Annotated in this window: 36 protein-coding genes, 1 tRNA gene and 1 pseudogene; 21 read left to right on the forward strand and 17 right to left on the reverse strand. The window is 36.3% G+C overall.

Features of this window, described 5'->3' with window-relative positions:
* From A9G24_RS01120 to A9G24_RS01130, 3 genes are all read right to left on the reverse strand, one after another.
* Window positions 1-1,449: type VI secretion system Vgr family protein (locus A9G24_RS01120; RefSeq protein WP_141673016.1), on the reverse strand; the 1,449-nt coding region annotated here is incomplete at its 3' end.
* Between the two features lie 394 nt (window positions 1,450-1,843).
* Entirely contained in the window at window positions 1,844-2,644 is an 801-nt protein-coding gene (locus tag A9G24_RS01125; protein WP_065637393.1) for a YdgH/BhsA/McbA-like domain containing protein, read from the reverse strand.
* 356 nt (window positions 2,645-3,000) lie between these two features.
* On the reverse strand, window positions 3,001-3,612 hold the full coding sequence (locus tag A9G24_RS01130; RefSeq protein ID WP_081303025.1) for an NUDIX hydrolase: 612 nt from the start codon (window positions 3,610-3,612) through the stop codon (window positions 3,001-3,003).
* 86 nt (window positions 3,613-3,698) lie between these two features.
* Between A9G24_RS01130 and A9G24_RS01135 the strand changes: the two genes are divergently transcribed.
* The 10 genes from A9G24_RS01135 (at window position 3,699) to A9G24_RS01190 (ending at window position 16,990) form a co-directional block, all read left to right on the forward strand.
* Window positions 3,699-6,209 (forward strand): class I adenylate cyclase, encoded by a 2,511-nt coding sequence (locus A9G24_RS01135; protein WP_065637394.1) that lies wholly within the window; start codon window positions 3,699-3,701, stop codon window positions 6,207-6,209.
* A 220-nt stretch (window positions 6,210-6,429) separates the two neighbouring features.
* Window positions 6,430-7,002: an RNA polymerase sigma factor RpoE gene (gene rpoE, locus A9G24_RS01140; protein WP_065637395.1), complete on the forward strand. Its 573-nt coding sequence runs from the start codon at window positions 6,430-6,432 to the stop codon at window positions 7,000-7,002.
* A gap of 50 nt (window positions 7,003-7,052) precedes the next feature.
* A complete protein-coding gene (locus A9G24_RS01145; RefSeq protein ID WP_065637396.1) occupies window positions 7,053-7,613 on the forward strand; it encodes an RseA family anti-sigma factor in 561 nt (186 codons plus the stop codon).
* Between the two features lie 6 nt (window positions 7,614-7,619).
* Window positions 7,620-8,603 carry a MucB/RseB C-terminal domain-containing protein gene (locus tag A9G24_RS01150; RefSeq protein ID WP_065637397.1) on the forward strand — a complete coding sequence of 328 codons (984 nt, stop codon included), beginning with the start codon at window positions 7,620-7,622 and terminating at the stop codon, window positions 8,601-8,603.
* A 155-nt stretch (window positions 8,604-8,758) separates the two neighbouring features.
* On the forward strand, window positions 8,759-10,555 hold the full coding sequence (gene lepA, locus A9G24_RS01155) for a translation elongation factor 4 (RefSeq protein ID WP_065637398.1): 1,797 nt from the start codon (window positions 8,759-8,761) through the stop codon (window positions 10,553-10,555).
* Between the two features lie 47 nt (window positions 10,556-10,602).
* The gene (gene lepB / locus A9G24_RS01160) at window positions 10,603-11,604 is read left to right on the forward strand and encodes a signal peptidase I (RefSeq protein WP_065637399.1); all 1,002 of its coding nucleotides are present in this window, start codon (window positions 10,603-10,605) and stop codon (window positions 11,602-11,604) included.
* Between the two features lie 9 nt (window positions 11,605-11,613).
* The gene (gene rnc, locus A9G24_RS01165; RefSeq protein WP_442902745.1) at window positions 11,614-12,291 is read left to right on the forward strand and encodes a ribonuclease III; all 678 of its coding nucleotides are present in this window, start codon (window positions 11,614-11,616) and stop codon (window positions 12,289-12,291) included.
* On the forward strand, window positions 12,288-13,193 hold the full coding sequence (gene era, locus A9G24_RS01170) for a GTPase Era (protein WP_065637401.1): 906 nt from the start codon (window positions 12,288-12,290) through the stop codon (window positions 13,191-13,193). Before rnc ends, era begins: the two co-directional genes overlap by 4 nt.
* Window positions 13,194-13,994: 801 nt before the next feature.
* Window positions 13,995-14,948, forward strand: coding sequence for a hypothetical protein (locus A9G24_RS01180; protein WP_141673017.1), 954 nt, complete (start codon window positions 13,995-13,997; stop codon window positions 14,946-14,948).
* Between the two features lie 1,088 nt (window positions 14,949-16,036).
* Window positions 16,037-16,990, forward strand: coding sequence for a hypothetical protein (locus A9G24_RS01190; RefSeq protein ID WP_141673018.1), 954 nt, complete (start codon window positions 16,037-16,039; stop codon window positions 16,988-16,990).
* Between the two features lie 414 nt (window positions 16,991-17,404).
* Here A9G24_RS01190 and A9G24_RS01195 read toward each other — a convergent pair.
* Window positions 17,405-17,492 (reverse strand) — tRNA-Ser (locus A9G24_RS01195).
* Between the two features lie 193 nt (window positions 17,493-17,685).
* Here A9G24_RS01195 and A9G24_RS01200 point away from each other — a divergent pair.
* From A9G24_RS01200 to A9G24_RS01225, 6 genes are read left to right on the forward strand one after another with little or no spacing between them, the layout of a single operon-like run.
* The gene (locus A9G24_RS01200; protein ID WP_065637406.1) at window positions 17,686-18,003 is read left to right on the forward strand and encodes a TusE/DsrC/DsvC family sulfur relay protein; all 318 of its coding nucleotides are present in this window, start codon (window positions 17,686-17,688) and stop codon (window positions 18,001-18,003) included.
* A 21-nt stretch (window positions 18,004-18,024) separates the two neighbouring features.
* A complete protein-coding gene (gene ftsB / locus A9G24_RS01205; RefSeq protein ID WP_065637407.1) occupies window positions 18,025-18,321 on the forward strand; it encodes a cell division protein FtsB in 297 nt (98 codons plus the stop codon).
* The gene (gene ispD / locus A9G24_RS01210) at window positions 18,321-19,034 is read left to right on the forward strand and encodes a 2-C-methyl-D-erythritol 4-phosphate cytidylyltransferase (RefSeq protein ID WP_065637408.1); all 714 of its coding nucleotides are present in this window, start codon (window positions 18,321-18,323) and stop codon (window positions 19,032-19,034) included. The genes ftsB and ispD overlap by 1 nt, the downstream gene beginning before the upstream one ends.
* A 4-nt stretch (window positions 19,035-19,038) precedes the next feature.
* On the forward strand, window positions 19,039-19,524 hold the full coding sequence (ispF, locus tag A9G24_RS01215; RefSeq protein ID WP_065637409.1) for a 2-C-methyl-D-erythritol 2,4-cyclodiphosphate synthase: 486 nt from the start codon (window positions 19,039-19,041) through the stop codon (window positions 19,522-19,524).
* Window positions 19,525-19,545: 21 nt separating this feature from the next.
* Window positions 19,546-20,568 (forward strand): tRNA pseudouridine(13) synthase TruD, encoded by a 1,023-nt coding sequence (gene truD, locus A9G24_RS01220; protein WP_065637410.1) that lies wholly within the window; start codon window positions 19,546-19,548, stop codon window positions 20,566-20,568.
* 5 nt (window positions 20,569-20,573) lie between these two features.
* Window positions 20,574-21,200, forward strand: coding sequence for a protein-L-isoaspartate(D-aspartate) O-methyltransferase (locus tag A9G24_RS01225; protein WP_065637411.1), 627 nt, complete (start codon window positions 20,574-20,576; stop codon window positions 21,198-21,200).
* 103 nt (window positions 21,201-21,303) lie between these two features.
* On the opposite strand, the gene pnuC is transcribed toward A9G24_RS01225, so the two are convergent.
* A complete protein-coding gene (gene pnuC, locus A9G24_RS01230) occupies window positions 21,304-21,996 on the reverse strand; it encodes a nicotinamide riboside transporter PnuC (protein ID WP_218056179.1) in 693 nt (230 codons plus the stop codon).
* 3 nt (window positions 21,997-21,999) lie between these two features.
* Window positions 22,000-23,232: a multifunctional transcriptional regulator/nicotinamide-nucleotide adenylyltransferase/ribosylnicotinamide kinase NadR gene (nadR, locus tag A9G24_RS01235; RefSeq protein WP_065637412.1), complete on the reverse strand. Its 1,233-nt coding sequence runs from the start codon at window positions 23,230-23,232 to the stop codon at window positions 22,000-22,002.
* Window positions 23,233-23,476: 244 nt separating this feature from the next.
* Here nadR and A9G24_RS01240 point away from each other — a divergent pair, with 244 nt between their 5' ends.
* Entirely contained in the window at window positions 23,477-25,060 is a 1,584-nt protein-coding gene (locus A9G24_RS01240; protein WP_065637413.1) for a mucoidy inhibitor MuiA family protein, read from the forward strand.
* Window positions 25,061-25,085: 25 nt separating this feature from the next.
* Window positions 25,086-26,936, forward strand: a complete 1,851-nt coding sequence (gene recD / locus A9G24_RS01245) for an exodeoxyribonuclease V subunit alpha (protein WP_065637414.1) — start codon at window positions 25,086-25,088, stop codon at window positions 26,934-26,936.
* A gap of 101 nt (window positions 26,937-27,037) precedes the next feature.
* Here recD and A9G24_RS01250 read toward each other — a convergent pair whose 3' ends face one another.
* The 10 genes from A9G24_RS01250 to A9G24_RS01295 all read right to left on the reverse strand — a co-directional run bounded on the left by A9G24_RS01250 (window position 27,038) and on the right by A9G24_RS01295 (window position 34,683).
* Window positions 27,038-27,763: an amino acid ABC transporter ATP-binding protein gene (locus A9G24_RS01250; protein ID WP_065581451.1), complete on the reverse strand. Its 726-nt coding sequence runs from the start codon at window positions 27,761-27,763 to the stop codon at window positions 27,038-27,040.
* A complete protein-coding gene (gene gltK / locus A9G24_RS01255; RefSeq protein ID WP_065637415.1) occupies window positions 27,760-28,440 on the reverse strand; it encodes a glutamate/aspartate ABC transporter permease GltK in 681 nt (226 codons plus the stop codon). The genes A9G24_RS01250 and gltK overlap by 4 nt, the downstream gene beginning before the upstream one ends.
* On the reverse strand, window positions 28,437-29,177 hold the full coding sequence (locus A9G24_RS01260) for an amino acid ABC transporter permease (protein WP_065637416.1): 741 nt from the start codon (window positions 29,175-29,177) through the stop codon (window positions 28,437-28,439). Before A9G24_RS01260 ends, gltK begins: the two co-directional genes overlap by 4 nt.
* Window positions 29,178-29,267: 90 nt before the next feature.
* Window positions 29,268-30,176 (reverse strand): glutamate/aspartate ABC transporter substrate-binding protein, encoded by a 909-nt coding sequence (locus A9G24_RS01265; RefSeq protein ID WP_065637417.1) that lies wholly within the window; start codon window positions 30,174-30,176, stop codon window positions 29,268-29,270.
* 227 nt (window positions 30,177-30,403) lie between these two features.
* Window positions 30,404-31,945 carry an apolipoprotein N-acyltransferase gene (gene lnt / locus A9G24_RS01270; RefSeq protein WP_065637418.1) on the reverse strand — a complete coding sequence of 514 codons (1,542 nt, stop codon included), beginning with the start codon at window positions 31,943-31,945 and terminating at the stop codon, window positions 30,404-30,406.
* On the reverse strand, window positions 31,938-32,810 hold the full coding sequence (gene corC / locus A9G24_RS01275; protein ID WP_065637419.1) for a CNNM family magnesium/cobalt transport protein CorC: 873 nt from the start codon (window positions 32,808-32,810) through the stop codon (window positions 31,938-31,940). Before corC ends, lnt begins: the two co-directional genes overlap by 8 nt.
* A 100-nt stretch (window positions 32,811-32,910) precedes the next feature.
* Window positions 32,911-33,378: an rRNA maturation RNase YbeY gene (gene ybeY, locus A9G24_RS01280; protein ID WP_065637420.1), complete on the reverse strand. Its 468-nt coding sequence runs from the start codon at window positions 33,376-33,378 to the stop codon at window positions 32,911-32,913.
* Between the two features lie 13 nt (window positions 33,379-33,391).
* Complete coding sequence (gene rlmH / locus A9G24_RS01285) at window positions 33,392-33,862, reverse strand: 23S rRNA (pseudouridine(1915)-N(3))-methyltransferase RlmH (RefSeq protein WP_065637421.1); 471 nt, start codon at window positions 33,860-33,862, stop codon at window positions 33,392-33,394.
* A gap of 4 nt (window positions 33,863-33,866) precedes the next feature.
* Window positions 33,867-34,184, reverse strand: a complete 318-nt coding sequence (gene rsfS, locus A9G24_RS01290; protein WP_065637422.1) for a ribosome silencing factor — start codon at window positions 34,182-34,184, stop codon at window positions 33,867-33,869.
* A 202-nt stretch (window positions 34,185-34,386) separates the two neighbouring features.
* Window positions 34,387-34,683: a hypothetical protein gene (locus A9G24_RS01295; protein WP_141673019.1), complete on the reverse strand. Its 297-nt coding sequence runs from the start codon at window positions 34,681-34,683 to the stop codon at window positions 34,387-34,389.
* A 640-nt stretch (window positions 34,684-35,323) separates the two neighbouring features.
* On the opposite strand from A9G24_RS01295, the gene A9G24_RS01300 reads away from it, so the two are divergent.
* Entirely contained in the window at window positions 35,324-36,277 is a 954-nt protein-coding gene (locus tag A9G24_RS01300) for a hypothetical protein (protein ID WP_141673020.1), read from the forward strand.
* 386 nt (window positions 36,278-36,663) lie between these two features.
* On the opposite strand, the gene A9G24_RS01305 is transcribed toward A9G24_RS01300, so the two are convergent.
* Entirely contained in the window at window positions 36,664-37,695 is a 1,032-nt protein-coding gene (locus A9G24_RS01305) for an AI-2E family transporter (RefSeq protein ID WP_065637425.1), read from the reverse strand.
* A gap of 531 nt (window positions 37,696-38,226) precedes the next feature.
* Between A9G24_RS01305 and A9G24_RS01310 the strand changes: the two genes are divergently transcribed.
* Together A9G24_RS01310 and A9G24_RS01315 are read left to right on the forward strand one after the other, a co-directional pair.
* On the forward strand, window positions 38,227-39,735 hold the full coding sequence (locus tag A9G24_RS01310; RefSeq protein ID WP_065637426.1) for a hypothetical protein: 1,509 nt from the start codon (window positions 38,227-38,229) through the stop codon (window positions 39,733-39,735).
* Window positions 39,736-40,678: 943 nt separating this feature from the next.
* A pseudogene (locus A9G24_RS01315) lies at window positions 40,679-41,329 on the forward strand (transposase); the annotation flags it as partial.

Raw genomic sequence — 41,329 nt, forward strand, 5'->3', positions numbered from 1 at the left:
GTCATGCATTGCATGGGCAATATAGGGGCGGTCAGGATTGCCATTCGTAAAAGCAACGGCAACTTCGGTACCCTCAATAAGGGGAAAATGAAAACCATAGGTATTCCCTGAATAAGGCTTGGCAAGCCTAACCCATAAACTTTCTTCGCCTTTTTTCCAGTTTTTTAAATCAAAGTTAAACTTAATACGATAGCGCCCCTGAGGGTCAATATAGCCATAGGTATCGTGATTAGGACTGGTCACTCTTGCTGGTAATGTACCGCTCACTTGTGGCCACGGTAATGGCGCAGGACGATAAGGTTTAAGTACATTAAACGGTATAGCGGTAAAGTGGGTTTGGTATGATTCGGTTCGGTCACCATGACTATGGGTTGCAACAATCATAATGCCGTCTTTGATATCGTTAATTGGGCAGCCATCAATAATAAGAAGTTGCCCTGGCGCTAACTGGTAATCATTACATTTGCCATAAATAGTTAATTGTTCGGTAATATGTTGTTGATGGCGGATGTGGGCATACCATTTGCCACTTTCAACAGTTTGAATATCTCCCTCTGTTTTATGATGCTCTTCATAACGATAGTCATCGCCACGGGTTGTGATATCTTTTTGTTGACTATTATCGGTGATGTGAAGGTTGTTATTTGCCGTGCGGTAGTTGTAATCATTAATACGCACCTGATTGGGTTTGGTTTTGCTGCTAAATTGCAAATCCCATACGCTATGACGGCGACTATCATTTAAACCACTGGGCTGCTTAATTGCAATATTACCCGCCTTTTTTAATCCTTGTTCATAATCACTCATGACCATGACATCACAGCGATGTTTTGGATGCGTTTCAAAATAAAACCAGATACCGACATCAGCTAATAATCGCTGAATAAAGGTTAAATCACTTTCTTGCCACTGGGTAATGAACTCACGAGCAGGGTAAGTTTCATTTAACTCCATTCGAAAATCAATCCCGATAAAACCGTGATTACGCAACACCTCTTCAACGACTTCAACGACGCTTCTATTTTGAAAAATAGCACTTTGATGATGGTTAGCTAGCAATGCCACTTTAGATTCAAACACCACCCGATAGTGAGCTTGGTCTTCACTCATTGAGACAAAACTAAATTCAGTAATCACCCCATAGAGTGTGCGGGGTTTATCTTCAATATCCAGTGAGCTTATTTGGGTGAGTGTAAGTGGTAAGGGGTTGGGATGAAAAGTCAGTGATGCGGTTTGGCTGAGTACTGAATCGATGGATATCTGACGATTTGTGCTGGTAAAATCAATGTAATATTGCCAAGGTTGATTTAACTGCTCTTTGCCTTCGAGTGATAAGACCGAAATTTCTGTTGTCATCTCAAGTCCATCTATCGAAAGCGAGTAACGATTCAGCGGGGTGGTTCTGGCAAGTGAATCAAGATGACTGGTTAACTGATCTATTATGCCCATAGCTTAATCCTTGTTTTATATTTATAATTTTGGTTATCTAAAATAAATCATAAGGTAATCTACACTCTTAAAATACGTATTTTTTTTGAATAGTCAAGGGTTTTTATGAACAATAAAACATTTACGAGTTACAACTTTATTTATGCTGCTTGTTGTTTTTGATGGTGTAGGTTAGTAATTCATTAATGTGTTTATTTAAGAACAGGTTGGCATAAAAATGACTTAGTATGATTTGGTGAGGATATATAATTTATTACAAACAAATTTTATTACAATAATAAAGACGTTGCGATTTTGTTTTTATTAAAGTTAATCATTTTATTACATTTAATTTAAAAGACTTTCCACGTGCATAAGTCTATATGTAACACGTGGAAAATCATGTTGTAAAGCGTTATTTATATAAGTTTACAAAAACAGTTTGTGCTGTGCTTGCTGAGTTGGATGATACTTCTTTTACATAATAAAAATGCGCGCCATTAGCAATGGCATGTTTTTGTGCAGCCGCACTAATGTCGGCAGTATTGTTAAATACACCATGGAAACTAATTGTGTTGTATGGAGTCATGCGTTTAAATGCTTCGCTACTTATTTCGTAAGCTTCTTGACCGTGTATATCGGTTGTGGCGATATAACCCCTAACCGGTGCATCTTGTTTGTATAAGGCAACTTCTATGTCTTGTGCTTGATTTTTGTTATCGGCCGATGAAATAGAATAAACATAAAATGCATAGGCATTTTTTTCAGCGGCTAATTTGCTTGCTGCTTCGGTAATTTCAGAAGTGTTATTGTAATTACCTTTAAATTTAACGACTTCAAATGGTAAATAGTAAAGGGCTTTTGAACGTTCATAAGAAACTACACCATTATAAGTAGTTTCATCTTTCTGTACGGTTATTGGTGCGTTAGATTGATAAATATTAGCATAAACAATAGCACGATCAGAAGAAGTCCCATTGGCTGGATTTTCCATTGCAGTAATATAGTAGTATTTAGCTCCAGCTTCGTCGGCAGCGCGCGAAATATCATTAGCAGCATTATCGGCTTGTAAGTAGCTTCCAGTTACCGATATTTCTTTCAATGGCACTAAAAGACTGCTTTCTTTAGCAGTTAACGGCTGAGCAGCATAAAGATTGGCAACTGGTAAAGATAATAATACGGCTAAAGCAATAGAGGTTTTGTTAAAACGTTTCATGATAGAACCCTTCATTTTTGAATTATTAAAATAGAAAATCACTGTTTAACGCTTATTTAATTTGCAGATATATTAATGGTATTGCTTCGAGAGTATTCGAACTGGCGGATCTCCTGATGTTTTGTCCTTGTCTGCTTGTTAAAAGCGTTAAGACATTATAGTTGTTTTTGCAGGAACGAATATTAAAACAACTAGCTATAGTTATATGATGTTCAGCGATAATCCACAAGATATTTTCATAAAATAGAAGATTACCTAGCACTAATTGCTTAAAATAAAATAAATTGTTAATAAAGTGTTAATGTTTGCTAATTTAGTATGTTCTCACCCATTTTAAAATGATATCCTAATATAGATTATTCTCGAATTGTTTCGATAAAATTCGTAAGGATTTGAGCGGTTAATCCCCAAATAATCCGATTGTGATACCGATAAAAATAGACGGGATGTTTGGATCTTTTTTGCCAATTTGGTGAACGGTTAACTATGACATCAAAAGGGAAATCATCGGCAGGCTTATGCCCCACAAACATTGTCGCACACTGTGGTGGATTATGTATAAACCACTCGATAGGAACGGTAAAAATCTGTTCAACTTCGTCATGGTTTAGTTGTAAATCATCCATTGAGTTGATTGTGCCTACAAATGGGTAAATAATCATGCCTAATGTGGCAATGAATTTGGGTAATTGTCCTAAAATCGTTATTTGATTAAGGGGTATACCTAATTCTTCAACGGTCTCACGTTTAGCGGTGTATTCGGGGTTGATGTCAGTTAATTCAACTCGCCCTCCAGGAAAACAGATATCTCCTGGTTGCCATTTTAATTTTTTCGATCTAACTTGAAATAAAAGATGCAATTGATGATCAATATCAACGATCGGTAATAACACCGCAGCTTTGTTATCAACCAATTTGGCTTTCTCTTGTTTTTTTATCTGGTTAGCTATATTTTCAATTGTCATCATAATTATTTATTTTATTTCTGTTTTAAAATTTTGTTCTATTTACCTTACATTAATAACATGCTAGATTTACCAAATGCGTTAGTTTAATGCGCGTATTTTACCTAATTGAAGCTATGCAACATTATATCAATAACATAAAAAAAGAACTTGAAAATCTTGCTAATTTAAAACGTGAGCGTGCGCTTATTGGAATGCCAGATGAATTTCAACAGGTGTTTTTGCTACTTCCTGCTCTTTTTCATTATCATACTCCTGAATTACCGGGATATATGAAAGGTGACATACCTTCGGGTATTGCTTGTTATAGATTGTCTGATGTTGCAAATAAACTGCTTAAAAGCAAATTCAATTTTGTTGCAAATAAAAACGAAACGACAACTACCGCTTTTCCAGCAATATCCGCTTTATATTCGATGGGAAGTACTTGTTCTATTGGACAATCGGTTCAATCTGATCTTGATATTTGGATATGCATTGAAAACAGTTTAACCGATAATCAAAAAGAAGCATTACAAAAAAAATGTCGTTTAATCGAAAACTGGGCCGCCAATTTGCAAGTCAAATTAACGTTATTTGTGGTCGATGCCGATCGTTTTATTAATAAGCATCATGAATGTCTAATGGGGGAAAATTGCGGATCTGCACAGCATATTTTGTTGCTTGAAGAGTTTTACCGTTCAGCAAATTTATTAGCAGGTAAGTTTTTACTGTGGTATGCGATACCTTACAATTTCACCGTGAATAACGTGTCTTATCCAACTTATGAAAAGTGCGTTAATGTAATGGTTGATCTTAAGTTAATCGAACGAGATCAATGGATTGATTTTGGCCCGCTAACTGGTTTATCAGCTGAAGAGTATTTTGGCGCAAGTTTATGGCAACTGTATAAAAGTATTGATTCCCCCTTTAAAGCAGTCCTTAAAACCCTGTTATTAGAAGCATATTCATGGATTTACCCACAAAATAAACCCATTGCTTATCAAATGAGAGAACTCATTCAAAACGGCGAAATACATAAAGGAATGTATCTAGATTCGTATTACATGCTGTTAGACAGAATTAGTAACTATCTCATTGAAATTAATGATTTTCAGCGACTTGAGTTAATTCGCAATTGCTTTTATTTAAAAGTGAATGAAAAACTGTCCATTCCAATACAATCGCCGTCATGGCGTCGTACTATTTTGAGTGATTTAGTTAGAGAGTGGGGATGGAATGAGCAGCAAATTACAAAATTAGATGCCTGTCAAACTTGGAAAATAGGGCAAGTACGAGAAATACACGAGATTTTATTGCATACCATGATGACAGGTTATCGAAATTTACTCAATTTTGGTCGTCGTAATAATTTAGATTCATTGATTAGTCCTCAAGATCTGGCGATATTGACGCGTAAGCTCTATGCTGCTTTTGAAGTATTACCAGGCAAGATCACCACATTAAAGCTCAATATATCTAATAATTTACAAGAGGACGCATTAACATTTATCCATGTGGCTGAAGATCGCATCAATCGGTCGGGGTGGTATGTTTACAATCAAAAACCTATGTTACAATCAATTATTGGTCATCAATATCTAGAATACAGCAAATACTTAGTAAAACTAGTAGGGTGGTGTTATTTTAATGGCTTAATAGCAAATGCTACTACGTTTTATTATCACGATGGCGAAAATCACAATAACACAAAAATTAATCAATTGATCGCAGATCTCAAAAATTACTTTCCTATTGATGTGCCAGTAGCAACCGAAGAACAGTTATATGGTCCATGCGAAATTCGTCACTTAGCCATTATTTTAAATATAGAAGACGATCCAACCGCTAATATTGAATTAGACGATGAAGTGACCAATAGTGTCTTGAATTATGGCAAATACGAACGAAGTTTGGTGGGATCGATTGATCTTTTGTATCGCAATTCATGGAATGAAATTCGCGTACTCCATTTTAGTGGCACACTATCGGTACTTGAAGCTATTAAGGCATTATTAAATCGTATGCACAAAGATGCAGATCTGCCCAATTCAATCGAAATTTTTTGTTATAGTGAATGTTTAAACGGTGAAATCAAACAGCAAATGAAAAAGCTTATGGATGAATGTATTGATTTACGTTTAACGACGACTCAAAACAACTCAACGCAAGTCAAGCCATTAAGAATAGGAGGCTGTTCGTGGTATCTATTTTTTGAGCGATTAGGCGTTTCATGTCATCAATTTGAAAATGCGATCGATTTTTATGGTGCGGTATCAAATAACAAAGTACAAGGCAGACCGCTAAACATTTTAGACGAAACCAATGAATTACCGACAGAAATTGATAGCGTTGCCTATGCTGGGATCATTCAATTCTTTTTTGAAGATACAGATTTAGGTTTTGATCTTTACATCCTAAATGAACATAACCAAGTCGAAATTTACCGTAACTGCAATGGATCAAAAGAGAACATGGTTAAAGATATCAATGAATTTTATGCTCTATCTGATGATCGCTTTACATTTACGACTAGTAGCTCAGTGAATTTTAATCTACCTCAATTTTATCAAATTACTTATAATGACTGTAATGAACGCGAGATCATTCCACTCAATTAAAAGAACAAAAACGATTTTATTTGAAAATAATTATGTTAAAAAGTTTCAGGAAAATGTGTGTTTTAGTATAAAAAGAGTAAAAATGTACAATGAATAAGTAAAATAATTAAATTTCTATTAAAATAATGGGAACTTTTTTTTAATTTAAGAATCTAACTGTATGTCAGCGCAAATTTTGGGGTCGATTGACAGTTATTAATATAATAAGGAAAGGCCTTTAATGGGGGAGCAAATAACAGACCAAGTATTAGTTGATCGCGTCCTTAACGGAGATAAAAACGCATTTAATTTGCTTGTGGTTCGTTATCAAAATAAATTGGCTCATTTGGTTTCTCGTTATGTATTAGCATCTGAAGTTCCCGATGTTGTGCAAGAGACTTTTATTAAGGCCTATCGGTCATTAAGTTTGTTTAAAGGTGAAAGTGTTTTTTACACATGGTTGTATCGAATTGCAGTAAATACCGCAAAAAATTACTTAACCTCTCAAGGACGAAGGCCGCCATTATCAGATATTGATGCTAGTGAAGCCGAAAGTTATGAAGGTGCGGATTCATTACGGGATCTTGATAATCCCGAAAATTTAGCACTTTCAGATGAAGTAAAAAAAACTGTATTTGCAGCGATCGAAGCGCTACCTGATGATTTAAAAACCGCAATTACCTTACGCGAAATCGACGGTTTAAGTTACGAAGAAATTGCTGAAATTATGGATGTACCCGTTGGAACAGTGCGATCACGTATTTTTAGAGCACGTGATGCGATAGATGAAAAAATTAAACCATTACTCAGTTGATGCCTACAAAATCATTGATAAAAAGTAGTCATAAATTTAAGGTATTTACTATGCAAATAGAACGCAAAGAGCAACTTTCATTACTTATGGATGGCGAGTTTACAAACGAACATATTATCGATGAAATATCGCATGATGAAAGTTTGCAATCATACTGGCATCGTTATCATATTGTAAGAGACACAATGCGCGGTCACTTGCATAGTAGCGCATTAACTTTAGATATCACAAATCAAATCGCACAAGCGATCGCAACCGAAGATTTATACAATCAACTTGCTGATCAACCTGATATTAACGCAACCACGCCACCAAAAGCGGAAAATCTAATTTGGATTCACGTTAAAGACTTTTTTGCTAAAGTAAGTCAAGTCGGACTTGCAGCGTGTGTAACGCTTGGCATTATTGCAGGTGTACAATATCATCAAGGTCAAACAGATAATACCAGTACAAGCCCTACACTAAATACGGTGCCAATTGGTGTGAATGTGGCTCCGGTGGGAGGGATCCATCAACAAAACGACCAGCAATTACTTGAAAAACGACAATATGACAAAATCAGATTGCTTGTGCAAGATTATGAATTGCAAAAAAGATTAAATGCTCACTAATTCGAAATGAAATTACCCAATTATTTCGTTGAACATTTTATAAAACAGAGTCAAAATATTATATTTACTCTGTTTTTTGCGTTTTTTTCAGTATCCATTTATGCTAACGATACTGAGGATGCCTTAGCGTTATTAAACAAAATGCATCATGCAGTACAAACACAAGATTATCGAATTTATTTCTTGTCGCAAGATAAAAATCAGTATGCAACTACATTCGAATATTACCATTTAGGTGCTACTACAAAGGAAGATATTAACGCCTATTTGCGCTATCTTGAAGGTTCTGATAAAGAGATTATCTTGCATAATGGCGTAACTAGTTACTTTCAACCTGATAGTCCTGCATTTTCCATCACTAGTTCGCGCATTGTCGAGGCTTTTCCTGATGTTATTTATAATAATTTTAACGAACTTAAAAAGATTTATGACTTTATTGCATTAGGCAAAGCAAGAACCGCTAATCGCAGCGCGCAATTGGTCAAAATCATCGCCAAAGAACAGGATCGCTATAGCTACGTGATTTGGATTGATGATGACACCTATTTACCGATCAGGATCGACTTATTAGATCAAAATAGCGATATTATTAACCAGATAAAAGTGCTTAATCTTGATAAAAATTTTGACAAAAAAGGTCTGGTGAACAACATCAATAGCCGAGCGTACCCGATTTTATTATCGATCGAAAAACAAAATAATGCGCTCGACCAATGGCGACTAGCTTGGTTGCCTAAAGGATTTAAAGAAATCGCCGCCTATAATTTAAATTTTTACAGTTCAGACATTGCGACTAAACTATTTTCAGATGGTGTATTTTCGTTTACGATTAACATCTCATCTGAACAAGCTAAGCAATCTTACCAAATTATTCAACAAGGTGGGCGGACTATTTATTCAACTAACGTGGGACATAAAAATATTATTGTTATTGGTAATTTACCGCTAACGACCATTGAGCGTATTGCGCAAAATATTATCCAGAAATAAGTGCAAACTTCTCGATAACGCTATGCTTAGCAGTGATAAATGTGTAAAATGTTCCTCTTTCTGACTATGTAATTATTAGCAATATTGGTAATAACCAAAAAACGCTTTAGATAGTTAACCGTTAATAACCAAGATACTAATTATAATTTATTAATATGAATAAAAATATCCGCAATTTTTCAATTATTGCCCATATTGACCATGGTAAATCAACGCTTTCAGACCGCATAATTCAGATTTGTGGTGGACTGTCAGATCGCGAAATGGAAGCCCAAGTGCTCGATTCTATGGATCTTGAGCGTGAGCGAGGGATCACCATTAAAGCACAAAGCGTAACGCTTGATTATCATGCTAAAAATGGCGAAACCTATCAGCTCAATTTTATTGACACGCCAGGCCATGTTGACTTTTCGTACGAAGTCTCGCGCTCGCTTGCTGCTTGTGAAGGGGCATTATTAGTTGTTGATGCCGGGCAAGGTGTTGAAGCGCAAACGCTAGCAAACTGCTATACTGCGTTAGATATGGATCTTGAGGTTGTCCCTGTTCTTAACAAAATTGATTTACCAGCGGCTGAACCAGAGCGCGTAGCGGCTGAAATCGAAGATATTGTTGGCATTGATGCAAGCAATGCCGTTCGCTGTTCGGCTAAAACTGGTGTTGGTGTTATTGATGTGCTTGAACAATTAGTTAGCGACATCCCTCCACCAGAAGGTGACTCAACAGCGCCATTACAAGCCCTCATTATTGATTCATGGTTTGATAACTACTTAGGTGTTGTCTCATTAATTCGCATAAAAAATGGCGAATTAAACAAAGGCGATAAAATCAAAGTTATGAGCACAGGCATGACTTATAACGTTGATCGACTTGGCATTTTCACGCCTAAACAGGTTGACAAACAATGCCTACATTGCGGTGAAGTGGGCTGGGTTGTTTGTGCTATCAAAGATATACTAGGTGCGCCAGTGGGGGATACCTTAACTTTAGCAAAAGCACCTGCGCAAAATCCATTACCTGGTTTCAAAAAGGTCAAACCACAAGTTTATGCTGGATTATTCCCAACTAGTTCTGACGATTACGAAGCTTTTCGCGATGCCCTTGGCAAATTAAGCCTAAATGATGCCTCATTGTTTTATGAGCCAGAAAATTCTGGCGCTTTAGGGTTTGGATTCCGTTGTGGTTTCCTCGGCTTATTACATATGGAAATCATTCAAGAACGCTTAGAGCGTGAATACAACCTTGATTTGATAACCACTGCGCCAACGGTTGTTTATGAAGTACTAACCACATCGAACGAAACAATTTATGTTGATAGTCCAGCTAAATTACCAGCAGTAAATAACATTCAAGAATTACGCGAACCAATAGCAGAATGTAACATATTAGTTCCGCAAACTTATTTAGGCAACGTCATCACACTTTGTGTTGAAAAACGTGGCGTGCAAACCAATATGGTTTATCATGGCAATCAAGTTGCTTTAACGTACGAAATTCCAATGACAGAAGTCGTATTAGACTTTTTTGACAAACTAAAATCGACTTCGCGTGGGTATGCCTCATTAGATTATAGTTTTAAACGATTCCAAGCTGCTGACATGGTAAGGTTGGATGTATTAATTAATGGTGAACGTGTTGACGCATTAGCCTTAATTACCCACAAAGACAACGCACCATATCGTGGACGAGAATTAGTCGAAAAAATGAAAGATCTTATTCCTCGTCAACTATTTGATATCGCCATTCAAGCGGCTATCGGTAATCATGTCATAGCACGTTCAACGGTCAAACAGCTACGTAAAAACGTATTGGCCAAATGTTATGGTGGTGATGTAAGTCGTAAAAAGAAACTTTTACAGAAGCAAAAAGAAGGTAAAAAACGCATGAAACAAGTGGGTAATGTTGAATTACCACAAGAAGCGTTTTTAGCGATTTTGCATGTAGGAAAAGATTAACTAATTAAAACAAATCCATAAAAAGATTTATATAAAGAGGAAAAAAAATGGCTGGAATATTTGCCATCATATTAACATTAGCAACATTCATTACGGGTGTTTTCTGGTTTTTAGAAAAATTCAAATGGAAACCAGCAAGACAGCGCAAAGTTGAAGAAGTTCGCACCCAAAGCAATGGCGAAGTAGATGGAAAAATACTTGCCGAAGTTGGTAAACCCAAAGGTTGGGTTGAAAACTTAGCGTCGTTTTTTCCCGTTTTGTTTGTGGTATTTGTTATTCGCTCATTTATATATGAACCGTTTCAAATTCCATCGGGGTCAATGATACAAACACTATTAATCGGTGACTTTATTGCGGTTGAAAAATTTTCGTATGGTATGCGTGATCCTATTACCAACACCGTTATCATTCCAACAGGACATCCCAAACGTGGTGATGTGGCGGTATTTAAACACCCAACTATTCCCCAAATGGATCTGATTAAGCGCGTTGTTGGTCTGCCTGGTGACAAAATCGTCTATCTGGTTAAAGAAAAGCAAATTTTAATCTATCCAGCGTGCCAAACAATGGATAGCAATTGTATAGGGCAACAATCACAGCCACTTGATTTACATTACAGCGAACCCAAAGCAAGTAACTGGAAAGAAGTTCACGAACAGTTCAAATCAAACCCGAGTTTTTATACTTTAGACCAATATGCCGACAAAGGGATTGTTGATTCTAACTCTATCGTGACATTGAATATGAACATTCAACAAGAAACCCTAGGCGACACGCAGCACGATATTTTAACAACGCAAGGTTCGCAAGAAGATCCAAAATATTATTATCATCAAGAAGGTCAACCTGTAGCGACTTGGGTTGTACCACAAGGTCATTACTTTATGATGGGCGATAACCGCGATAACAGTGGCGACAGTCGATACTTTGGTTTTGTGCCCGAAGGTAACTTTGTTGGTAAAGCAACAGCGATTTGGATGAGCTTTGAAAAACAGCCCAACGAATGGCCTACTGGAATTCGCTTTAGTCGTATTGGTGGCATACATTAATAACTATTAATCATGAAAAAATTTAGTCAAATTCAACAATCAATCGGCTATCAGTTTCAAGATATCTCCCTACTTGAATTAGCACTCACTCATCGAAGTGCTAATAAACTGCATAACGAACGTTTAGAGTTTTTAGGGGATTCTATTTTAAGCGTTGTCATTGCCGACGAACTCTATCACCGATTTGTCAAACAAGACGAAGGTGATCTAAGCCAAATGCGAGCAACATTAGTTTGCGGGCAAACACTTGCCGAAATCGGTAAAGATTTCAAATTGGGCGATCACCTTATTTTAGGGCAAGGCGAGCTAAAAAGTGGTGGGTTTCGTCGTGAATCAATTATTTCTGATGCCGTTGAGGCCATTATTGGTGCTATTTACTTAGATAGCAACATCGACACTATTCGTCCGCTGATTTTATCGTGGTATCAAAGTCGCTTAAACCAAATCCAACCAGGCATTAAACAAAAAGATGCCAAAACAAGATTGCAAGAATATTTACAAGGAATTCATCGTCCACGCCCGTGTTATTTAATTGTCGAAGTAACTGGTGATAACCACGCGCAAGAATTCTTAATTCAATGTAAAATCGACAACGATAGCCACGAATATTTAGGGCGTGGCTTAAGTCGCCGAAAAGCCGAACAAGCTGCCGCACAAGAAGCTCTCAACCAATTAGGTATAAAATGACAGAAACAACACAACATTGTGGATTTGTCGCCATTGTTGGGCGACCAAATGTAGGTAAATCAACGCTATTAAACCAATTACTTGGTCAAAAAGTCTCGATTACATCACGCAAGGCACAAACGACTCGTCACCGTATTGTCGGTATCGACACACAGAATAACGACCAAATTATCTATATCGACACACCTGGGCTCCATATTGAAGAAAAAAGAGCCATTAACCGCTTAATGAATCGTGCAGCAAGCAGTTCAATTGGCGATGTAGAGCTAGTGATTTTTGTGGTTGAAGGAACACATTGGAATGACGATGATGAAATGGTCGCCAACAAACTAAAAGACTGCAAAAGTCCAGTTTTGCTAGTCATTAATAAGATTGATAACGTCAGCGACAAAACACAATTATTACCGCATATTCAAGCGATAAGCCAAAAAGTTAACTTTCTAGATGTTGTGCCAATTAGCGCTGAAAAAGGAGAGGGTGTTGAGATTATCAAAGATATCGTCAAAAAACACTTACCTGAAGGCGAACACCATTTTCCTGAAGATTACATAACCGACCGCTCGCAACGCTTTATGGCATCGGAAATCATCCGTGAAAAACTGATGCGTTTTTTAGGCGATGAATTACCTTATTCCGTGACCGTTGAAATTGAACAATTTAAAGTTGATGAACGCAACGGAATGTATCGCATTAACGGATTAATCTTAGTTGAACGCGATGGACAAAAGAAAATGGTCATCGGCAATAAAGGCGAAAAAATCAAAAAAATTGGTATTGAAGCCCGCAAAGATATGCAGTCATTTTTTGACAACAAAGTGCATCTAGAACTTTGGGTAAAAGTCAAAGCTGGTTGGGCGGATGATGAGCGAGCATTGCGGAGTTTAGGTTATAGTGATGATTAAAGATCTTATTCGATCTTTTGTGATTAATCAGGCATATTTATGCCTGATTTTTTTAATTCTATTTTCAATTTTTTTGTAAAAATCAAATAAAATTAATTTTTTGATTGATTTTTCTTTTTTCAAAGCTTTTAAATCTAGCCTATGTTTTGTCAAGAAAAATAAAATGGTGCGTTAAAACCGCATCCAAATAGACTTTAAACAGACATCAAATCCCTGAAAATATCTTATAACCAATTGATTTTATTTAAAAACCATCAAATAAAAACTTTAATAAAATCAATGTTCTGCCTGAATGATTTTTGATGGTTCTTCAAGACTTTCTACAAGGTTATTTGGGATTTGGTTAAATTTGGAACTTTATTGTTGTTGCTATTTATTTCACCAAAAGGACAAAACATTCGAAACAATTCTTCTACAAAATTATCACTATCAAAACACAAATCTTTCAATACTTTAAGTGTTTGAGCAAAGTTTAATAAAATAATCCTTGAAAATTCTTTAAAAAATCCCCCAAAAAAACTAGCCAAGCTTTTTTAAAATGGTTATACTTTCGCCGATTTGAAAAAATTAGCCGATTTAATGATCGAACAAGTATAAAAAATTGAAATTAAACATGATTTTACTTGACTGGGGAACCATAATGCATTATCATATTAGACACCAGACACCAGACACCAGCACTGGCAAACCTATGTCTTAAATTTATCAAATAGCTCCATTAGACAAGTTTTTACGCTTTCCTCGTTTATATCCTCGAAATTATCTCCCAAATTATTGTTGAAATTCTTCTCAAGAATCCTGTTGACATTGTTATTCTTGTTGACTTCATGGAATTTGCAAGCATTGGTTGGTAAAAATAATCGAGGAGTTAATAATCGCAGCGATGCAATAATATTGCCATCGGCTGTTGTCAATTTCGCTCGGCCGAATCTGATTTGGGGTACAGATGAAAACGCTGGCCCATCTGGCGTGTGGGACCCAAGTAAGGGATTTTTTACGCAATCCACTCACCCCGCATCATACGCGCTTAATTTTCCGACCACAGGTGCCGATGGATTATATTTTGATTTAGATATAGCGGGCGTTGATGCAAGTGAATTAATATGGGAACCTGTTACGCATGAGGGTATAACTGCCACAGTAGAATGGCAACATATAACAGATGGGTGGAGTGTGTGGATGGATGGTCCAGAAGAGGTGACGCGCGTTACCCTAGCAGGTCCTAAGCTGAATAATTCTTGGCTAGCTGAGCTTCCATCATATCCTGGTCTAGTTTATAAGCCAAATTTACCGCAGACATTTGAATTAGTGGGTAAAGATAGAGAGGGTAATGAGGTTGTAACATATGGATTTGTATTACACCAATGGTTCCTTGCCCGTGATGCAGAGGGCGATGGTGATGTTTCCCATGCTGAGTGGTGTAATGGTTTAGGCTATCGACTTCCGAAAGTAAAAGACCTTACCAACGCGGTCTGTCTTGATTATGACCACGACCCAGATAACGATGAATGTTATGGTGCCGTTGGCGCTACGCCATCATCAAGTGGGAATTACTATCAGCGTCAAATAGGGGCCGGATTTTTCACGGAGTGGGGCAAAATGCGTTATTACTTCAAAGCAGGCTTCAGTGACGACGGCTATCCAGTAACTGACCCAACAGGTGACGATACGTTCTTTGCTGTGGTTACGTTTGACGGTTCTGTGTTTCGCAATCCTTCGTATGTTATTTATGAGGGGCTTTGCGTCACGCCTTAGCTTTTGTTTTTAGTTCTTGATTTTTAGTCATGGTACTCATCAAGAATAATCTATCAAAGATCATAGCCCCTGCGTTATGCGGGGCGCCGAAGCAAGCTATGCGCTTTTGCTACTAGATAGCAAAAGCGCTTATTCCAGAAAAATAAAAAATAAAACCCACGGTAATAATAAACAGAAACAGCCTATAATCCATTGATTTTATTAAAAGCTCACAAGAAAAAGCTAAATAAAATCAATTTTCTACCTGAAAGATTTCGAAAGAATTCTAAGGCTTCTTTTCACCGGCTTAGTTTTGCCGATTAAGTTAATTTGCTTAGCGCATTTGGTTGCACGTTAATGAATTACATTATTGAATTTCAATATAGAAATTTGTTTAAATAATCCGTAGTTCTTTTAATGATAATTTAATAAATGCATAAAAAATAGGCGCAAAAATTAAACCAATAACGCCAAAAAGAGTCTCTAAAAGCGGATAGATCCTAAATGTTCCTGCTTTTGCAATATGAGTTTTAAATAAAAAAAGAATAAGAAAAATTTTACTTGCATGATGAGCGCGAGCCTGCCGAATCATTATTCAATTGTTTTCTCTTGAGAAAATTGATTTAGATAAATATTAATGAATATTATAGAACAAAAAAAGTCCTCATTTTTGGAAAAATCTAAAAATTATTAAAAAACATTCGGTAGTGATTTTATTGTAATTTTATTTTGTTGTTTTTTTACAAAAATAGAAATTTCAATTCTTCAAATCTTTCCCAAAAAGCTTAATTAACCCCAATATTTACATTTCGTTATTCCCAAAAAAACCTAGCCAAGCTTTTTTAAAATGGTTATACTTTCACCGATTTAAAAATCAGCCTATTTAATGATCGAACAAACATAAAAAATTGAAATTAAACATAATTTTACTTGACGGAGGTGACCATAATGCATTATCATATTAGACACCAGACACCAGACACCAGCACTGGCAAACCTATGTCTTAAATTTATCAAATAGCTCCATTAGACAAGTTTTTACGCTTTCCTCGTTTATATCCTCGAAATCATCTCCCAAATTATTGTTGAAATTCTTCTCAAGAATCCTGTTGACATTGTTATTCTTGTTGACTTCATGGAATTTGCAGGCATTGGTTGGTAAAAATAATCGAGGAGTTAATAATCGCAGCGATGCAATAATATTGCCATCGGCTGTTGTCAATTTCGCTCGGCCGAATCTGATTTGGGGTACAGATGAAAACGCTGGTCCATCAGGCGTGTGGGACCCAAGTAAGGGATTTTTTACGCAATCCACTCACCCCGCATCATACGCGCTTAATTTTCCGACCACAGGTGCCGATGGATTATATTTTGATTTAGATATAGCGGGCGTTGATGCAAGTGAATTAATATGGGAACCTGTTACGCATGAGGGTATAACTGCCACAGTAGAATGGAAACATATAACAGATGGGTGGAGTGTGTGGATGGATGGTCCAGAAGAGGTGACGCGCGTAACCCTAGCAGGTCCTGAGCTGAGTAATTCTTGGCTAGCTGAGCTTCCATCATATCCTGGTCTAGTTTATAAGCCAAATTTACCGCAGACATTTGAATTAGTCGGTAAAGATAGAGAGGGTAATGAGGTTGTAACATATGGATTTGTATTACACCAATGGTTCCTTGCCCGTGATGCAGGGGGCGATGGTGATGTTTCCCATGCAGAGTGGTGTAATGGTTTAGGCTATCGACTTCCGAAAGTAAAAGACCTTACCAACGCGGTCTGTCTTGATTATGACCACAACCCAGATAACGATGAATGTTATGGTGCCGTTGGCGCTACGCCATCATCAAGTGGGAATTACTATCAGCGTCAAATAGGGGCCGGATTTTTCACGGAGTGGGGCAAAATGCGTTATTACTTCAAAGCAGGCTTCAGTGACGACGGCTATCCAGTAACTGACCCAACAGGTGACGATACGTTCTTTGCTGTGGCTACGTTTGACGGTTCTGTGTTTCGCAATCCTTCGTATGTTATTTATGAGGGGCTTTGCGTCACGCCTTAGCTTTTGTTTTTGGTTCTTGATTTTTAGTCATGGTACTCATCAAGAATAATCTATCAAAGATCATAGCCCCTGCGTTATGCGGGGCGCCGAGCAGGTTAGAGCCTGCTAGCCTGCGCTTTAATAGCAGAAAGTCACAAAATGCTCATGACTTTTAACAGATCTGATTCAGGGTTACTTTCTATTCTTGATTAAAAGCCGTTAAATCGGCACTAGTGCATCTTGATAATTTTTTCGTTCTTAGTGGATTTCATTAACAGCTTTAGCCTACTGTTAATGCATAAGTAAAATTAATTAGTAAATAATTTAGATTAGCTAGCAAAGTATTATTAAATATTTGAATGGTATATTATTATGGTATACGTAATAATCGTTTATTTTCTATCTTGAGGATTTTTAATTGATACTGAAAGAAGATGGCGGAAGCGCAGAGATTCGAACTCTGGGAGGGTCGCCCCTCGCCGGTTTTCAAGACCGGTGCTTTCAACCGCTCAGCCACACTTCCGCAATGGCTGTGAATATTAAAGTAGACTTGCTTATTTGTAAATAGCTATTTTAAAATTTTTTATCGTTTGCTTTAAATTTCATCAAATTTTATGGGAATTAAGCAATCGATGAGGTATTTGCCTGCAAAATTAGTGTTGGATTGTGATTAATTGGGTATAATACAACACACATTAAATAGCGTACTTTGAAAAATGTTAGAACAGATAGAAACCGATGATAAAGGTTATTTAAAAAATTGGCAGGATTGGACTGTTGATTTGGTTCCTGAATTGGCAGCCAAAGAGTGCATTGAATTAACCAATGCACATTGGGAAGTGATTTTATTTGTTCGTGATTTTTACTTAGAATATAAAACCTCACCAGCTATACGCGCTTTAGTTAAAGCGATGGAAAAAAAGTTTGGTACAGAAAAGGGCAATAGTCGTTATTTGTATAAGTTATTTCCTGATGGCCCAGCTAAACAAGCGACTAAACTTGCAGGCTTACCAAAACCAGTTAAATGTATATAGATAAAGGATAAGACTAAATTCATGAGAAGATGGAAGCTCCCTTTATTATTATTGGTTGTACTGGGTTATCTACAGTATTCTTTGTGGTATGGAAAAAATAACGTGTACGACTATCAAGACAATGTGGAAATGTTAGTTAATTTACGTGCTGATAACGAGAAGTTAAAGGCTCGTAACGAACAGATGTTTGCTGAAATTGATGATTTACAACGTGGCTATGAAGCAATAGAGGAGCGCGCGCGTAGCCATTTAGGGATGGTTAAATCTAATGAATATTTTTATCGAATTATAATTGATTCGGATACAAAAAAACGATAATGCATAACGTAAATAATCTTCATGATATCATCGCTATTGTGCCGGCAGCAGGAATTGGTTGCCGTATGAATAGCCAAACCCCCAAACAATATCTAGAAATTGGTTCAAAAACGATTTTAGAACATACACTGAATAAATTATTAACGCACCCTCAAATTGTGAGAGTTATTGTTGTGATCAGCCCAGAAGATAACTTATTTCATACCCTTTCGATCGCCTTACACGATAAGATTAAAGTCACTTTAGGTGGCAAAACTCGCGCTGATTCTGTGTTAGCTGGATTACAACTGCTAAATGATCAACAGTGGGCTTTAGTTCATGATGCAGCAAGGCCTTGTGTTGATCATGATGATATTACGCGCCTAATTGAAACGGTAACAAATAAAAAACAAGGTGGCATATTAGCCACCCGTATTAGTGATACGATAAAACGAGCGTATCAAAATAATGACAATGTTATTGATTATACTGAAGATCGAACTTATTTATGGGGCGCAGCAACGCCTCAACTATTTAATGCTGGTGAACTAAAATCATGTTTGCAACAAGCTTTAAATCATCATGTTGCCATTACAGATGAAGCTTCAGCGATTGAATATTGTGGCGGGCACCCTTTATTGATTGAATGCCGTCGAGATAATATAAAAATAACGCGTCCTGAAGATTTAGCATTGGCTACTTTTTATTTGACTAATCAGATTCCAAATAGGTGAAAATATGAGAATAGGTCATGGATTTGATGTGCATAAGTTTGGTGGTGAGGGGCCAATAACCCTTGCTGGCGTGAAAATTCCTTATCAATATGGTCTTGTTGCGCATTCTGATGGTGATGTTGTATTACATGCTATAACCGATGCCTTAATTGGTGCATTAGCATTAGGTGATATTGGTAAGCTGTTTCCTGACACTGATCCTAAATATAAAGGCATAGATAGTCGTATATTATTAAAAGAAGTGTACAGCTTAGTTCAAGCTAAAGGCTATGAGCTTATAAATCTGGATACCACTATCATCGCACAAGAACCCAAAATGCGGCCTCATGTGGATCAAATGCGGGTTAATATCGCTGAAGATCTAAAAGTGCATTTTGATCAAATTAGTGTAAAAGCGACAACGACTGAGCAATTAGGGTTTATAGGACGTAAAGAGGGCATTGCTTGCCAAGCAGTTGTTTTATTAACCAAAAAGTCCAAAGCAGATTAAATTTAAATATAGGCAATACAAGTGTTAGCAAAACTTAATTATTTATATGGAAAACCAACCACGACAGGGCAGTATAAACAGCAATACGAAGATTTTATGGTTACAGAAGATCTTGGATTTGAGTTGACTGGCGATGGTGAACATGTTTTAGTTTTTTTGCAAAAACGTGATTGTAATACTATTTTTGTGGCTGAGCAGTTAGCTAAATATGTTGGTATTTCAGCCAAGCTTGTGAGTTATGCTGGATTAAAAGATCGTCAAGCGATAACTCAGCAATGGTTTAGCTTACATATGCCTGGTCAGCAAACGCCAGACTTTTCGACATTTGATTTAGCTGGTTGCCAGATACTCAAAGTCACTCGGCATAATAAAAAATTAAAAATAGGTGCATTAAAGGGTAATTATTTTAAAATTAGATTAAGAAATTTAAATGCTCAATCTGAAATCGAATCTAAATTAGCCTTACTCAAACAACATGGCGTGCCTAATTATTTTGGTGAGCAGCGTTTTGGTCGAAATGAAAATAATATTACCCAAGCCATAAAATGGGCTAGTGGCGAGATTTCGGTTAAAGATCGTAAAAAGCGTAGCTTTTATCTTTCAGCTGCACGTAGTGCGATTTTTAACAATATTGTCAGCCAGCGAATAGCTCAAAATTTACATCAAATTGTGTTAGATGGCGATATATTACAACTCGCACAGCGTGGTAGCTGGTTTGTTGCACAAGAAGATGAAATGGATTTATTACAGCAGCGACTTGAAAATGGTGAAATTAATATTACCGCACCAATGGTGGGGGATTCACCACTTGGTACACGCTTTAAGGCACTTGATTTTGAGCAAAAATGTTTAGAAAGTTGGTCTGAATTTATTGACCTATTCAAAAAAGAGCGTGTCGAAACAGTAAGACGGTCAATATTGTTACGAGCAGAGCAACTTAATTGGCAATGGTTGGATGATCATACTCTTGATCTTGATTTTTATTTGCCGTCAGGTTGTTATGCAACAAGTGTGATACGTGAATTAATAATGGAAAATGAGTAGCCCAAATGCAAAATCTAAAAATGCAATCCCTAATTAAATTCTTGCGTCAGCAAGGAATAAAAGACGAGTATGTTTTAGATGCTATCGCTTCAATTCCACGGGAACATTTTGTTGATGAAGCTCTTTCGCATCAAGCTTATGATGATCGCCCACTCCCCATAGGCAATGGTCAGACCATTTCTCAACCCTATATTGTAGCGAAAATGACGGAACTATTGAAATTAGAACCTAATTCTAAAGTGCTTGAAATTGGTACTGGCTCTGGGTATCAAACCGCTGTTTTGGCAAAGTTAGTTGAGCATGTTTGTTCGGTTGAGCGAATTAAAAGCCTACAGTGGAATACAAAACGTCGTTTAAAGCAACTAGATATTCACAACATTTCAACGCGTCATGGTGATGGCTGGTTAGGTTGGCCTGAGCGAGGGCCGTTTGATGGCATCATCGTTACCGCAGCTGCATCCGAAGTACCACAAAGCTTGTTAGAACAGTTGGCAGATAAAGGACGATTAGTTATTCCAGTCGGTAACAGTAAACAGGCTTTACAATTAATTGAGCGTGATGGCAATAAATTTGTAGCCAAAAATATGGGCGAGGTGATATTTGTACCTTTAGTTAAAGGCGATATAGAATAATTTATGTTCATATCAAATAAAAAATAGAAAATAAAATACTTATTTTCTATTTTTATACTGAAACATAGTGTTTTCTGAAACTTTTTGACAAAATCTGGTATATCTATTCTTCCTGTTCAGAACGTTTCCATTCACAAATTCCATAAATAGCATTAAATAGATAAATTAAGTACTGTGTTGCGATAATGATATTGTCGGTATAGATATTTAAGCCAATCACCAGTACGTTTAATATGACCCATAAATACCAATTAAACGCATATCGCATCATTAGCAATAACTGAGCAACAATACCTAATCCAAAGATAAAACAGTTAGCCATGAGTTGATAGGTTGTATTGGTAGCACCAACTTCATTGGTTAAATAAATATTGAAAAAAGCCGCAGCAATAAGAAATATGAGTGTATATAAAAATGCGGTTTCATTGAGTGAACGAACTTTAACATTTTTATGATTATCAAGGTTTTTTTGCCAAGTAAATAGCCCATAGATATGTGAACAAAAATAGTAGAGGGGGGGCAGTCCCGCACCAATATTGCCACCAAGAACATTAGCACAACATTCTGCAACTACGGCAAACATACCCAATACATTGCCCATATTTTTTCGTTTTGCTAATAAAATGACACAAAGTAGGCCACAAAAAGCGCCTATGTAAGAAGCTGTATAGCGTAAATTAAATTGAGTAAATGGATCAGTGTATAAGAATGCTAGCGTGACACATAATATACAAAAAAATGGATAAAATTTATTGCGTCCGATTGAAATGGTAAGATCGTTTAATTTATTCATCATTTATTACTCTTCATCGTTGATAAGTTGATTAACTAGTTCAATACAGCGTAAATATCGCGCCTCGTAATCAGGAGAATCTATTTGTATATAGTTGATATTGTTTTTTTCTAATAATGTTATCAATAACTGTTGAAAATCTTTGCGCTGTTTTGGACTGCCTAAATGGCGTAAACCATCGGCAACCCATGGTGTGTTATTGCCTAATAAAATAACCAAATCAAAACGATAATTATTGATCATTGCTTGTAAAAAGGGGTGTTCTTTGCCCTCATATTTTTTACAAAAAGCTTGAGTTGTGACAAAATCAGTATCAATAAACGAAACTTTATTGGCATGTTTTATCGCAAAATCAATATATTGAGCATGTCCTAGTGCAATTTTGTCATAGTCGGCATATTGCAAGGCGCGCTCATCACCGCCTAAGTGTGAAAATACATAATCGCGTCCATACTCCCACGCACTAGTAGTATTAAATACGTTCGCTAGTTTATTCACTAACGTCGATTTACCACTAGACTCGCCACCTAAAATGGCGACGGTTCTGACAAAAAATGGTCTAACTTCAGTTGGGATGTACTGCCAGTTTTTCAGTGGTGCTTGGCGAATTTGAGTGCCACTGACTTGCATAAATTGTCGTTTTGGGTCAATGAGCATTGTATCTAAATCAAATAAATCTTTATACATCTTAACATCTTGTGGTTCACTTGAGTAAACGCAATCTGGCTTGATACCTTTTTCTTGAAACAGTTTTTTAACTCGTTCACTCCACTCATGCCAACCATTAGGATAAGTAGGAATGCCGTCTTCTTCTAATAATTCAATATGGATATTTTTTTGATATTTAAAGGTTTGCAGTAGCCAGCGAATTCTATCATTGATCGTCGGCTGGCGAGACATCGCACTTTGTTCAAATAATGCCATATCGCGAATAGTATCGGAACAAAGCACGACATACAGTTCATCAACTTGGCTAATTGCGCGTTGAATAAGATAGATATGCCCAGTATGTAAAGGATAAAATTTGCCAAAAATGATGCCTACTTTCTTATTTTTGGTGGATTCTTCGATTTGTAAATATTGGTGGAGCGATTGTAATTTTTGTGCGCTAGGATTTTTAATTTTATCGTTAATGAGTTGACTTAAGTAACCCTTAGTCATTTGGCAAGCATCGGCAACTGTCTGTAATGATATATTTTTCCGTTTTATTGCTTTTTTTAGATAACTGAAGCTATTCATAATAGTCTCCTTATTTGGTGTTTTTTATTTTAAACAAAATATAAATCATTTTTATTTATTGTTCAATATATTAAACATAAAATAATTTATTTTTATTTAGCTTCATTAAAATTTATAGCAATTAAGCTGAAAATAGTGAATACTCTTTTACTATTGATGATTTTAGGTATTGCATATTGCTATGCTTACTTATAACTTAAATAAATTCTAATAGTTAATATCTCAAAGAGATTGAAAAGAAAATATGAAAATTCAAAAATTAGCTTTTTTCATTGCATTTGCCTCTAGCAGTGCCTTAGCAAACAATAATGTCACACTCAATAAAGTAACGCTTTTTTTACAAGGAGCTGAATTACAGGGGCAATCAACGGTATTACTAAGTAAAGGGGAAAGTGAAATTTTATTGACTGGAATTGCCGATGGTGTCAAAGCTAATTCAATTAATGTGGGATTTGGTGATGATACCAACGTGAAAGTATTATCAACGTCATTAAATGATAACTATGTTGGCGATAATAAACTAAGCGCAGATATTAAGCCTTTGCTTGACGAGTTAAAGCAATTACAAGAAAAACATGATACCACCGAAATACAATTAAAAGCCGTATCTGAACAAGTTACCCTTTTACAGGGGAATCGCTTGGATCTGTTAGTTAAAAATGGAAATAACGATTTAAGCGGAATGAAAAATGTGTTGGAATTTGTTAAAACAAATTTAGTCACAGCCTTAAATGAACAAAACAAGCTACAGAAAGAAGTCGATCAGATTAATGCACAAATCGCACAATGCCAAGATAAGATTGATAAACAAAAAGCGTTGACCAAGCGTTTAACCAATGCAATTACTGTAAAAGTTTATTCTGATAAAGACATTAGCTTGCCAGTGACTTTATCGTACGTCACCAATAAAGCGGGTTGGGTGCCTGTTTATGATGTGCGCGTTGCGGATATCAATTCTCCATTACAACTCACTTATAAAGCAGATATTTATCAAAATAGTGGTTTGGATTGGCAAAACGTGGATTTTAGTTTATTGACTTCTAATCCCAGTGATGGAATAACTGCTCCTGATTTAATGCCATGGTATATCGATCTGTATACTGTAAAAGGTGGATTCTTTTTTTCTAAGAGCGAAAAAGATTATGATGAAATAAGTGCAAAAGCGTCAAGATCAGTGCATCCTGATGATAATGTATTCACCAAAACGTTAGGTATTAATACCCGCTTTGAGGTCAAATTGCCTTATACCATTAAATCCAATAGCCAAAGTAATATTCTTACTTTACAAAACAAAGAAGTGGAAGCGAAATATCATTATATTGCTATTCCTAAATTAGATAGCGGTGTGTACTTACAAGCACAAATTGCTGATTGGGATAAACTTAACCTTTTACCAGGAAAGTCTACGGTATTTTTTAACGGTAATTATATTGGCGAAAGTTTTATTACTACTAAAGATCTAAAAGAGACACTCGATATCTCTTTAGGTAAAGATAACAATATTTTTATTTCACGTAATCGTAATATTAATGAAACATCAAAACCTTCGTTATTCGGCAATGATATTTCACAAAAATATGCTTATACCATTGATGTAAAAAATACCAAATCGCTACCTATTGATATTGTTGTTTATGATCAGCTACCCAATATTATCAATAAGGCAGTCGTCCTTAATGAGGCTAAATATGATAATGCAAATTATAATAAAGAAACCGGTCAATTAATGTGGCAGTTTAAGTTGAATCCAAATGAAAATAAAAATCTTAGTTTAAGCTTTAAACTGACTTATCCAAAAGATAAAGTTAACGATATAATTGGATTATAAATGAGTAAATCACAGAAAATACAGTATGTTAAACGAATGGTTAAACCAATTTACACAAGACAATCAAATTAGTTTGCTAGATATTCATTTGGCAGCATTTTTAACGAATAAAGCAAAGTTAAATGACAATATTACAATTAAACGATTCAGTTTTTTAGTGATAACGCTAAGTAAAGAGGTAAGATCTGGTCATGTTTGCTTAGATCTTCGTTATTTAAAACAATCAACGATAGAAGCGCAGCTTTGGTTAGCCTTAGGCTCACCAAACGAGCAAGATTGGAAAAACGCACTTGAACAAGCACAAAATAGTCGAGTTGTGAGTGATGGAACAAATTTATCTCCGCTTATCCTTATTGAAAATAAACTCTATTTTCAAAGGATGTGGTTGGACGAGAAAAATGTTGCTCAATATTTCAATCACACAATCCTTAATAAAGAGTCAAATTGCGATGTTGATTTAAATACTATACTTAATCAGCTTTTTACCGATAATCACGCTGAAATTGATTGGCAAAAAGTGGCGGTTGCTGCGGCATTAACGCGTAAAGTCGCGATTATTTCGGGCGGGCCTGGTACAGGTAAAACAACCACTGTCGCTAAAATTTTAGCCGGAATTTTGTTAACTACGCCCAATGCGCGAATTATTACGGCGGCTCCGACAGGGAAAGCCGCATCAAGGTTAACCGAATCATTGAGTCAAACAATTGAGCAACTCGCTTTTGCATCACTCAATATAAAGGCAGAAGCGATCACTTTACACCGTTTATTAGGCGCAAAAGCAGATAATCGTTCATTCAAGCATGATAAAAATAATCCGTTGCATGTTGATGTATTAGTCATTGATGAAGCCTCAATGGTTGATTTAAATATGATGGCAAGAGTCATTGAAGCCTTACCCGCTTCTGCACGTTTAATTTTGTTGGGTGATAAAGATCAGCTCTCATCGGTTGAAGCCGGTGCGGTATTTGGTGATCTTTGTACCTTTATTACGCATGGTTATAGCGAGTCACGAGCAAAAGAGCTAAGCCAATTAACTGGCTATGTTGTGCCTGCTTGCGAGCAAACAGCAACAATCACGGACAGTATTTGCCTATTACAAAAAAGTTATCGTTTTAACGAATCGTCTGGTATTGGATTGTTGGCTAATGCTGTTAAAGAGGGGCGCTCAACTGTCGTGAAAAAATTATTAACCGATGAGTCATTAAGTGATATCCAATATCATGCACTTTCATCCCAACAAGCTTATGAAGATGTTTTACATGATAGTATTAATCACTATAAACATTATTTAAATGTTATTAAGCAATATGGCACTAATGATATTGCGGCAGTTTTAGCTAAATTTGCCGAATATCGCTTACTTTGTGCTGTAAGAGAAGGATATTTTGGTGTAGAGGGTTTAAACAAGCAAATTGAGTTACTATTAGCCAAAAATAAATTGATTCGCTTGAAAAATAAAGAGGCTTGGTACGTTGGTCGGCCAATTATGATTTTACGCAATAGTACTTCATTAGGGTTGTACAATGGTGATATTGGCATTACATTAATGGCTGAAAAGAATAGCTCAAAATTACGTGTGTATTTCCCGTTTGCTGATGGATCTATTAAAGGATTTTCGCCATTTCGATTACCTGAGCATGAAACAGCTTACGCTATGACAATCCATAAATCGCAAGGTTCAGAATTCGATGATGTGAATATTATCTTACCAACTAGTTATTCACCGTTGCTTAACCGTTCTTTGCTTTATACAGCAATTACCCGCGCTAAAAAAGCCGTTTCAATTTATGCGACTAAACCAATTTTATTACAAGCAATTAAATCACAAACACCAAGGCATAGTGGTTTAGTGAGTTTATTGCAAAATAATAGCTGATTCTATTTTGATAAGCACATTTGAGCTTATTTTTTTGAAAGATGATATGTCATTCGAGGCAGAAATAATAAAACAGGGCGATAAGCCCTGTAATAATTAACTTAATGAATAATCTTAGCTAAAAAGTCTTTAGCACGATCTGATTGTGGATTAGTAAAGAATTGCTCTTTTGAGGTATCTTCAATAATTTCACCAGCATCCATAAAGATAACACGGTGGGCTACTTTACGCGCAAAGCCCATTTCATGAGTAACCACCATCATGGTCATGCCTTCATAAGCGAGCTCAACCATCACATCTAATACTTCATTTACCATTTCAGGATCAAGTGCTGAGGTTGGTTCGTCAAACAGCATGACAATAGGATCCATACATAACGCGCGAGCAATGGCAACACGTTGCTGTTGACCGCCAGAAAGTTGTGCGGGGTATTTATCGGCATGAGCAAGTAAACCAACGCGCTCTAACAAGTTAAGCGCTTTTTCGCGAGCTTCTTCGTCTGTTCGACCTAACACTTTAATTTGCGCAAGGGTGAGGTTTTTTAAAATAGTTAAATGTGGGAATAGTTCAAAATGTTGAAATACCATACCCACTTTAGAACGTAACTTTGCTAAGTTAGTTGCTTTACTTGTAACTTCGGTTCCATCAATAATAATTTTGCCTTTTTGTACAGGCTCTAAACAATTTACGGTTTTTATCAAAGTTGATTTTCCTGAACCCGAAGGACCGCAAACCACCACAACCTCGCCTTTACCAACTCGAGTTGTGCAGTTTTTTAATACCTGAAATTGTCCATACCATTTTGATATATTTTCTAAGGAGATCATCGAGTAATCCTTTTCTTAAAATAATTAACTAGACGTGAAACGGTGAAGCAAATAACAAAATAAACTGCTCCTGTAAATAATACCATCTCAACGATTAAACCATCTCTATTACCCACAATATTAACCGCACGATAGAAGAAATCAGCTAAATTTAAGGTGTAAATAAGCGTCGTATCTTGGAATAAGATAATACCTTGTGTTAATAATAATGGTGTCATAATACGAAATGCTTGTGGTAAAACCACCATTCGTAATGCCTGACCTTTAGTCATACCGAGTGCTAGTGATGCACTGATTTGACCTTTAGATACACTTTGAATACCAGCTCGAATAATTTCCGAATAGTAAGCCGCTTCAAACAAAGCAAAAGCGATTAATGCCGACACAAAACGTATATCTGTTGTGGGTGGAAGATTTAAAATCTTTTCTAATAGTTGAGGCACTAGCAAATAAAACCAGAGCAAAACCATCATTAATGGAATTGAACGGAATATATTTACATAGCATGAAGCAAACCAATGTAGTACTTTAATTGATGAAAGTCGCATAATGGCAAGTAGCGTTCCCCAAACGATACCAAAAATTACAGCGGTAATGGTTATCTCTAAGGTTAATAGCATACCACGCATGATATAAGGTAAATTAGGCAGGATTTGACCCCATTCTAAATCCATCATGATTTACCTCCTAATACGCCAGGAAGTCGCACTTTTTTCTCAATATATTGCATGGCAAACATGATAGCGACATTGATAATTACATATCCAAATGTAATAGCAATGAATGATTCATAAGGTTGGCCTGCATGTTCAAGCAATTGGTTTGCTTGTTTTGTTAATTCAATATAACCAACAGTCGAGGCAACAGCCGAGTTTTTAACCATATTTAATATTTCAGATGTTAATGGTGGTAAAACGCGTCGATAAGCATTAGGTAATAAAATATATAAATAGGTTTGTTTTAAGGTTAGTCCTAATGCAATTCCGGCACTTTTCTGACCAGTAGGAATTGACTGAATAGCAGCTCTCACTTGTTCACAAATACGTGCACCTGTGAATAATCCTAATCCTATGGTTGACATTAATAAAGTAAATATCGTAGGGTTAAGACTATATAACCAATCACGGATAGATTCTGGTACCAACGCGGGTACAACTTCAATCCAAAAGAATAAGTGAATGATTAACGGGATATTCCTAAACACTTCAACATAACATGTACCTAAGCCAGATAAAAAACGGTTAGGTAATGTTCTTAGTACACCAAATAGCGAACCAACCAAAAAGGCAACCGTTCCTGATGTAATAACTAGCAATATGGTCATTTGAAAACCTAACCACAACCAGCCTAGATACGTTGTATCCCCAAATGGTGCTGGTTGGAGAAAAATTTTCCAATTCCAACTTGTTGTCATAAATACTCCAACATGTAAAAAAAATGTAAATAGTACTAAATAAGATGATGGGCGCAGTTACCTACGCCCTTATGGGAAAATATCTGCGTATTAATTTAATGCTTTATCATTAGGATGAGCGAAAAGTTCTTTCATCTCAGAAGACATATCAAAGTTCATATTTAACCCTTTTGGTGGAATAGGTTGTTTAAACCAGCGGTTATATGACTTTTCGGCGATACCTGATGTTTGTGCATCAGCGATTGTTTTATCGACTAAAGCTTTAAATTGCGGATCTTGTTTACGTAACATACAACCATAAGCTTCATAAGATAATGGTTTACCCACAATTTCCCATTGTTCAGGTTTTTTCGCTTTTGAGCGTTCACCTGCTAACAACGCATCATCGATAAGAAATGCTGCTGCTCGTCCACTTTCAAGTGTGCGAAATGCATCACCATGATCTTTGGTTGCAATAATACGAATATTTAACCCTTTTTCAGTATTGATTTTGTTGAGCATAACTTCGGATGTTGTACCTGAAGTTACGACCACATTTTTACCTTTCAGATCGTCAATATCTTTAATATTGCTACTAGTTTTGACTAAAAAGCGAGTGCCAACAATAAAGATCGTATTTGAAAAATCAACTTGTTGTTGACGAGAAAGATTATTGGTTGTTGAACCACATTCAAAATCGTAAGAACCGTTTTGTAACAGTGGAATACGATTTTGCGAAGTAAGCGGTAAATATTTAACTTGCAAATTAGGCATGTTTAACTCTTTTTTTACCGCATTAATAATAAGATCTGAGTAATCTTGAGAATAACCAACAACTGTTTGGTTATCACCATAATATGAGAACGGGACTGATGATTCTCTATGTCCTACGACAATCACACCATTTTCTTTTACTTTAGCTAGTGTACCGGTTAATTCATCGGCAAATGCGGCACTACTCACTAGACCTAACATTGCAAATGATAACACTAGTTTGGTTAATTTTGTCTTTCTGTTCATACTCATCTCCTACTGTTAAGTTTGTATCATATTAAATAATTTTAATATTTTTACAAAGGACGTATATTATAACTTATTTTTTACCATAAAAGTACTTTTTACTGTTTATTTATCTATCATTGGAGCTAGATGTAACCAATAATTAACGTAATATTACGATGATTGGTTACACCAATACTTAGTTAAATCCAATTGTATATAAGCAATAATTATGCCAGTATCGTTAATTATGAACGTCTTTTTATAAAAAGTGAGATAAGCATTAGTGCCATCATAGCAAAATAAGGCCAATTTCCCCATCTTGCATAAGGCGTTAAACCCGTTGTGGGCGATACAGTTGCCGATAAAACCGCTGTTTTAAATTGTGGTAACTGTTTAACAATATTGCCATGTGGGTCGATAATTGCGGTAATGCCTGTGTTGGTGCTACGGATTAAAGGCCTACCAAATTCTAATGCTCTAGCTTGTGCCATTTGCAGATGTTGCTTAGGAGCAATGCTATCACCAAACCATGCATCATTTGATACAGTCAGTAAAAAATCGCTGTCTGAGGTAAAGTTTTGCCACATTAAATGTGATAAAATCACTTCATAGCAAATGGCAGTGGTAAATTTAAAGCCTTTTATTTGTAATTGAGGTTGATTTGCTTCGCCAGACTTCATTGATGACATAGGAATATTGAGCAATTCAGCAATTGGTTCAAGTACTGATTCTAGCGGTGTAAACTCTCCAAAAGGCACTAAATGGTGTTTTTGATAACGATTAGTTGTTGGATATTGATAAGGTTCTTTTTCACCTAATACCAACAAAGTATTATAGAGATCTCCGTTAGCTTGATATCCAGTTTCACCAAAGCGATAATCTATAATACCTACAGCGATTTCAGTATTATGAGCTCTAGCTTCATTATCTAGATATTGTAAAAAAGATTGCTGATTTATTTCGTAATCGGTGATGCTGGCTTCTGACCAAATGATAATTTTATCGTTTTCAAAGTTTTCTTGAGTCAGTTTTGCATAGGTTTGTAACGTGTCATTGAGTTGATCTTTTGTCCAACGAATTGATTGCGGAATATTTCCTTGAATTAAAGCAAAATTAGCCGAACGAGTGTTATCTATCGTAGTCCAATTAATATTATTGAATGAAATTGGTGCAAAAAAGATCGTAATCAGTGCAATGATTGCACCAAGTGCGTGCCGCTTTGGTGTTTTGCTGATTATTGTTTTTATACAATAAACGAATAATCCACACAAAATAGTTAACAATAAATTAACGCCATCTATTCCCACTAGAGGGAAATAGGCTCGTAAAGGACTATCAAGCTGGCTATAACCAAGTTGTAACCAAGCAAATCCAGTTAAGATATAACCACGTAAAAATTCGGTTACTTGCCAAAGCACTGGAGCCACAAGCACAAGCTGTTTAAATGAAAATTGCCCAGTAAAACGATTTGCTATGCTTAACAAAACAGTAAATAGCATCGGGTAAAGCGACAAATATACAATTAAAAGGCCTAAAACGATAATGGCAACCAGAGTAGGTAACTCGCCATACTGTTGAATACTAATATAAACCCAGTGTATCCCTGCCGTAAAATAGCCAATGCCCCAACTTAATCCGAGTAACATGGCTTGTTTTTTCGTTTTATCGGCAATAAGCCATAAAAGCCCCGCAAACGAGACAAAAGCTAAAGGCCAAATATGAAATGGGGCATAACTAAAAACCGCTATACCACCAAAAATTAGGCTTAATAAGTTTTGTTTAAACATTTTCAGGTAGCTCTAAATTGGGCACAGTTGCTTCTTCAGGAATAGTCACATGCAGTTGGATGATTCGTCTTCGGTCTGCAATGGTGACCTTAAATTGGTAACCATCAATGGTAATGCTTTCACCGCGTAAAGGTAATCGTCCAAAATGTTGCATCACCAGCCCGCCAATGGTGTCCATTTCGTCATCACTAAAATCAGTGGCAAAAATTTCATTAAAATCTTCAACTGGCGTAAGGGCTCGCACCGTATAAACTGAAGGCGTTAAGCGGCGAATATCCCGATCTTCTACCTCATCATATTCATCTTCAATATCGCCAACGATAAGTTCTAAAATATCTTCGATAGTCACAAGTCCTGACACACCGCCAAACTCGTCGATAGCCATCGCCATATGGTAACGCTGCATACGAAACTCTTTCAACATGTGATCAACACGCTTGCTTTCGGGTACGACAACGGTTGGTCTAAGGATTTTTTTGAGATCGAAATTATCAACACCTTGGCGAATAAAAATCAAAAGATCTTTAGCTAATAAAATGCCTTCTATATGATCTCTATCTTCACTAATGACAGGATAACGTGAGTGCCCATGTTCAGAAATAATATCAAGACATTCATCAAGCGAATAATTATCTTTGATCGTCACAATTTGAGAGCGGGGAATCATAATATCGCGAACGCGCTGCTCTGCTATATCCATGACGCCTTCAATCATATCAAGGGTATCTGGATCGATAAGTTCGTTTTCTTCGGCTTCGCGAATCACCTCGATAAGTTCTTCTTTATCTTTTGGTTCTGAATTAAATAACTGACTTAACCATAATGCAAACCCTTTTTTAGGTCTCCGGTGATTATCATCACTCATTTGCTCTTTTCCTTTCTTACTTTGTTATTAATGTAACTTATTTTATATGCTTGTTGAGTTAGTTAAATTGCTATTTAACTAAACGGTTAATTGCATATTTTTATTCGTCAATCGGTTGATAAGGATCTTCAAATCCTAATTGCTGCATAATAGCAATTTCAATATTTTCCATTTCTTCGGCTTCTTCGTCAAGAATATGATCATAACCCAGTAAATGTAAACAACCATGAACAATCATATGAGCCCAGTGTGAAGTTAATGATTTATGTTGTTGCTTGGCCTCGGCTTCAACAACTTGTTTACAAATAATGAGATCGCCCAATAAAAGAACATCAATCTCAATGGGAGATTCAAAGGGAAAAGATAATACATTGGTGGGTTTATCTTTATGACGATAGGTATTATTTAATTGCTGGCTTTCTTGTTCATCAACAATACGGATAGTGAGTTCAGCATTATCCATAAATTGAGGTAAAATAACATTTAACCACTGCAAAATTTGCGCTTCGGTTGGTAAATTTAGGGTATCTTCTGTAGCAATTTGCAAATCTAAAATAATGGCGCTCATTTTATTACCTTAATTATTCACGATGATAAGGATGATTAGTGGTTAAACTCCATGCACGGTAAAGACTTTCAGCCACAATAACCCGTACTAAAGGATGGGGAAGCGTAAGTGGCGACAGTGACCAACTCTGCTGTGCTGCCGCTTTGCAAGCAGCAGATAAACCTTCAGGCCCGCCGATTAATAAACTCACATCACGTCCGTCTACTTTCCAGCGTTCTAACTGCTCAGCTAAATTATGCGTTGTGTATGGTTTACCCGGTATATCAAGTGTCACAATGCGATTGCTTTTACCGCAAGCATTTAACATCAATTCGCCCTCTTTATCCAAAATTCGGGCAATATCAGCATTTTTAGTGCGCTTACCTGCGGGGATTTCAATAAGTTCTAAAGGCATATCTTTAGGAAACCGTGACTGATAATCATCAAAAGCAGTTGTAACCCAGTTTGGCATTTTATTGCCAACAGCAATAAGCTGTATCTTCACGCCATTAACTCCAAAGCTTCTCAAGTTCGTAAAGTTGACGGCTTTCTTCTTGCATGATATGCACAATCACTGAATCCATATCAACCACGACCCAATCAGCATCACTTTTCCCTTCACTACCTAACACCAAATGGCCCTTTTTTTTGGCTTCATCAAGCAAATGCCCTGCGATAGACGAAACATGACGGTTTGAAGTGCCCGTACAAATAATCATATAATCGGTAATGCTTGATTTACCGCGAACATCAAGGGTGACAATGTCTTTGCCTTTTAGATCATCAATCTTATCAATAATAAAATCTTGTAACGACTGCTGCAAAATAATCTCTCTTTTTATTAAAAATAAAGCGCCATTATAGCATATATTTCAAAAATAACGGCGATGAAAAATTTACATATATTTATTGGGAGGTGGCAATATATAACAATATTGAGCAATGTCACTCTTTCTTTAATATTTGTTGACTAAATTATAAAAATAGTCTTATTTAAATTTATCTAAAAAGGCAATTTTACTTAATCATCTAATTTCTTATCTTTTTTCTCATTTTTTTTGCTAATTTATCTTCACGCATTTTTTTTATTTGTTCTTTTCTGTTTTTCTTTATTTGGCTTCTTTTCAATTTTTTTTGATTATTTATAGCTAAACGATTCTCTTTTTTTATTGCATCTTTTATTGCATTTTTTGCTTTTCGTTTTTTTTCTCTATATATGCTAAATTCAGCTAGCACCTCTGTTAACAACGATATAACCACAAAGAATAAAAGTCCTAAAAATAAACCTAATAAAGATGGATATATTGGGTTGTAATCGTGACCCATGTGCGGATGGATCCTAAATGTTCCTGCTTTTGCAATATGAGTGTTAAACAAAAAAAGAATAAGAAAAAATTTTACTTGCATGATGAGCGCGAGCCTGCCGAATCATTATTCAATTGTTTTCTCTTGAGAAAATTGATTTAAATAAATATTAATGGATATTATAGAACAAAAAAAGTCCTCATTTTTGGAAAAATCTAAAAATTATTAAAAAAACATTCGGTAGTGATTTTATTGTAATTTTATTTTGTTGTTTTTTTTACAAAAACAGAAATTTCAATTCTTCAAATCTTTCCCAAAAAGCTTAATTAACCCCAATATTTACATTTCGTTATACCCCAAAAAAAACTAGCCAAGCTTTTTTAAAATGGTTATACTTTCACCGATTTAAAAATTAGCCTATTTAATGATCGAACAAGTATAAAAATTGAAATTAAACATGATTTTACTTGACAGGGGTAACCATAATGCATTATCATATTAGACACCAGACACCAGACACCAGCACTGGCAAACCTATGTCTTAAATTTATCAAATAGCTCCATTAGACAAGTTTTTACGCTTTCCTCGTTTATATCCTCGAAATTATCTCTCAAATTATTGTTGAAATTCTTCTCAAGAATCCTGTTGGCATTGTTATTCTTGTTGACTTCATGGAATTCGCAGGCATTGGCTGGTAAAAATAATCGAGGAGTTAATAATCGCAGCGATGCAATAATATTATTGCCATCGGCTGTTGTCAATTTCGCTCGGCCGAACTTGCTTTATGGCACAGATGAAAACGCTGGCCCCTTTGGCGTGTGGGACCCAAGTAAGGGATTTTTTACGCAATCCACTCACCCCGCATTATACGAGCTTAATTTTCCGACCACAGGTGCTGATGGATTATATTTTGATTTAGATATAGAAGGCGTTGATGCAAGTGAATTAATATGGGAACCTGTTACGCATGAAGGTATAACTGCCACAGTAGAATGGAAACATGTAACAGCGGCTATGTGGATGGATGGTCCAGAAGAGGTGACGCGCGTTACCCTAACAGGTCCTAAGATAGACGATTATGATCTAGCCATGCATCCATATCCAAATGTAGTTCATAAGCCACATTTACCGCAGACATTTGAATTAGTGGGTAAAGATAGAGAAGGCAATGAGGTTGTAACATATGGATTTGTATTACAGAAGTGGTTCCTTGTCCGTGAAGATGTAACCATGGAAGACGAAGAAGCACCAAATTACGCAGTGTGGCATGCTATGTGGTGTAATGTTTTTGGCTATCGACTTCCGAAAGTAAAAGACCTTACCAATGCAGTCTGTCTTGATTATGACCACGACCCAGATAACTATGAATGTAATGGTGCCGTTGGTGCTACGCCGTCATCAAGTGGGAATTATTATCAGCGCCAAATAGGGGCAGGATTATTCTCGGAATGGGGCAAAATATATTATTACTTCGGCGCAAAATTCGGTGACGATGACTACCCAACGAGTGACGCAACAGATAGCATTCCATTCTTCTCGGTGGCCTCGTTCGACGGCCAGGTGCTTGCAGGCGACCCTCCACGTCTGTATGACGGGGTTTGTGTCACGCCTTAGCTTTTGTTTTTAGTTCTTGATTTTTAGGTTTCGGGTGGGATTATGGTGCGAATTAAGGTTAATTTAGCAGAAAACAAAGCCCAAGCGTTATGCAGGTCGCCGAAGCAAGCTATGCGCTTTTGCTATTAGATAGCAAAAGCGCTTATTCCAGAAAAATAAAAAATAAAACCCACGGTAATAATAAACAGAAACAGCCTATAATTCATTGATTTTATTAAAAACTCACAAGAAAAAGCTAAATAAAATCAATTTTCTACCTGAAAGATTTCGAAAGAATTCTAAGGCTTCTTTTCGCCCGCTTAGTTTTGCCGATTAAGTTAATTTGCTTAGCGCATTTGGCTGCACGTTAATGAATTACATTATTGAATTTCAATATAGAAATTTGTTTAAATAATCCGTAGTTCTTTTAATGATAATTTAATAAATGCATAAAAAATAGGCGCAAAAATTAAACCAATAACGCCAAAAAGAGTCTCTAAAAATAGCATTGCAATTAATAATTCACAGATACCAGCATGAATTTTTGTTCCCACTATTTTAGCATTAAGGACATATTCCATTTTATGAATTAAAATTAAATAAATAATAATTACCATTGCAACGGTGAATGATACTGTAAATGCAACAAAAAAGATTAATACATTGACAATCAGGTTGCCAATAATTGGAATAAGGCCAAAAATAAATGTTGCTAGTACTAAACTTTTACTAAACGGTAAATGAATACCAAACACAGGTAAAATAATAAATAACAAAATGGCGGTCATGATAGTATTAAACAAGGCAATCACAACTTGAGACATCGCGACATATTGGAATACTACCACTAATCGATTTAAACTGGTCTTTAAGGCTTTAGTTAATGCTCTTTGTTTAATTTGATTGTCACTGCTACTGCGTTGATTTTCTTTATAACCTAATATTAATCCAATAATCATTCCCACAATTAATATAACTAAATCATGGAATACTTTTTTGATGATAGATTGTAGATAAAAGACATGATCTTTAAGATAAACCATTATAGTTGATTCAATTTCATCAATATCATCAGGTAAATAATGGGTCATGCTTGATGGCAGACTGTTTACTACATTGTTTACTACTAATTTCATATTTGTTAATGTTTCGGTAGGGTGCTTGGCCATATCAACAAACCAAGCAAATAAATACCAAAAACCACCAATAAAAATACTCATAATCAGTGTTGTGAGTACTAGTACCGAAACTAATTTTGATTGATGGCTAAAACGTATCATTTTTCGTGATAAAAACTCATCTAATTTTTGCGTTAATGTATAGGTTAATAAACCAGCAATCACAGCAGGCATTAAATGAACTTGCATTAAAATAATGAAAAAAACGGAAAACAGTATGAGGCAAAATAGATTTAATTTTTGATTATTACTTAGTGGCATAAAGAAAATTTTCCTTTAATAAAAAATTTATTTAATTAAAACACGATACGTGGTAACGGTAAAAATTGACAGAATTATAGCAGATAGTTCATTGTTCGTCCTTTTTTTGTTACTAATTAAACATGAAGTGTTCATAATTTAGTTAATACTTTTTAACAGGTTAAAAAAGACTCTTATACAACCTAGGCAAAACGCTAACAACTAACAAACCAGCAAACTCAAGAATAGCGAGTCCTAATAATTGTCATCTAATCAACCAAAAATATGTCATAAAAGTTATTGATTTAATTAGAATTTTATTGTTTTTTGTTCAAAAAACACTATCAAAACTATTCCCAAAAATACACCAACAAAAGCTTAACCTTACCTATTTAATAAAAATTTACAAAATTTTAGCAAAAAAAAGTAGCACATTATTAATCAATAGTTTATGATTCAAACGCCATTTAAAGCAATAGAATGTTCGCTAATTGAGCAGATAATTTTAAAAAATTAAATAAAGACATAAATTTACTTAACGGTGCAATCGGAATGCGTTATCATAACTATCATAGCTGGTATAAGGTCTGCCAAACCTACGCCTTAAATTTTTTTCATTTTGGTCATAGTCAAAATCAGACTCATTTCTTATTTTTATCACCGAAGCTCTTGAAGTTGTCTAAATTACCTAAATTTTCGCTGTTGTTATTGTCGTATTCGGAGGTTTCGCAGGCATTAACAGCGCATACATCAAAGATAATTGAGGGTAGTGCGCCGTATTTAACGTTTGATGAGGGTCTGACAAAAGAAACTTCAACGGATAGTTTATTGTTTATCAAGTTGCAGAATGGTCGAGTTATTACGCCGTCGACAAATACATCAAGTCCGACAAGTCCAATAAGTTTGCCTTATGTGGGAAATACTTTGGGGGATATAGATATGTTAATTCCATCATCAGTCAGTTCAGTGAGTTTAAATGATTTAGTGAATAGATATAATTATTGGCGGGATGATGATGGAGATGGGCAGGGTACAAATGGAGTAACGGCTACTGGGAATATATCGGTATCATTTACGGATAGAGATGGTAGTGCCGTTAGTCGTAGTGATGGATTAAGTATATGTAGTGCGCCTTATAGGGTAAGGTTAGAAAGTTCTGGTGGAACTTTAACAACACAGTATGGCGTGCCAAGGAGTATTAGTTTCAGTGGAGGGACGGTAGATTATTATATTAATCCGAACTCACCGCAGCCAGTTATTTGTTCAGTAAGGCCGAATCTAAAATTTGGTACAGACGACTACGCAGGTCCATCTAATATATGGAATCCTACTAAGGGCTTTTTAGTTCAGTCAACGAGTTCATCATCTTACGACCGAAATTTTCCTACAACGGGCGCTGATGGGTTGTATTTTGATTTGCTCATAGATGGAGTTGATGCAAGTCAGTTGAGTTGGTCAGTTATCACGAGTGGTGATATAACGGCAACGGTGAGTTGGACAAGGCCACGTTCTGGTACATTCACATCCCCAACAGGAAAGACCATACAAGCTGATGAATGGATTATAGATAAATCCAGTTATGTAACACGGATAACATTAAGAGGTCCTAGTGCGGATAGCACTCAAATGCAGTCAGCTGATCCTAGTCCGCTTATAAAGCCATCTTTGCCGCAGACATTTGAATTGGTGGGAAGGGATAATCGTGGTAATAAGGTGAGCTATGGATTTGTGTTGAGGCAGTGGTTCGTTAATCGGGGTAGTGAATTCAAAAAATTTTCAGCTCATAAAACATGGTGTAAGCGGTTGGGGTATAGCATGCCAAAGGCAAGGGATTTAAGCAATTCGGTACGTGCTGTCAGCCGGTACAAGCGCTACATAGGAGCAGGGCTTTTCACGGAGTGGGGCTACATGAAAGGTTACTCTGATGCGGGCTTCGTCGGCTCATCCTACTCGGCGGACGATTACTTAAATGTCCACTCGAGCACCGGCATCATCGGTAAAGACGACAGCAACATGATAGGCATAAGGCGCAAAAGCTATGGCATTTGCACCGCACCTTAGCTTTTATTTCTTAGTCTTTAATCCTTAGGCCGCGGGGGCGGTTATGGTGCAGATAGAGGACAATCTAACAAAGAATAACGCCCCCGCGTAAGTTGGGGCATTTTCCCTTAGGGTTGCGCTGTTGGAGCGAAGCCACAATCGCGCCTCCCTCCGCCGCCAACGCTAAAAGCGTGGCTGGCAATCCTAGTGATTACGCTGTGGCGGTTTAAATTTGTAGTCTATTTATAGTAAGGCAAGGTTTCGGACGTTTTGACCTTAGGTGAACAAAATAGCTATTGTGACTACGCCCTGGCAAAGGGAATTAAAGCGAATTCCCTTTGCAATCCCACGCTTTGGCTACAGAATGTGGCCTACGGCTGCCCTCCGCAATTACTCGTATCATCCTGATACTCGCCTCTTAGAGGCCATCTTCGCTTTGCTCAGATGTTCAAATTTGTTCCAGACAAATTTTTAACGCACTGTTTGTGGACGCGCTCCAAGCGCACCACAAACTCGCCAAACGTCCTGTTTGGCGTGCTAACCTCGCTCTGTTGTTGGCACATTCTGACGCCGGAATAGGACAAACAACATAGCCTTTAGTGTTTTTTGTGAGTTTCTTTTGTGTTAAAAAGCAATGCAATTACATCCAAAAAGTGGTCAGGAAAGACATTGATTTTATTTAAGTTTTTATTTTGCTGTTTTTAAGCTAAATCAATCATTTACACAACCTAAGTAAAGGCTGGCATACAACAAATCAACAAAATCACGAATAGAGCGTTTTAATAACATCCATTTAATCACCAAAAAATCTTTCAGAAAAGGTGTTGATTTTATTTGATTTTTAATTTAACAATCTTTACCCAAAAAAGGGTGCAAAGCAGCCTCAGATTGATGACAAAGAACTCGCTTTTTGGCGAGTTCTTTGATCTAATAGAGAGGAGTCCATTATAAGAGAAGTTCTTCTATGCTAAAAAAACCAACTCCAGCGACACCAGAAAAAATAGAGCAAATCTCGCTAGATGCGCTTGTCCCTCAAAATCATCTTGTTCGTAAAATAGCTAAAGTCATTGATTTTGAATTTATTCGAGAAGCGGTAGCACCACTTTATTGCCCTAATAACGGTCGTCCGGCAGAAGATCCGGTCAGACTGTTTAAAATCATGTTATTGGGGTATCTTTTCGGTATCCCCAGTGAACGTCGTCTGGTTCAGGAAATTCAGGTCAATTTAGCTTACCGCTGGTTTCTGGGAATGGGATTAACCGAAAAAGTGATTGACGCCTCAACACTTAGCCAAAATCGTCGCCGTCGGTTTAATGACAGTGAAATCTATCAACAGATTTTTGATAATATTGTTGAGCAGGCCATTGCCAAAGGGTTGATAAGTGGTCGGGTTTTATATACGGACAGTACTCACCTAAAAGCAAATGCCAATAAAGGCAAAGCACGTAATGAGCAGCGTATTGTTGAGCCCAGTCAATATATTGATGCCCTTAATCAAGCCATCAACGCAGAAAGAGAATTAAACGGAAAAAAGTCTTAAAGCCATCGACGGTAGAGAAATACAAGGAGGTTAAAGTCAGTACAACAGATCCAGACAGTGGCTTTATGCATCGGG

The sequence above is a fragment of the Gilliamella sp. App6-5 genome (assembly GCF_001690525.1).
GTDB lineage: Bacteria > Pseudomonadota > Gammaproteobacteria > Enterobacterales > Orbaceae > Gilliamella > Gilliamella apicola_H.

What these genes read in the sequence shown, in the direction of transcription:
- A9G24_RS01125 (WP_065637393.1), bottom strand. Translation starts at nt 2,644, where the DNA reads ATGAAACGTTTTAACAAAACCTCTATTGCTTTAGCCGTATTATTATCT.
- lepA (WP_065637398.1), top strand. Translation starts at nt 8,759, where the DNA reads ATGAATAAAAATATCCGCAATTTTTCAATTATTGCCCATATTGACCAT.
- gltK (WP_065637415.1), bottom strand. Translation starts at nt 28,440, where the DNA reads ATGATGGATTTAGAATGGGGTCAAATCCTGCCTAATTTACCTTATATC.
- ispD (WP_065637408.1), top strand. Translation starts at nt 18,321, where the DNA reads ATGCATAACGTAAATAATCTTCATGATATCATCGCTATTGTGCCGGCA.
- A9G24_RS01135 (WP_065637394.1), top strand. Translation starts at nt 3,699, where the DNA reads ATGCGCGTATTTTACCTAATTGAAGCTATGCAACATTATATCAATAAC.
- A9G24_RS01310 (WP_065637426.1), top strand. Translation starts at nt 38,227, where the DNA reads ATGCGTTATCATAACTATCATAGCTGGTATAAGGTCTGCCAAACCTAC.
- A9G24_RS01130 (WP_081303025.1), bottom strand. Translation starts at nt 3,612, where the DNA reads ATGATGACAATTGAAAATATAGCTAACCAGATAAAAAAACAAGAGAAA.
- pnuC (WP_218056179.1), bottom strand. Translation starts at nt 21,996, where the DNA reads ATGATGAATAAATTAAACGATCTTACCATTTCAATCGGACGCAATAAA.
- recD (WP_065637414.1), top strand. Translation starts at nt 25,086, where the DNA reads ATGTTAAACGAATGGTTAAACCAATTTACACAAGACAATCAAATTAGT.
- lnt (WP_065637418.1), bottom strand. Translation starts at nt 31,945, where the DNA reads ATGTTTAAACAAAACTTATTAAGCCTAATTTTTGGTGGTATAGCGGTT.
- A9G24_RS01225 (WP_065637411.1), top strand. Translation starts at nt 20,574, where the DNA reads ATGCAAAATCTAAAAATGCAATCCCTAATTAAATTCTTGCGTCAGCAA.
- era (WP_065637401.1), top strand. Translation starts at nt 12,288, where the DNA reads ATGACAGAAACAACACAACATTGTGGATTTGTCGCCATTGTTGGGCGA.
- ispF (WP_065637409.1), top strand. Translation starts at nt 19,039, where the DNA reads ATGAGAATAGGTCATGGATTTGATGTGCATAAGTTTGGTGGTGAGGGG.
- A9G24_RS01265 (WP_065637417.1), bottom strand. Translation starts at nt 30,176, where the DNA reads ATGAACAGAAAGACAAAATTAACCAAACTAGTGTTATCATTTGCAATG.
- A9G24_RS01250 (WP_065581451.1), bottom strand. Translation starts at nt 27,763, where the DNA reads ATGATCTCCTTAGAAAATATATCAAAATGGTATGGACAATTTCAGGTA.
- A9G24_RS01200 (WP_065637406.1), top strand. Translation starts at nt 17,686, where the DNA reads ATGTTAGAACAGATAGAAACCGATGATAAAGGTTATTTAAAAAATTGG.
- A9G24_RS01240 (WP_065637413.1), top strand. Translation starts at nt 23,477, where the DNA reads ATGAAAATTCAAAAATTAGCTTTTTTCATTGCATTTGCCTCTAGCAGT.
- A9G24_RS01260 (WP_065637416.1), bottom strand. Translation starts at nt 29,177, where the DNA reads ATGACAACAAGTTGGAATTGGAAAATTTTTCTCCAACCAGCACCATTT.
- lepB (WP_065637399.1), top strand. Translation starts at nt 10,603, where the DNA reads ATGGCTGGAATATTTGCCATCATATTAACATTAGCAACATTCATTACG.
- A9G24_RS01150 (WP_065637397.1), top strand. Translation starts at nt 7,620, where the DNA reads ATGAAATTACCCAATTATTTCGTTGAACATTTTATAAAACAGAGTCAA.
- ftsB (WP_065637407.1), top strand. Translation starts at nt 18,025, where the DNA reads ATGAGAAGATGGAAGCTCCCTTTATTATTATTGGTTGTACTGGGTTAT.
- A9G24_RS01295 (WP_141673019.1), bottom strand. Translation starts at nt 34,683, where the DNA reads ATGGGTCACGATTACAACCCAATATATCCATCTTTATTAGGTTTATTT.
- corC (WP_065637419.1), bottom strand. Translation starts at nt 32,810, where the DNA reads ATGAGTGATGATAATCACCGGAGACCTAAAAAAGGGTTTGCATTATGG.
- rpoE (WP_065637395.1), top strand. Translation starts at nt 6,430, where the DNA reads ATGGGGGAGCAAATAACAGACCAAGTATTAGTTGATCGCGTCCTTAAC.
- A9G24_RS01305 (WP_065637425.1), bottom strand. Translation starts at nt 37,695, where the DNA reads ATGCCACTAAGTAATAATCAAAAATTAAATCTATTTTGCCTCATACTG.
- A9G24_RS01145 (WP_065637396.1), top strand. Translation starts at nt 7,053, where the DNA reads ATGCAAATAGAACGCAAAGAGCAACTTTCATTACTTATGGATGGCGAG.
- nadR (WP_065637412.1), bottom strand. Translation starts at nt 23,232, where the DNA reads ATGAATAGCTTCAGTTATCTAAAAAAAGCAATAAAACGGAAAAATATA.
- ybeY (WP_065637420.1), bottom strand. Translation starts at nt 33,378, where the DNA reads ATGAGCGCCATTATTTTAGATTTGCAAATTGCTACAGAAGATACCCTA.